Raw genomic sequence first — 55,149 nt, forward strand, 5'->3', positions numbered from 1 at the left:
ACTGGCTTTGGACTCCAGCCTGCTCGCCGAACTCCTCGGCCGCGTCGAACTCCGCGAACTCCTCGACCCCGCTGTCATCACCCTGACCGAACAAGAACTCCAACGCCGCACCCCCGAACGCCGAGCCCGCGACCCCGAGGGCCTGGCCGATCTTCTCCGCCTCCTCGGCCCCCTCACCCCCACCGAAGCCGCGGCCCGCTGCGTCCCCCGCCCTGGCACCGCGTCCGCCGCTCGCCACGCCGAGGCGATGGAAGGCCGAGCGACCCCAGCGGATGCTGACCCCGCCGGCGACAGGGCGGATGGTGGTCTCGATTCCGGTCGAGCCGACCACGACCGGCTCGACGATTCCGACGCGCCCGCCTGGTTCGCGGAACTGCTGGATGCGCGACGGGCACTGGAGGTTTCGTTCGCGGGACGTACCTGGTGGGTGGCGGTGGAGGACGCCGCTCGTCTGCGGGACGCGCTCGGCGTGCCATTGCCGATCGGCGTGCCCGCGGCGTTCATCGAACCGGTGCCCGATCCGCTCGGTGACCTCGTCGGGCGCTACGCGCGCACCCACGCGCCGTTCACCACCGCCGCGGTCGCCGACCGCTTCGGCCTGGGAACGGCCGTCGCCGCGACGGCGCTGCACCGCTTGCTCGCGGAAAAACGCGTGGTGGAAGGCGAATTCACGCCGGGCACCGCCGGCGGCGAGTGGTGTGACGCACAGGTCCTTCGCCGGTTGCGCCGCCGTTCCCTTGCTGCCGCTCGGCACGAAGTCGAGCCGGTGTCCACCGCCGCGTTCGCTCGGTTCCTGCCGTCCTGGCAACACGTCGGATCCGGCGAGCTACGCGGTGTCGACGGCGTGGCGACAGTGGTGGAACAGCTGGCGGGCGTGCCGATTCCGGCATCAGCCTGGGAGTCGCTGATCCTGCCCATGCGAGTCCGCGACTACTCCCCCGCCATGCTGGACGAACTGATGGCGACCGGCGAAGTGGTGTGGTCGGGCCACGGCGCCATCACCGCCCGCGACGGCTGGATCGCCCTGCACCTGACCGACCAAGCCCCCTTCACGCTGCCTCCCGCCGACGAGATCGACCCCACCGATATCCAGCTCGGCCTCCTTGCCGCACTCGGCGCGACGCTGGAGCCTTGGCCCCCTTCCGGTGGTGCCACACAAATGCCACCCACCGTGACCGGCGGCGGCGCCTACTTCTTCCGCCAACTCTCCGATGCCACCGGTCTGCTCGACGACAAAGCAGTCGGTGACGCACTGTGGCAGCTGGTCTGGGCCGGCTACGTCTCCGGCGACACCTTCACCCCGGTGCGCGCCCTACTGTCCGGCACCGCCCGCGCCGCCACCGCGCACCGCACCCCACGCCGCGCTCCCCGCGGCCGCGCGTACCTGCCGAGACCCTCGATGCCGACCCGCTCGGGCCCGCCGACGCTGGCAGGCCGCTGGTCGATTCTGCCGGAACGCGTGCAGGACAACACCGTGCGTGCCCACGCCACCGCCGATCAGCTGATCGAACGTTACGGCGTGCTGACTCGCGGTTCGGTGCAGAACGAAGGAACAGCAGGCGGTTTCCAGCTGATGTATCGGGTACTCACCGAGTTCGAGGATCGCGGCCGGTGCAGGCGCGGCTATTTCGTCGACACGCTCGGCGGCGCCCAGTTCTCCACCACCGACACCGTCGACCGCCTGCGCTCGTTCGACACCGACCGTGACAACACCAGAGCGGGCGTCGCGCTCGCCCTCGCGGCGTGCGACCCGGCCAACCCCTTCGGCGCCGCCCTCCCATGGCCGAAGAGCGACGCCGAAGGCGGGCATCGACCGGGCCGCAAAGCGGGCGCCGTGGTGGTGCTGGTCGGTGGCGAACTGGTGCTCTACTCGGAGCGCGGCGGCAAAACGCTGCTCAGCTTCACCGAGGACGTCGGTCTGCGCCGGGCGGCGGCGATCGCGCTGGCCGGACTGGTCCGCGACCGCAGGGTCGACAGCTTGGTGATCGACAAGATCAATGGAGAGACCGTGCACGGCAACCTGTTCGCCGAAGTCCTCGTCGAGGCCGGTTTCTCGATGACCCCAAGCGGTCTGCGGCTGCGCAGGCAGGTGTAGTCGAATGCCAGAGGGCGACACTGTCTTCCGCGCCGCGCAGCGCCTGCGCACGGCGCTGGTCGGTAGAACGCTGACCCGCAGCGATTTCCGGGTTCCGCGATACGCCACCGTGGATCTGGTCGGTGAGCGCGTCGAGGAGGTCGCCAGCTACGGCAAGCACCTGTTCATCCGCACCGACCGGGTGAGCATCCACACCCACCTGAAGATGGAAGGTGTGTGGCGGGTGTTCCACCGTGGTCAACGCTGGACCAAACCCGCCGTCACCGCGCGACTGGTGCTCGCCAACGACGAGGTCGAGGCCGTCGGCTTCTCGCTCGGCAAGGTGCAAGTGCTGCTGCGCGCCGACGAACACACTGTCATCGACCACCTCGGCCCCGATCTCCTCGGCCCGGACTGGGATGCGGCCGAGGCCTTGCGCAGGCTCACCGAGTACCCCCGCCGCGCGATCGGTCTCGCCCTGCTCGACCAACGCAATCTGGCGGGCATCGGCAACATCTATCGCAGCGAGATCTGCTTCCTGCGCAAAGTCCACCCCGTTACCCCCGTCGGCGACATCCCCGATCTCGTGGCCCTCGTCGACGAAGCTCATCGCGTCCTCGGCAAAGCCGCACACCAACCACCTTGGCGCGCCATGGTCTACGGACGTACTCGCCGTTCCTGCCCCCGCTGCGGCACCCCCATCGCCTCCCAACTCCTCGGCGAAGACGACACCGCCGATCGCATCACCCGGTACGAGCGTGGCATCTTCTTCTGCCCGCGCTGCCAACCCCCGCCCGTTTCCCCAGGTAGAGAGCAGGTTTCGTAATGGCATGTCGAATCAGTGAGCTCGTACTCGGTTGTCGCGACCCAGAGACGCTCGCCAAATTCTGGTGTGAGGTCCTCGACTTCGTCGTCCTCGATCGAGAAGACGACGGCACAGTGGAGATCGGCCCGCGCGAAGGGTTCGGCGGTCCGCAGGCGACCATCATCCTCAGCACCACCGAAGAGCCCGAGCACGGGAAATCCCGCCTGCACATCGACGTCAACCCCACCGATCGCGATCAGGACGCCGAGCTCGAACGCCTGCTGAAGCTCGGCGCGCGCCCGGCCGATATCGGCCAGACGGGGCAGGAGTCGTGGCACGTCCTGTCCGACCCCGAAGGCAACGAGTTCTGCCTGTTGAAGGCGCGCATCGACCCAGTCTGAGCCTCAGCGGTCCTGCGGCACCGGCTCCAGTAGCTGCGGGCGCGGCTCGGGAGCCGCCGCCCGCAGTGCGTCGGCCGACTTGTCGTCGGGTTGGGTCTGCGATTCGATCTCGGCGCGTACGCGGGCCTGGTAGGTGGATACCTCGCGGTCGATATCGTCGGTGTCCCAGCCGAGTACGGGTGCGATGAGGTGGGCGACCTGTTCGGCACTGTTGGCGCCGCGATCGGAGTACTCGATCGAAATGCGGGTGCGGCGCGCCAGGATGTCGTCGAGGTGCAGCGCGCCCTCCGCGGCGGCCGCGTAGACCGCCTCGACCTGCAGATAGGACGGTGCGTCGGTAATCGGTTGCAGCAGTTCGGGTCTGCCCTCGGCCATGGCGAGCACCTCGTCGACCAGCGAGCCGTAACGGTCGAGCAGATGCGTCATCCGGTAGGGGTGGATGCCGTAGTGCTCGGCGAGCTGCACGGTCTGATTGACCAAGGCGAAGTAACCGTCGGCGCCGAGCAGCGCGACCTTCTCGGTGATCGAGGGCGAGACACGCGCCGGAATGTCCTGTGCCGCTTCGTCCATCGCGTCGGCGGCCATCACCCGATAGGTGGTGTACTTGCCGCCCGCGATGCTCACCAGCCCGGGGGCGACCCTGGCGACGGCGTGCTCGCGCGAGAGCTTGGACGTTTCGTCGTTCTCCCCCGCCAGCAGCGGGCGCAGGCCCGCGTAGACACCGTCGATGTCGGCGTGGGTGAGCGGGGTGACCAGCACCTCGTTGACCCGGTCGAGCAGGTAGTCGATATCGGCCTTGGTCGCCGCGGGATGGGCGAGGTCGAGATTCCAGTCGGTGTCGGTGGTGCCGACGATCCAGTGCGCGCCCCACGGGATGATGAACAACACCGAGGTGGTGGTGCGCAGGATGATCGCGGCGTCGCTGACGATCCGATCGCGCGGCACCACGATGTGCACGCCTTTGGACGCTCGCACATGGAATCGGCCGCGTTGCCGCGACAGACTCTGCACCTCATCGGTCCACACGCCCGTCGCGTTGATCACCACACTCGCGCGCGCCTCGCCGGTACGCCCGTCCTCGGTGTCACGCAGTTTCACCCCGACGACCCGGTCGGCTTCCCGCAGGAATCCGACGACCTGCGTGGAGGTGCGGATGACGGCGCCGTAGTGGGCGGCGGTACGGGCGACGGTCATGGTGTGGCGGGCGTCGTCGACGACGGTGTCGTAGTAGGTGACGCCGCCGATCATCGAATTCCGGCGCAATCCGGGGGCCAGCCGCAGCGCGCCATGACGGGTCAGATGATGCTGTCCCGGAACAGATTTCGCGCCACCCATGGTGTCGTACAGGGTCAGGCCAGCGGCCACGTAGGGCCGCTCCCACCCACGATGGGTCAGCGGGTAGAGGAATCGCAGCGGCTTCACGAGATGGGGCGCCAGTATCGACAGTGCCAGCTCGCGTTCCTTCAGCGCCTCCCTGACCAGACCGAATTCGAGCTGTTCGAGGTAGCGCAGGCCGCCGTGGAACATCTTCGACGACCGGCTCGACGTGCCCGACGCGAGATCACGGGCCTCGACCAGCGCGACCGACAGCCCGCGTGTCGCGGCATCGAGTGCGATACCGGCACCGACAACGCCACCACCGACGACCAGGACGTCGAACTGATCCTTACCCAGCCGCTCCCAGGCGGTGCGCCGATGCTCGGGCCCCAGATCACCAGGCCCGAGCCGGTCCCGCTTCCCACCCGCGACCAGCTCACCCGGGTGCAAGTACGGAAACTCCGGTGTCTGCGACATCCTCGACTCCTCGCCGCCGACCGATTCCGGCCGGTCCCAGTCGACAGTGGGGGCAAACGCCGCGTTCGGCGGCGCCGCTGCGTACACGCTAAACCTAGTGCCCGCTGGGCCCTCGTGACGGGTCCGGCGAGGCGTGTGAGCGAAAATTCGGCGCGTACACCGAAGCACGAGCGATCCGCCGCCGCGCTCATCGCCGACGACAAAGCTGGTGGCAGCGGGCCCCGCTTTCGGTAACCTGCAGCAATGCGTCGCTATGTGGCTGCCATCGATCAGGGCACGACTTCGAGTCGGTGCATCATCTTCGATCGGCAGGGTCGGATCGTCGGGACCGCGCAGCGCGAGCATCGGCAGATCTTCCCGAAGCCCGGCTGGGTGGAGCACGATCCGGCGGAGGTGTGGCGCAATACCGAGGCGGTGCTCGGTGCGGCGCTGGGCACGAGTCGGTGTTCGGCCGGGGATCTGGCCGCGGTCGGGATCACCAATCAGCGCGAGACCACCGTGGTGTGGGATCGGGCCACCGGCGAGCCCGTGTACAACGCGATCGTCTGGCAGGACACCCGCACCGACCGGCTGTGCACCGAACTCGCGGGTGAGCAAGGGCCGCAACGTTATGCGGACCGTACCGGTCTGCCGCTGTCCACCTATTTCGCGGGCCCGAAGTTGCGCTGGATCCTCGACAATGTCGACGGCGTCCGAGACCGCGCCGAAGCCGGTGACCTGTGTTTCGGCACCATGGACAGCTGGGTGCTGTGGAAGCTCACCGGCGAACACCTCACCGACGTCACCAACGCCTCACGCACCATGCTGATGGATCTTCGTACCCTGCGATGGGATGCGCAGATCTGCACCGACTTCGACATACCGATGTCGCTGCTACCGCAGATCCGCAGCTCGTCGGAGGTCTACGCCGACATCACCTCCGGTCCGTTCGAAGGCATCCCGGTGGCCGGAATCCTCGGCGACCAGCAAGCCGCGACCTTCGGCCAAGCCTGCCTGTCCCCCGGCGAAGCCAAGAACACCTACGGCACAGGCAATTTCATGCTCCTCAACACCGGCACCACGCCGGTGTTCAGCAAGCACGGCCTCCTCACCACCGCCTGCTACCAACTCGGCGACACCCCGGCGGTGTACGCGCTGGAAGGGTCCATCGCCGTCACCGGCTCGCTGGTCCAGTGGCTGCGCGACAACCTCGGCATCATCTCCTCCGCCGAGGAAGTGGAACCCCTGGCCCGCACCGTCGAAGACAACGGCGGTGCCCACTTCGTCCCCGCCTTCTCCGGCCTGTTCGCTCCCCGCTGGCGCCCCGATGCCCGCGGCGTCATCGCCGGCCTGACCCGCTTCGTCACCAAAGCCCACTTGGCAAGGGCCGCACTGGAATCCACCGCCTTCCAAACCCGCGAGGTGGTGGACGCCATGCGCGCCGACGCCACCGCCCAACACCTGGACCTGGAACTGACCACCCTCAAAGTCGACGGCGGCATGACCGGCAACAACCTGCTCATGCAGTTCCAAGCCGACATCCTCGACGTCCCCGTGGTCCGCCCGGTAGTCCGCGAAACCACCGCGCTGGGCGCCGCCTACGCCGCGGGCCTGGCCGTCGGCTACTGGTCCGACCTGGAAGACCTGCGAGCCAACTGGACAGCGGACCAGACCTGGACCCCCACCATGCCCGAAGACGAACGCACCCGCCGCTACGCCGAATGGAACAAGGCCGTCGAACGCACCTACAACTGGGTCTGAATGAACCGCCCGCGGCCGCCCGGGGCAACGGCCCGCTCAGGCCGACGCCGCCTTGACCAAACGGGCGACCGCTTCGGCCAGGGTGGCCTCGTCGGAGGTGGTGAAGCAGAGGCGGAGGGTGTTGGGGGTGGTGTCGGCGAAGGCGAAGGCCGCGCCGGGGACGTAGGCGACACCGGATTCCAGGGCGGTGGGCAGGAGCGTGGAAGTGTCTGTGTTGTCGAGGAATTCGGCCCAGATGAACATGCCGCCGGTGGGATCGGTGCAGTGGAGTCGGTCGGCGAAGGTGGTGCGAAGGGCGGTGGTCAGGGCGCGGGCCCTGGTTCCGTAGGTGGTACGGATCGAATCGACGTGGGTGGCCAGCCAATCGGTGTCTGTCAGCAGAGTGGCGGTGATCTGCTGGGTGAGGGCCGAGCCACAGAGGTCGGCGCCTTGCTTGAGCAGTTCCACTGCGCGACAGACTTTTTCGGGGGCGATCAGCCAGCCGACCCGGAGCGCGGGGGACAGGATTTTGGAGACGCTGGAGAGTCGGATCACCTGGGGCGAGTACGACGCCACCGGCGCCGGGACCGGGGCGTCGAACCAGAGTTCGCCGTAGGGGTCGTCTTCGATCACCCAGAAGCCATGAGCCTGTGCGAGTTCCGCGAGGCGGCGACGGCGTTGGGGGGCGAGGGTGACGCCGCCGGGGTTGTGGAAGGTGGAGACGGTATGGACGACGGCGGGGCGTTCGCCCGCCGCGAGGAGGTCTTCGAGGAGGTCGATGCGCATGCCTTCGCCATCCAGGGGGACGGCGACGATGCGGGCACCTGCTGCTCGAAACACTTGCAGCGCACCGACATACGCGGGATCTTCCACGATCACCAGGGCGCCGAAGTCGAGGAGGACTTCGGCCAGGAGCGAGAGCGCTTGCTGGGAGCCATGGGTGATGAAGACTTCCGCGACCGGCACCGCGCGGCCGATCTTGGCCGATTCGCGGGCCGCGATCACCTCGCGCAACGCGGGCCAGCCGGCGGACTCGGTGTACTGCAGGACGGCGGGATCGCGCAGAGCGACCTCGGCGGCGACGGCAATGCGTTCGCGCGGCATCAGGGCGGCGTCGGGAAGGCCGCCCGCGAGGCTGATGACGTCGTCACGGGCCGTCAGTTTCAGCAGGTCCCTGATCGCCGAGCTCTGCAGACCTGCGAGCTTGCCCGCCAATGCGGGGGTGGTCAGCGACATGGGAACCTCCGGGGACGCCAAGGGAAGCAATCATCCTACGATTGCATATCGTCCGCCAGAATATGAAATTGTGGTCTCATAGAGTGAGACTCTACCGAGCGGTGATGGACTTGACCTGCCACTTTCCGTCGGTGTTGGTGGTGATGATTTCCTGTTTGTAGACCACCGCCGAGCCGTCGGGGTGCATTTCGCGCAGTTCGACGTCATAGTGGCCCACGCTGGTTTCGCGCATCTTCACGCAGTGCGTGGTGCCCGCGGGGATCTGGCCGTCGATCGCCTGCTGGATCGTCTCGGCGGGTGAGATGTTCTCGGCGTCGGGCGCCACGAATTCGCGCACCTTCGCCCCGGAACGATCGGTGTAGAAGGCGTACTGGAAGCCGAGGATGGCTCTGGCGCCGGAGGCGGTGTCGCCCGGGCCGTTGCCGACAGTGACGGATTGTTCTGCGACAGACTGGCATTCGGTGGCCGAGGCGACCGAGGGCACCGGCGCGGCCGTGACGCCGGGATCGGCCCCGCCGCCGCGCTTGACCAGACCGATCGTCAGGACAAGCGCCACCACGAGCAGCACCGCCGCGGCCACCCCGCCGATGATCCAGCGCAGACGCTTGTTGTCGGGTTCCTGCTCCACCGGTGCGGGGGTGAGCGGATTCTTCGGTGCGAGGCGGCGCGCGATCGGGTCGTCTGCCCACGACAGGCCCGGCTCCGAGGGCGGCTTCGGGATCGCGCCGTCGTCGTCCGGAGCGTCCCACCACCTGTCGCCCGCGGGCCGGGGCGGATCGGGCCGAAGGGGGGTGCGGGAGCCCTCGGGTGGCCGTTCCAGTTCCAGCGGCTTGACCTCGGTCGGCTTCGCCTGCGGTACAGGGTCTTTCGACCCGGGACGACCGCGCCGGATCACCTCGGTGAGCTCACGACCGGACGTCACCGGCACGGAATCGCCGAACACCGAACCCTCGCTGCGCGGGGGCTCGACACCGAAGCGCACAGTCGGGTCGGCAGCAGGCAGACCACCCGGGGTAGGACCACCGAACGGTGTGGGCGGACCGAGGCGAGGGACGGGCGGCGGCGTCGCGACGGCGTCACCGAAGACAGAGGTTGGCGCGGAACGACGACCCTCGGGCAGCCGAGGCGGCGCTTGACCGCTGCCCGGCACCGATCCGCCGAACGGACCGCCGGGCGGCGGGGCAACAGGCGGCTGACCGGCAACGGGCCCACCGAACGGACTCTGCGCGGGCGCACCGGCAGGCGGTCCGAACGGGCCGGGCGCGGGCGTACCGGCCGGGCTCCAACCCCGCTCCGGGACCCCGGTCGGCGCAGGCGGCGGCGTGGCCGGCACCGGCCCGCCGAAACCGGCGTCGTCGACCGGCGGCCCGAAATCGCTTACGGGAGGACCGAATTCCGCGGCAGGTCGTTGATCGCCGCGTTCGTTGTCGTCGCCCTCGGTGCCCAAGACCTATCCTTTCCCCAGGACACACGTGTGGGGCGGTCGAAGGCGACCGCCCCACACGACATACTGCGTGTCAGTACTGGAGCGAGCCACCCCACTGGGTGTTCACACCCGCGACGTTCAACGTCTGAAGCAGCTCCCCCGGCACGGGCAGTGTAGCCTTCGCGGCCGCATCGAGCGCGGCGGTTCCGCCCGGCTGCGCCTTGATCCAGTTCTCCACCGCGGCCTTGGCCAGGTTGGCCTGCGTGGTGTCGAGCACGGTCACCGTGGTGTTGTCGGCACGGCCGTCGCCACCGGTGAAGGTGGTGACCTTCACCTCGTTCGCGCCGACGTACTCCACCGAGACACCGGCGTCACCGAAACCGCCACCGGGCGCCCGGTAGCCGACGGTGCCGACGTAGCCCGAGGCGTTGTTGTAGTGGTGGGTGTTGGCCAGGATCCCGGCGCCGTCGACGGTGACGCCGACTTCCTGACGCGGGCCCTCCATCTCGACGACAGGGGCGGCAGGCGCGTTGGCCAGGCGTGGTGCCTGCCAGGTCGGCTCCTTCGGCTCCTGGACGAGGGTGTCCGGGGACTCGACCTCGGCCTGGGTGCCGGTCCCGGTGCCCTGATCGGACGGCACGGTGGGCTGCGTCTGCTGACGCGGCGTGGTGGGCTGGCTCGGCGTGGTGGGCTGGGTCGGCGTGGTGCCCGTCTCGGGCGTGGTGGTGCCCGGCTGGTCCGGCGTCGCGCCTTCCAGCTCGGGCTGGACCGCGGGCTGGGCCTGTCCCGGCACCGGCAGCGGTGCGGTACGGGGCTTGGTGACACCCGGCTGGCTCGGCGTCGGCTTGGCGGGGGTGCCCTGTTCCGGCTGACCCGGCGCGGGACTGGTGACGCCCGGCTGGGCCGGCGTCGGCTTGGTCTCGCCCGGCTTGACGCTCTCCGGGGTGTCCGGGGTCTCGACTTCACCCGAAGGCTGGCCCGGCTGCGCAGGAGCCGGAGTGGCGGGCGTGGTCGGCTGGTCGCTGGGGACCGCGCCGGCCGGCGCCGCGAGGAGGGTCGCCACTGCTGCCGCGGCAGCCAGCGGCAACGACGTGCTTGCCATCGCTCGCTGCGCCCGACTCGGCTTACGATGCTTCACTTTTCGTAGTCCCTTTCCCGGAGGGAATCCCCCACTGCTCCACCACGCGATCAAATCTGATCACGCCTCGGCCGTGAGTCAACCACATGAGCGCGGGACAGGCAACGCGGCAACAGGTTTCACTTTCCCCTGGCTCCGCCTGCGCAAACACCGGGTGTGACGGTCGCCGGGAATCGACGAGCAGCGTTGGCGACCAACACAATTCGAAACCTGGAGGCCCCTGTGATTCGCTTCACATTCGGCGTGTCACGGGCTCAGTCCAGGTCGTCGTGGCGCATCAGCAAACGTCCGGCTTCGGTCAGTGAACCGGTGAGCGAGGGGTACACCGAGAACGTCTGCGCCAGGTCGGTGACCGTCAGGTTGTTCTGCACCGCCAGCGCGATCGGCAGGATCAGTTCCGAGGCGATCGGCGCGACCACCACACCGCCGATCACCACACCGGTCGCCGGGCGGCAGAAGATCTTGACGAAGCCACGCCGCAGCCCCGACATCTTCGCGCGCGGGTTGGTGTTGAGCGGCAACATCACCGTGCGCGCGGGCACTTCACCGTTGTCGATGGCGGTCTGGCTGACGCCGACGGTCGCGATCTCCGGGCGGGTGAACACCGCCGAGGCCACCGTCTTCAACCTGATCGGACTCACGCCCTCGCCGAGTGCGTGGTACATCGCGATCCGGCCCTGCATGGCGGCGACCGAAGCCAGCGGCAGCAGGCCCGTGCAGTCGCCCGCGGCGTAGATGCCGGGCACCGACGTGCGCGACACCCGGTCAACGCGCAGGTATCCGCCACGATCGAGCTCGATGCCGACCCGGTCGAGACCGAGGTTGTCGGTGTTCGGGGTGGATCCGACGGTCATCAGCGCGTGCGAGCCGGTGACGGTGCGGCCGTCGGACAGCTTCACCACGATGCCGTCGGCGGTGCGCTCCACGGCGTCGGCGCGGGCGTGCTTGACCAACTCGACGCCGCGTTCGGCGAGGGCTTCCTCGAGCACGAGGGCCGCGTCGGCGTCCTCGCCGGGCAGTACCCGATCACGGCTCGACACGAGCTTCACCCGCACACCCATCTCGGTGTACGCGGACACGAATTCGGCGCCGGTGACACCGGATCCGACGACGACGAGCGTCTCGGGCAGTTCCGGCAGGTCGTAGAGCTGACGCCAGTTCAGGATGCGCTCACCGTCGGGCTCGGCGCCGACGAGCACCCGCGGACTCGCGCCGGTCGCGATCAGCACGACCTCGGCTTCGAACTCCTCGGAGCTGCCGTCCACCAGATTCGCACGCACGCGATGCGCCAAACCCGGTGCGGGCCCGACCAATTCGCCATAGCCCGGCAGTAGCTGCACGCCCGCGGCCTGCAGTTTGGTGCGGATATCGGAGGACTGCACCAGTGCGAGCGCCTTGACGCGCGCGTTCACCTCGGGCAGATGCACCTTCGCCTGGTCGGCATCGATATTGATGCCGAGGTCGCGCGCGCGGCGCAGATCTGTACGCAGGCCCGTCGAGGCGATAAAGGTCTTCGAGGGCACACAATCCCACAGCACGCAGGCGCCACCGATGCCGTCGGCGTCGACCAGGGTCACCGTGGCCCCGTGCTGGGCGGCTACCAGTGCCGCCTCGTATCCGGCCGGTCCACCACCGATGATCGCAATCCGTGCCACCAGTCACGCTCCTTGTGCTCGCCTGATCGGACCTGCCCCTTGTGAGGGCTCGTCCGTGCTGTCGACTCATCATTTCAGGTGCGATGTGACATGCCCGGGTCGGATCGGTGAACAACGGTGCGCGTGTTCTGTGCCACGTTCTCGGCGTGACCAGCGGGCCCCTGAGTCGGTAGCGAAGCGTCACCACGCAGGGCCCTCGGGGGCGCCGGCGGGTTGTTACGGCGCCACCGTCAATGTGACTGTCAGCCGATCTGGGTGGGAGAGGGGAATTCCGCCGTGGTTATTGGCTACAGTTCCATGGTGCCGATCTATGCCGCCTACGGGTCCAACATGGACTCGACGCAGATGCTGGAACGCTGCCCGCATTCGCCCATGTCCGGGACCGGGTGGCTGGAGGGTTGGCGCCTGACCTTCGCCGGTGACGACATCGGCTGGGAAGGCCCGTTGGCCACCGTCGTCGAGGACCCCGGCTCCCGGGTGTTCGTCGTCCTCTACGACGTGTCCCCCGAAGACGAGGACAGCCTCGACCGCTGGGAGGGCTCGGACTTCGGCATCCACAAGAAGATCCGAATCCGGGTCACCGGCACCCAGGGCGAATCCCGCCTGGCCTGGCTCTACGTCCTCGACGCCTACGAAGGCGGCCTCCCCTCGGCCCGCTACATCGGCGTGATCGCCGACGCGGCCGAAAAAGCAGGCGCCCCAGAGGACTACGTCCACTCGCTGCGCACCCGCAACAGCAAGAACGTCGGACCTGGAGCTTGAGCGAGACCCGTGCCGGTCACGTGACCGGCACGGGACCGTTCAGTGTGCTTGCAGGATGATGTTCGTCAGCGTCCGGACACCCACAGCCAGAGCACGCTCGTCGATGTCGAAAGTCGGCTGGTGCAGGTCCAACTGCTCGCCGACGCCCGACCACACGCCGAGCCTGGCCATGGCGCCGGGCACTTCCTCCAGGTACCAGGAGAAGTCCTCGCCACCGCCCGACTGGGAAGTGTCGGCCAGCGCGGCCTCGCCCATTCCCAGGATCGCGTTCTCGAACATCAACGCCGAGGTCGGATCGTTGACCACCGGCGGCACACCGCGCTTGTAGTTGAGCTGATAGCGCACACCGGTCGGCGCGAGCAACCCGTCGATGATCTCGCGGACCAGCGGTTCCAGCAGCAGCCAGGTGGCGTGATCGCCGGTTCGCACGGTGCCCGTGAGCATGCCCGTCTGCGGAATCGCGTTGGGCGCCTTGCCCGCACTCACCGCACCCCAGACCATGACCGTGCTGGTTCGAGGATCGACACGTCGGCTCAGCAGACCGGGCAAGCCCGTGATGACAGTCCCGATCGCATAGACCAGATCGCTGGTCAGGTGCGGCCGCGAGGTATGCCCACCCGGTGAATCGAGCACCAGCTCGACGGTGTCGGCCGCGGAGGTGATCGCACCGGTCCGCACACCGACCTTGCCGACTTCCAGACGCGGATCGCAGTGCAACGCGAAGATCCGGTCCACCCCGATCATCCCACCGGCCGCGACCACATCCAGCGCACCGCCCGGCATCACTTCCTCGGCGGGCTGGAACACCAACCGCACTCCCACCGGCAGCCTGTCCTCGGCCTCGGCGAGCGCGAGCGCGGCACCGAGCAGCACCGTGGTGTGCGCGTCGTGCCCGCAGGCATGCGATACACCGGGCACCGTCGAGGCGAAGGTCAGACCGGTGAATTCCTGCATCGGCAGCGCGTCCATGTCGGCGCGCAAGGCGATGCGCGGACGGTCGGTGGGGCCGAAGTCGCAGAGCAGACCGGTGCCGCCCGGCAGCACCTCCCAGCTCAGCCCGGCCTTGGTGAGCCAGCCCGACACGAACTCGGTGGTGGCGAACTCCGCACGGGACAACTCGGGGTTGGCGTGGATGTGTCTGCGCCATTGCACCAGGTCACCGGTGTGCTCGGCCAGCCATGCGTCGACGATCTCGGTTCCCGACATCAGCGTTGGTTCGGTGTCCGGCATGGTCGGACACGCTGCGTTCTCCCGCGCGATCGAGTGGGTACCCACACCCACCGATAGCGCGTCGGAGCCTGCGCGTGCGGTGCCCGGATGGCCGGAAATGGTCACCGAATATCCTCCTGTCGGTCGATCAGCCGTTGCAACAACCTGTCCCTGTGTACTTCATCGCCCGCTATCGCGACAGCGGTACGCGCCAACGCCAGCGCGCCGTCGAGCACCGCGCGGTCCGCCGAGGCGTTCACGGCGGCGGCGGCGAACTCCGGCTGATGGGTCGCCGCGCCACCGGCATCGATGCCGATCACCGGGTGGATACCGGGGATCACGTTGGTGACGTTGCCCATGTCGGTACTCCCGAGCGGCCGCAGCACCTCGAGCTCGGGCGCGATCGGCACCCGTCCCAGTCCGGTGATCTGCGCGCGGTAGGCAGCGGAGAGAACCGGATCGGGGGTGAGCTCGGTATAGGTGGGCGCGAGCGTCCGGATGTCGTGGGTGCAGCCGGTCGCCAGGGCGCCCGCTTCGAAACACGCCTTCGCTCGCCGCATCAGGTCGTCGAGTGAGCCGAAATCGGCCGCACGGAGGTAGTACAGCAACTCCGCGCGTCCGGGCACGATATTGGGGGCAACACCACCGTCGGACACTATACCGTGCAGCTGCTGACCAGGCCGTAGATGCTGGCGTAGCAAGCCGACGGCAACCTGGGTCACGGTGACCGCGTCGCCCGCGTTGCGGCCCAGTTCCGGCGCGGCGCTGGCATGCGCCTCACGGCCGTGGAAGACGATGGCGAGGTCGGCCAGTGCCAGTGATCGCGCGCCGACGATATCGGCGGGTCCGGGGTGGACCATCATCGCCATCGCGATGTCGTCGAAGGCGCCCGCTTCCAGCATGAGCACCTTGCCGCCGCCGCTCTCCTCCGCGGGTGTACCGAGCACGACCACGGTCAGCCCGAGCGCGTCGGCCACGGCGGCCAATCCGAGGGCGGCGCCGACAGCGGACGCGGCGATGATGTTGTGTCCGCAGGCGTGCCCGATCTCGGGTAGCGCGTCGTATTCGGCGCAGATGCCGACGGTCAGCGGGCCGCTGCCGTAGACGGCGCGAAAGGCCGTCGACAGTCCGGCGATACCGGTGGTGACGGCGAATCCGCGCTCGACCAGCGGCGCGAGGACCTTGGCGACGCTACGCATTTCGGCGAAGGCCAGCTCGGGTTCGGCGTGGATCGCGTGCGAGAGCCCGATCAGCTCGTCGGAGGCAGCCACAATCGCGGTGTCGGAGGCGGTGGCTGTGAGTTCGCCGGTGCGCGAGGGTGCCATGGCACCAGTCTTGCATCAGTGCCCGACAGCGGCGCACCGGCGAGCGTGGTCAGTTGCCGAAGGGGAGGTTCTCCGGGGTGACCGGGGTGGCCAGCGCGGCGAGGGTTTCGGCGTGCAGCGCGGTCTTGATGATCGGGGTGATCGGCTTGCGCAGGGCGGTCAGCGCGGCGGCGCGGGCGATCGCGGTGGGCAGCACCTCGTCGGCGTCGGCCTTGGCATCGGCGATGCCCGCGGCGAGGGCCTCGTCGGCGCCGAAGCGGTGGCCGGTGGTCATCGCCTGGACGCACACCTGGTTGCTCAGGCGACCCTTCAGCAAGCCGTTCATGCCGATCGTGAACGGCATGCCGAGGTGCACCTCGGGCAGCGACCAGAAGCCGCGGTCACCGCGCATCACGCGGAAGTCGTGGGAGGTGGCCAGCATGGCGCCCGCGCCGAACGCGTGGCCGTTGACCGCGGCGACCGTCGGCATCGGGAAGGTCAGCAGGCGGGTGTAGAGGGAGTGCACCCGGTCGAGGTAGCCGTGGATCTTGTCGAGGTTGCCGAAGACGTAGTCGGTGTCGAGGCCGTTGCTGTAGTACTTGCCGGTCGCGACGGTGACCAGCGCGGCAGCACCCTCGGACGCCTCGACCTTGTCGAGTGCGCCGTGGAAGGCGTCGATCCAGTCCGGCGAAAAACGGTTCTCGTTATCGGTCTCGCCCTCGTTGCCGAGGTACAGGACGAAAACATCACCAGAGCGCTCCAAATACGGCATGCAGGGAGAATAGTCTGCACCTGAACCCTGCCCTACTCGTGGGTAGGCACCTACTCAGCCCCGCACGACCCGACCCCGAGGAGGGTTCGCCGCGCAGCGGCGGTTCGCGGCCGTCCCGACGATCAGGTGCCGTTGCGTAGGCGACGAAGGAGCAAGCAACGGTGCCTGATCGTCGGGACACACGTGGCCGCGAACTCGAGCGCGCCAGCGCTCCAATAAACTCTGCTCATGACTGCCGAACAGGCCGCTGCGGCGATTGCCGAACGTACGGGAGTGCCGCGTCATCGCGTGGCCGTGGTGTTGGGATCGGGGTGGCAGGAGGCAGCGGCCGAGATCGGCGCGCCACATGCCTCGATCCCCATGACGGAGCTACCCGGCTTCGGAAAACCCAGTGCGCAGGGCCACGGCGGCATGGTGCATTCGGTCACCGTGAACGACAACGAAGTGCTGCTGCTGATGGGGCGTCAGCATCTGTACGAGGGCTATACGCCGCAGCAGGTGGTGCATCCGGTGACCGCGGCGATCGCGGCGGGCGCCGAGATCGTGCTGCTCACCAATGCCGCGGGCGGGCTGCGGGCGGGGCTGCAGGTCGGCGAGCCGGTGCTGATCGCCGACCACATCAACCTCACCGCGCGTACCCCACTTGTCGGTGCGCGGTTCGTCGATCTGGTCGATGCCTGGGATCCCGAATTGCGCGCGCTGACAAGGGAAATCGACCCGAGCCTGACCGAGGGTGTGTACGCCGGACTCACCGGTCCGCAGTACGAGACGCCTGCCGAGATCCGCATGCTCGCGACCATCGGCGCCGATCTGGTCGGCATGTCGACGGTGCTCGAGGCGATCGAGGCGCGTTCGCTCGGCGCGAAGGTGCTCGGCATCTCGCTGGTCACCAATATGGCCGCGGGCGTGACCGGAGAACACCTTTCGCATGCCGAGGTGCTGGCCGAGGGACAGGCCGCGGCGCCGCGGCTCGGCAAGCTGCTGCGCGGCATTCTGGAGCGCGTGTAGATGCTGCGCTTCGGGACCGCAGGCCTGCGTGGACCGTTGCGCGATGGCCCGGACGGGATGAACGTGACCACGGTGTCGCGGGCCACGGCCGGGCTGGCCGACTGGTTGCGTGAGCGGTGCCTCGGCGGTGGGGCCGTGGTGGTCGGGCGGGACGCACGACACGGGTCGGCGGAGTTCGCCACGGCAACCGCCGAGATCTTCACTGCCGCGGGCTTTCCCGTGACAGTGCTGCCGGATCCGGTACCCACCCCGGTGGTGGCGTTCGCGGTCCGCGAGCTGGGTGCGGTGGCGGGGGTGCAGATCACCGCCTCGCACAATCCGCCCGCCGACAACGGTTACAAGGTGTATCTCGACGGCGGGTCGCAGTTGCTCGCGCCTGCCGACAGCGAGATCGAGAAGTGCATCGAGGCGGTTGTCGAACCTGTTGCGCGGGAGCCTGTCTCGGTTTCCGGTGCCGATCTGGTCGATCGCTATCTCGCGCGCGTCGCGGAATTGCCCGGCCTGCTCGGCGGTCCCGGCGAGCGGGCGGATGTGCGGATCGCGCTCACCGCGCTGCACGGTGTCGGCGGTGAGCTCGCGGTGCGTGCGCTGGCCGCGGCGGGGTTCGCCGACGTGCACGTGGTCGACGAACAGTTCGCCCCCGACCCCGATTTCCCCACCGTCGCCTTCCCCAACCCGGAAGAGCCGGGTGCGGCCGATCTGTTGCTCGCGCTGGCCGAGCGGATCGACGCCGACGTGGCGATCGCGCTCGATCCCGACGCCGATCGCTGCGCGCTCGGTGTGCCGGGTCCGGCTGGTTGGCACATGTTGCGCGGTGACGAAACCGGCGTGCTGCTGGCCGATTACGTGCTGCGCACCTCGCCGACCGATCCGCTGGTCGCCACAACCATCGTTTCCTCGCGTCTGCTGTCGAAGCTGGCGGACGCGCGTTCGGCGCGCTACGCCGAGACCCTGACCGGCTTCAAATGGCTGGCCAGAGCGGGCGACGGACTCGTCTACGCCTATGAAGAAGCCATCGGACACTGCGTCGATCCCTCGAAGGTCCGCGACAAGGACGGCATCTCGGCTGCGGTGGCTGCCGCTGATCTCGTCGCCCTGCTGAAGGCTAATGGCAGCACGCTGCAGGCCGAACTCGACTCCTACGCGGTCGAATTCGGCCTGCACGCAGGCGGCCAGGTCTCCCTGCGCCTACCCGATCAGGCCGCCGCGACCCTGCTGGCCGCCGCGCTCCGAGCGAACCCACCCAGCGAAATCGCCGGTACCCCGGTCAAATTCACCGATCAGTCACTGGTCCGTGGCCGGTTACGCACCGACGCACTGATCTTCGACGCCGACGACTTCCGCATCGTCGTCCGTCCTTCGGGCACCGAGCCGAAACTCAAGTGCTACCTGGAAGTATTCGCCCAGGTAGCCGACCGAGAAGACCTGAACAACGCGAGACAGGCTGCCGCCCAGCGACTCTCTGAACTCGCCACGTTCTGTCGAACGCTGGCAGCGGGCAGGGAATAGCCCGCCCGCGCTGAGTTCAGCGTGGACCGAACTGGCGGTCGCCCGCGTCGCCGAGGCCTGGGACGATGTAGGCGTGCTCGTTGAGTTTTTCGTCGATGGCGGCGGTGACCAAGCGGACCGGCAGGCCCGAGGCCGCGAGGGCGGCAACACCTTCGGGGGCCGAGACGACGCAGACGGCGGTGATGTCGGTGGCGCCGCGGGCGACGAGCAGTTCGATGGTGTGACGCATCGAGCCGCCGGTGGCCAGCATCGGGTCGAGGACGAAGACGGGCAGGCCGGTGAGGTCGGCGGGCAGGGATTCGAGGTACGGCACCGGCTCGTGGGTCTGCTCGTCGCGGGCGATGCCGACGAAGCCGACGCGGGCTTGCGGCACGAGTTCGGCTGCGGCGTAGACCATGCCGAGGCCGGCCCGCAGGACCGGAACCAGCAGCGGGGGCGCCGCCAATCGGACGCCGTCGGTGACCGCGACCGGCGTGTCGATCGGCTCGCGCACCACCGGCGCGTCGCGCAGCGCCTCGTACATGAGGATGCCGGTGAGATCGGCCAGAGCATTGCGGAAGGTGGCGTTGTCGGTGCGAACGTCCCGCATGGTGCTCAGCAGGGTCGCGGCCAGCGGATGGTCGACGGTGTCGGTGCGCATGAAAAGACGATAGGGTCGCTTGGCGGTTCGCGCCTACGACCACTGGGGAAATTTTCGCGGTATCAGGGAACCGAATGCGGAGTCGGTGCGTCCAAGACTGTGAGTGACGTACTCTGCCCGGGAACTCGAGGATTGGGGGAAGTTCGATGACGAAAAAGATGTCGGCCGATGCCGAGGGCATCATCGCCTACAGCGCGGCTGCCGAGGTGATGGCCACGGAACTGGCCACGGCGGCGGCTGGTTCGGCTGCCTCCGACCCCACCCTGCTCGGGCCCATCATGGGTCTCATCGGCGGCGATTTCACCGCCGCCTACTCCGCCGCCCACGCCGGTCACGTCGCGTCGATCGCCCAGCTCTCGGCCGTCATGGGCAGCATGGGGGTGGCCACCGCCGGCGCCGCGACCACCCTGGTCGAGACCGATCTGAACAACGCCGCCCCGCTCACCGCGGCCGCGGGCGATATCGGTACCGACGCATGATCGACCTCAGCGGGCTGGCTCAGCCCCTCCTCGATCTGCTGTCGAGCTTCGGCACCGGCGTACTCGGCACCGGCGGCGCGTCCGACGGCTTGCGCTCCACCTCGACCAACCTCGACCAGATCTATCAACAGGGTCGCACCAGCATCAACAATGTGAACACCGCGTGGGACGGCCAGGCCGTCGACGCGACCACCGCCAAGGCGCTGCGCGTGCAGAACTCCTCGGCCACCCTGTCCGACAACGGCACCGAGATGGCAACCGTCGTCGACCAGGCCGCGGCCTATGTGCAGACCGGGCAGAAGGAGCTCGACGGGATCGTCAACTCGTTCCTGTCCCAGGTGTCCGCGCTCAGCCCCACCCTCGCCACACCCGCCGGTCTGACCGCCGTGGTGAGCTCGGCGATCGACCACATCGGGCAGGGCATGGGCGTCGTCGGCCGGGTGCAGGACGAACTGGGCACCCAGACCGCCGCGATCCAGGAGCTCACCCCCGCACCGTCGAGCACGTCGCTGGCGGGCGTCACCTCCGGCGCGTCCAGCCTCGCGTCCTCGGCGTCGAGTTCCGGCCTGCTGTCGACCGCGGCGAGTGCGGGCAGCACGGTGCTCAGCTCCGTGGGCTCGGCGATGTCGACGGCGATGGGCGGCAGCAACAGCAGCGGCTCGAAGACCTCCACCGGCGGGACCTCCGGCGGCACAGGCGGGTCGACCGGGTCCTCGGCAGGGTCGGCGACGGAGCCCGGCACCGGGGTCAAGGTCACCCTGCCCGACGGCAGCACGGTCGAGGCACCCAACGAGCAGGCCGCCACCGCGGTTCGCTCCGCCATCGGCGCGGTCGGCACCCCGTACGTCTGGGGCGGCAACGACCCCCAATCGGGCATCGACTGCAGCGGGCTCACCCAGTACGCCTACGGCGAGGCCGGGGTCGAACTGCCGCGTCTGGCGCAGGAACAGCACATCGGTAATCCCCAGGTGTCCCCCGGTGACCTGATGCCGGGCGACCTGGCCGTGTGGGACGGCCATGTCGCGATGGTGGTCGGCAACGGGCAGCTCGTCGAGGCCGGCGATCCGGTTTCGATCAGTTCCATCCGAACGGAGAACAGTGGCATGGAGTTCTACGGCTTCTACAGGCCCACCTCATGACCGGCACGCCGATCCCCGAGGTGCCCAATGTGGAGTCCGCGGTCAGCACCAACCGGTCGGGCACGATCTCGGTCCGCGCGACCAGCATGGGTCTGCCGATCGCGCTCAAGTTCGAGCGCAGCGAATACCAGTTCGGCGCACAGGCACTGGCCGACGAGATCCTGCGCCTGACCCGACGCTCGACCATCGCCGCCGCCGCCCGCCTGCGCGAGGTCTACAGCGAGCAGGCGCAGATCCCCGATGAGCTGCTCGACAAGATGAACCTGCCCACCCGGCGTCAGGCGGTCGAGGAGCTCGATCGCATCGACGATGCCGACACCGGTCAGACGAGTTGGATGAGGCCACTGTGAGTGCGGAGATGGATGCCCTGGTCGCGGGCGTCACCGGAAAGCTCGAGGCGCTCGAGGCGGCGCTGTACGGGTTGAAGCAGGTCAACGGGCGGTTCACCACCGAGGACGGGCTGGTCACCGCAGAGGTGAACAGCGACGGCGCCCTCGTCGCCCTGCGGCTGGACGAAGGCATCACCACGCTGGCGCCCACCGAGGCCGCCGCGCTCATCCTGGCGGCCTGCAAACAGGCCACCGAGACCGCCGGTGAGGCCCGTTCCAACATCATTGCGACACTGAACGAATCGCTCGCCGGACCGAGTACACAGCCCGCCGGGCACTTAGCACCCGGGCCGGATAGTGCCCGGCGCTCGAGCTAGCTAGGCTTCGCGTCATGGCTTCTGGAGACATCGTCCCGATCGAGCTCGGTCTGACCGATGGCGATCTCGTCACCCTGTGGGCACCGCGCTGGCGCGACGGTGACGACGAGTGGGAGGCGTTCCTCGGTCACGAGGACGACCTCTACGGTTTCGAGTCCGTTGCGGAACTGGCGGCGTTCATCCGCACCAACTCCGACAACGACCTCGTCGACCACCCGTCCTGGGCGGTCATCGCCGGTCTTTCGGCCGCTGAGCTGGAGCCGGAGGAGAACTTCAGCTTCGATCTGGTCTCCGTGCCGGAACTGGCGGCGGGCGAGCCCGACGTCGACGTCGTCGGCGAGCTCGAGGACACCCTGGCGATGGTGCGCAATATCGCCGAGGTGTGCGAACTCGACGTGGTCACCAAGTTCTTCGGCAACAACCCGGTGCTCGGCGCACTGGCCAGCGGGGCGAGCACGTTCGTCGGCCGCGACGGCGAAGAGCTGTGGGATCAGGTCGGTGCCGCGATCGTCAAGGGCTGGGACGACGTGCTCGACGCGATCGACAGTGTCGTCAGCACGCCCGAGGTCGACGCGGCCGCGGTCGCCGTCGCCGAGGCGGAGCTGCTGGCGGCCGAGGAGAACGTCGTCGACGCCGACGATGCCGCGGAGGAGGAAGAGGAGTTCGAGAGCGTCGATCTCACCGCCGCCGACGAGGACGAAGAGGAGTCCTTCTGGGACGAGGTCGGCATCGACCCCGTCAAGATCGTCAACTCCGACGGCGAGCAGTTCACCCTGCGCTGCTACCTCGACGACGAGCCGATCTTCCTCGGTGACGGCCACACCATCACCGTCTTCGCTTCCGAGCGCGCACTGGCCCGCTACCTGGCCGACGATCACGAGCACGAGCTGGCCCGGGTCTCGACCTTCGCCGAGGTGCAGACCGCGGCCGTGGACGGTTCGCTCGAGGTCGAGGTGACCGACGAGAACGTCTACGTGCTCACCGGTCTGGTCGACGATCTGGCCGAGGGCCCCGAGGCGGTCGACGTCGAACAGCTCGATCTCGCTGTCGAACTGTTCAGCGACGCGGCCGACTACGCCGATGACGACAGTGTGGAAACGGCTCTCGCACCGTCGAATCCGCTCGGCTGGTACGTCTCGTACCTGCTCAACCCGGATCCGAACCGGATGGCGCCGAACCCGCCGTACGCGACGGAGGCCCAGCAGTTCCGCGATCTGCAGCGTGCGTTCGAAGCGCGGCTCGTCAGCGAATAGGTTTCGATGAGATCAGGGGTGGCACCGAGTCGGTGCCACCCCTGATCCATGTCACCCGAGAAGCACCGCGTAGCCCGGTTTGATCACTTCGTCGATGATCTTCAGCCGGTCCGGGAACGGGATGAAGGCCGATTTCATGGCGTTGATGGTGAAGCGTTCCAGGTCGCTCCAGCCGTAGCCGAAGGTGTCGACCAGCTTGGACATCTCCTCGCTCATGGAGGTGTCGCTCATCAGGCGGTTGTCGGTGTTGACCGTGACCCGGAAGCGCAGGCGGGCGAGCAGGTCGAACGGATGCTTGTCCAGCGAGGGCACCGCGCCGGTCTGCACGTTCGACGAGGGACACAGTTCCAGCGGCACCCGCATATCGCGCACGTAGTTCGCGACCAGCCCGAGCTGCGCGTCTTCGATTTCGCCAGGAACGCTGATGTCGTCGGTGATGCGCACCCCGTGGCCGAGCCGATCACAGCCGCAGAACGCGAGCGCCTCGTGGATCGAGGGCAGGCCGAACGCCTCGCCCGCGTGAATCGTGAAGTGCGCGTGGTTGGCTCGCAGGTATTCGAACGCGTCCAGGTGCCGGGTGGGTGGGAATCCCGCCTCGGCGCCCGCGATGTCGAACCCGCCCACTCCGGCATCACGGAACCGAACGGTCAGCTCCGCGATCTCGCGCGACCTGGCCGCGTGCCGCATCGCCGTGAGCAGACATGTCACCCGGATGACATTGCCCTGCTCCGCCGCGATCGCCTCCCCCTCCCGGAACCCGGCAAGGGTGTGCTCGACGACCTCGTCGAGTGTGAGGCCCTTCTCGAGATGCTGCTCGGGCGCGAACCGCACCTCCGCGTACACGACCCCATCAGCGGCGAGGTCGACAGCGCACTCCCGCGCCACCCTGCGCAGCCCCTCGGGGGTCTGCATCACCGCGACCGTGTGCGCGAACGTCTCCAGATACCGCTCCAACGACCCACTGTCGGCGGCGTCGCGAAACCACGCCCCCAAACTCTCGGCATCGGAAGCGGGTAATTCGTCATAGCCGCAGTCAGCGGCCAGCTCTAGCACCGTCGAGGGCCGCAGACCACCATCGAGGTGATCATGCAGCAGGGCCTTCGGTGCGCGTCGGATCGAAGCGAGGTCAAGGGGCGCCGGTCCAGTCATGTACTGACGGTAGCCGCACTCGCCGATCCCGGCAGCGAACTTCCCCCGTGGCCATCGTCTCGTTGATTATCTGACCTGCGAAAGACTATTGCGGGCCATCCACGCACGCTGCCCGCGCCGCACGAGCTCCCCCACGGTGCCCCGGCCTGCCCGCGCGACGCCGTCACCGGGTCGGCCATTCCGGCTCGCGCACCGCAGACCCGGCCCGGATCCAGCGGTTGGTGCCCGGCAGCACGGCGGTGACCAGCGTGGCGATGAGCAGCACGATCAGCGCCAGCGCGAACAGCGGTACTTCGAGCCCCCCGAACATGATCGTCGCCACGATACCCAGCGACGACCCGGCGACCACCCATGTCCGCCCTGACCGCTTTCGGTTGACCAGCAGAGCAGCGCCACGCAGATTCATCGCACCGATCACCCCCGTGCCGACCGCGATTATCAGCAGGATCGCGAAGCTGACGAGCCTGAAGTCAACGCTGTTCGGCTCGTGTGGCTTGTCGAGCGCCGCGAAGGCGCCGTAGCAAGCCCACCCGGCGATCGCGACCGCGCTCAGGCCGGTGACAACGGCGAGTATCTGCGCCACCGCAGCCGTCCGCCCACCGTCGTCTCGGTTTCCCCACCGCCCCATTGATCCTCCCGAACCGTCTTCCTCACCGTAGTGGGGCGCTGTGTCTTCGCCGCCACGATCCACACCTGGGCACAATCGCGCAGCCTCAGCCGATCCGGCCGAGGACCAGCTCCCCCGGCTTCGCCTCGGAAGCGGGTTCGACATCCACCGCGTCCGCGAGCGCAGCCAGAGCTCCGGCGAAGGCATCCGGCGTATCGGTATGCAAGGAGAGCAGCGGCTGGCCGGCCACCACCGAATCCCCCGGTTTGGCATGCATTTCGATACCGGCGCCCGCCTGCACCCGCTCACCCTGGCGTGCCCGGCCCGCACCGAGGCGCCAGGCGGCGATCCCGACGCCCATCGCGTCGAGCCGGGTGAGGACGCCGGTGGATTCGGCGCGGACGATCTCGGTATGACGCGCGACCGGCAGCGGCGCGGCCGGGTCACCGCCCTGCGCCTGGATCATCGCGCGCCAGTGATCCATGGCTCTGCCGTCGGCGAGCACATCGGCGGGGTCGACGTGCAGCCCCGCTTGGGCGACCATTTCGCGAGCGAGCGTCAGCGTCAGTTCGACCACGTCAGCAGGTCCCCCACCGGCGAGAACCTCTACCGACTCGGCGACCTCGAGCGCGTTGCCCGCGGTCCGGCCCAGCGGTGTGTCCATCGCGGTGAGCAGGGCGACCGTGTTCACTCCGGCGTCGCGGCCGAGCTCGACCATCGCGGTCGCCAGTTCGCGGGCGCCGTCGATGGTCTTGAGGAACGCGCCTGACCCGACCTTCACGTCCAGCACCAGGGCCGATGTCCCCTCGGCGATCTTCTTGCTCATGATCGAGCTCGCGATCAGCGGGATCGACTCGACCGTGCCGGTGACATCGCGCAGTGCGTAGAGCCGCTTGTCGGCCGGGGCCAGATCGGCGCCCGCCGCGCACACCACCGCGCCGATCGCGGGGTCGGCCAGGATCTCGCGCATGCGCGACCCGGTGACATCGGCCTGCCAGCCGGGAATCGATTCGAGTTTGTCCAGCGTGCCGCCGGTATGACCGAGTCCACGGCCCGACAGCTGGGGTACCGCGGCGCCACAGGCTGCCACCAGTGGGGCCAGCGGCAGGGTGATCTTGTCACCGACGCCGCCGGTGGAGTGCTTGTCGACGGTGGGCCGGGGCAGGTCGGTGAAATCCATCCGGCTGCCGGAGCCGATCATCGCCGCCGTCCACCGCGCGGTCTCGCGCCGGGTCATCCCGCGCCACACGATCGCCATGGCCAGCGCCGACATCTGCTCGTCGGCCACGATCCCCCGGGTGAACCCGTCGACCACCCAGTCGATCTGAGCATCCGACAGCTCACCGCCGTCGCGCTTACAGGTAATGATCGAAACCGCATCCAGTGCCGTCATGGCCCAAGTCTGGCACTGAGGTCCGACTATTGCCGTCCGGCGGCCAGATCATCCGGCCCGAAGGCGTAGGGCAGCAATTCGGACAGCGGCTTCGGGCCCTCGGCGTGATCCACCAGCAGTTCGCCCCCGCCGTGTTCGAACAGCAGCTGACGACACCGCCCGCACGGCATCAAGATCTCACCCCGGGAATCGGTCACGGAGACCGCCACGAGACGCCCGCCACCCGTCGCGAATAAGTTACCGACGAGTACGCATTCGGCACACAGGGTTAGCCCATATGAGACATTTTCCACATTGCATCCGCTCACAATTCGGCCATCCGCACTGAGAGCAGCGGCGCCGACCGGGAAACCCGAGTACGGCGCATACGCCGCCCCCATTGCCCGAATTGCCATGTCATGCAACGTATTCCAGTCAATTTCGGGCATCGAAAACCTCCAGCGGATCCCGTCGAACACCGGGAAACAGGGGCCGAAACACCAGTATCCGGCATCGAGAAAGGTAAACCTAACTCTGCTGTTTTACGCGCAACGCGCCGCACGCCGAATTAGTTCCGCGAAACAGAGGGGATTAGAGTTCAGCGAAGATCGGTTCAGGTTCCCGGCGGCGGGCCAGCGCTCCGAATACAGCGCAGCCACCTGGGCATTTGCCTCTCCACGCATGTCGGCGTCGGATCTGTGACCGGGTCCATCAACGACGTTGGAGGCACCGCACTCTATGACCACGATAGAAGCTCCGGCTCCGGCCCAGCCGAAGCGGAAGACGCTGTACCGCGGCGACCCCGGCATGTGGTCCTGGGCGCTGCACCGGATCACCGGTGTCACCCTGTTCTTCTTCCTCTTCGCGCATGTGTTGGACACGGCACTGGTCCGGGTCAACCCGGACACCTACGACCAGGCGATCGAGCTCTACAAGAACCCCGTCGTCGCGCTGATGGAGATGGGTCTCGTCGTCGCCGTCCTGTTCCACGCCCTCAACGGTGTGCGGGTCATTCTCGTCGACTTCTGGTCTCAGGGTCCGCGATACCAGAAGCAGATGCTGTGGGTTGTCGCCACCATCTGGATTCTGGTCTCCGCCGCCGGCGTCGGCCGCCAGTTCTTCTACCTGCTGACGGAGCACTGATATGTCCGCACCTGTCCTCGGCAAGTCCTACGATCGCCCGGCCAGCCTCGACTCCCCCCGCTCGCCGCGTGGCAAGTCGAACGGCAACTTCGAGAAGTACGCATGGCTGTTCATGCGCATCTCCGGCCTGTTCCTGATCATCCTGGTGCTCGGCCACATGTTCATCATGTTGATGATCGACGGTGGCGTGAACCGACTGAACTTCGCGTTCGTGGCCGGTCGCTGGTCCAGCCCGTTCTGGCAGTTCTGGGACCTGTCCATGCTGTGGCTGGCTCAGCTGCACGGCGGCAACGGTCTGCGCGTGATCATCGACGACTACTCGCGCAAGGACTCCACCCGGTTCTGGCTGAAGGTCATCCTCGTGCTGTCGATGATCCTGGTCATGGCAGTCGGCACGTACGTCATCTTCACCTTCGACCCCAACATCACAGGTTAGGAACAGGCCACCTCGCATGAGTGAATCCCGTCCGATTCAGGAGCATCGCTATGACGTGGTCATCGTCGGCGCCGGTGGCGCGGGCATGCGCGCGGCGATCGAGGCCGGCCCACGCGCCCGCACCGCGGTCCTGACCAAGCTGTACCCGACCCGCAGCCACACCGGCGCGGCCCAGGGTGGCATGTGCGCCGCGCTGGCCAACGTCGAAGAAGACAACTGGGAATGGCACACCTTCGACACCGTCAAGGGTGGCGACTACCTCGTCGACCAGGATGCCGCGGAGATCATGGCCAAAGAGGCCATCGACGCGGTCATGGACCTGGAGAAGATGGGCCTGCCGTTCAACCGCACGCCCGAGGGCAAGATCGACCAGCGTCGTTTCGGTGGCCACACCCGTGACCACGGCAAGGCGCCCGTGCGTCGCGCGTGTTATGCCGCCGACCGCACCGGTCACATGATCCTGCAGACGCTCTACCAGAACTGTGTCAAGCACGACGTCGAGTTCTACAACGAGTTCTACGTGCTCGACCTGGTGATGACCGACTCCGATCGTGGCCCCGTCGCCACCGGCGTCGTCGCCTACGAGCTGTCGACCGGCCAGATCCACATCTTCCACGCGAAGTCGATCGTGTTCGCCACCGGTGGCTCGGGCCGCATGTACAAGACCACCTCGAACGCGCACACACTGACCGGTGACGGCATGGCGATCGTGTTCCGCAAGGGCCTGCCGCTCGAGGACATGGAGTTCCACCAGTTCCACCCGACAGGCCTCGCGGGCCTCGGCATCCTCATCTCCGAGGCGGTGCGTGGTGAGGGTGGCATCCTGCGCAATGCCTCCGGTGAGCGCTTCATGGAGCGCTACGCCCCCACCATCAAGGACCTCGCGCCGCGCGACATCGTCGCCCGCTCGATGGTGCTCGAGGTGGCCGAGGGCCGTGGTGCGGGCCCGAACAAGGATTACGTCTACATCGACGTGACCCACCTGGGTGCCGACGTGCTCGAGGAGAAGCTGCCCGACATCACCGAGTTCGCGCGCACCTACCTCGGCGTCGACCCGGTGACCGAGCTGGTGCCGGTCATGCCGACCTGCCACTACGTCATGGGCGGTATCCCGACCAAGATCCGTGGCGAGGTGCTGCGCAACAACACCGACGTGGTCCCCGGCCTGTACGCCGCCGGTGAGTGCGCGTGTGTGTCGGTCCACGGCGCGAACCGTCTCGGCACCAACTCGCTGCTCGACATCAACGTGTTCGGCCGTCGCGCCGGCATCGCGGCCGCCGAGTACGCCAACCGCACCGAGTTCGTCGAGATGCCGGAGAACCCGTCGCAGATGGTGATGGACTGGCTCGAGCTGATCCTGTCCGACCACGGCAACGAGCGCGTGGCCGACATCCGCACCGAGCTGCAGGCCACGATGGATGCCAACGCGGGCGTGTTCCGCACCGAGGAAACCCTCAAGAAGGTCCTCACCGACATCCACACGCTCAAGGAGCGCTACACCCGGATCACGGTGCAGGACAAGGGCAAGCGCTACAACAGCGACCTGCTCGAGGCCGTCGAGCTCGGCTTCCTGCTCGAGCTGGCCGAGGTCACCGTCGTCGGCGCGCTCAACCGCAAGGAATCGCGTGGCGGCCACGCTCGCGAGGACTACCCGGACCGCGACGACGTGAACTTCATGCGGCACACGATGGCGTACAAGGAGGGGCCGGAGCTCATCTCCGAGATCCGCCTCGACTTCAAGCCGGTGGTGCAGACCCGCTACGAGCCGATGGAGCGTAAGTACTGATGACTGCTGCAGTCGATACCGCCAAGCAGAAGCCGGCGCCCGTGCCCGAGGGCTCGGTCATGGTCACCGTCAAGGTGGCCCGCTTCAACCCGGAGAACGGCCAGGGCGCCTACTGGGATTCGTTCCAGGTGCCGGTCCTGCCGACCGACCGCTTTCTCAACGTGCTCATCTACATCAAGTCCTACCTGGACGGCACCCTCACCTTCCGGCGCTCCTGCGCCCACGGTGTGTGTGGTTCCGACGCCATGCGGATCAACAATGTGAACCGCCTGGCGTGCAAGGTGCTGATGAAGGACCTGCTGCCCAAGGGCGACAAGACCCTCACCATGACCGTCGAGCCGATCCGCGGCCTGCCCGTGGAGAAGGACCTCGTGGTCGACATGGAGCCGTTCTTCGACGCGTTCCGCGCGGTGAAGCCCTACCTGATGACCTCGGGTAACGAGCCCACCCGCGAACAGATCCAGAGCCAGGCCGACCGGGCCCGCTTCGATGACACAACCAAGTGCATCCTGTGCGCCTGCTGCACCACGTCGTGCCCCGTCTACTGGACCGACGGCAGCTACTTCGGCCCCGCCGCGATCGTGAACGCGCACCGCTTCATCTTCGACAGCCGTGACGAAGGCGCCCGCGAGCGCCTCGACATCCTCAACGACGTCGAAGGTGTCTGGCGCTGCCGCACCACCTTCAACTGCACCGACGCGTGCCCCCGTGGCATCGAGGTCACCAAAGCGATCCAGGAAGTCAAGCGAGCCCTACTCTTCACCCGCTGATCTTTCCCGCTCGGCACAGGCCGTCTACACCGAAAGGTGTTGGCGGCCTTTGTCGTTCATCGGTACGCGCGGGAATGCCAGCAGAGTGGATAGTGTTACTATCCATAGTAGATAGTATCAGTATTCATTCTGGGAGTACCTATGATCACCCTCGTAGCTCTGATCGGCTCGCTCGTCGTCTTCCGGACGCTCGGAACACTCGGCGTGACCCGATTCGCCTCGTCGTCCGTCAGCGCCGCCCACGCACTGGCCGTCATGCTGGTGATGACGGGAACCGCGCACTTCATGCCCTCCAGCGTCACCGTGATGCCGAACTACGCCGACATGGTCGCGATGATCCCGCCGTTCTTCCCGTTCCCCGGCTTCATGGTCCTCGCCAGCGGCGTCCTGGAACTGCTCGCGGCCGTCGGCCTGATCCTCACCCGCACCCGCTGGCTGGCAGGCTGGGCCCTGGTCCCCCTGTTCCTCCTGCTACTGCCCGCCAACATCTACGCCGCCCTCAATGACATCCCCTTCGCGGGAGAGCCGGCATCGCCACTGTGGCAGCGAATCCCGGAGCAGGTGCTGTATATCAGCTTCGCCGTGTGGGCCACCCGATCAGCACCCCGTGTGGCGCCCGCGTGGCGGCGGCGTGAACCGTCGACAGTCTGAGCACGTTCCGCTAGCAGCGCGCCCATCGAAAGACGCAGGCCGCCTTTGCCATTCACTACGATTGCCAAATGTCGCAGACATGGATGCCGGTATTCGGTTACAACAACAAGGTCGTCCCTGCCAGCGGAATGCTGATCTGCGGGTCCATAGCTATCCTTATGACGCTCCGGCTCCCGCTCTTCGAGATCGACCGCAGACGAGGCCGACGAACCTACTCATTGTGGGACCTACGCGAAGTCGGCGCCCCCGGCGTACCACTACTGGTCTTCGGCGCGGCCCTGCTGGTCGTTGCGGGTTTCGTCACATACCGCCGACACATTCCGAGAGCGTTGCTGTCCTGCCTTGCGGTCGCCGAAGCCCTCGGCATCCTGATCGCGCTGAGCGTCGGATTCACGATCACCTTCGCAACCCTGGACTATCCAGCCTCCACCTCCATCACGTTCAACCCCTGCCTGCTGATCCTCGTCGGCGGGCTCACCACCGCCCTTGTGGGCTCATGGCAGCAGCCGAAGTTCCAGGATCACCGACCCGAACCGGCCGAGTAGACAGCTCTCTCTCCGATGAGCTAGCCGTAGCGGGCCGCCGCGTCCAGGACTGCGGTTCGGTAGGAGCGGCCGAAGAGGACGGCGTGGGCCAGTAGGAGGTGGAGTTGATGCAGGGGGATGCGGGTTTGCCAGTCGGGGGCCAGGGGGTGGACTTCGTTGTAGGCGGCGATGATTCGGGGAAGGTAGGGGGCGCCGCCGAAGAGGGACAGGGTGGATAGGTCTGTTTCGGGGTGGCCTCCGTGGGCGGCGGGGTCGATCAGCCAGGGGGTGTCGGAGGGGCCCCAGAGGATGTTGCCCGGCCAGAGGTCGCCGTGGATTCGGGCGGGGGGTTCGGTGGGGGCTTCGATGTGGATCGATTCGAGGTAGTCGGCGTCGGCGGGGTCGAGGGCACCCGCGTCGACGGCGAGTTTCAGGTACGGCTGGATTCGGTGCTCGCGGTACCAGGTCGGCCAGTCGTCGCCGGGGGTGTTGTCGAGGGGCAGGCCGGCGAGGAAACCCTCGGTGGCAGCGCCGAATTCGGGTGCGCCCGCGTCGTGGGTGACCGCCAATCCGGCACCGAACCGTTCCGCCGCCGCGGCGGTCGGCTCGGCATGGTCGACCCACTCCATTAGCAGCAGTTCATCGGTCTGCGCGTACAACTGCGGCACCGCCACTCCCTCGGCTTCCCGTAGCCAACGCAGCCCAGCTGCCTCCGCCGCGAAAAGGCCGGGTGGAGCGGGCACGGGCTCGGCGGTCGGTGCGGCGGATATCCCACCGGGCCAGGTCTTCAGAAACAGGTGCGTCCCGTCATCGAGCGCGATCCGCTCGGCGACGCTGATGGACCCACCCGCGACGGGCGTAGTCCGCAGCCGCTGATGAGCGAGGAAGGTCGGCAGCAGGTGCGGGTTCGCACGCAGAAACGGCAAGTCCACGTCGCCATCTTGCCCATGTGCGGCCGGTGACGGTCGGCGAATCGGAAGATCCACGGCGTGCGCCGCTCACCCGAATGAGACCGGACTACTTTGTGAACAGGTATTACTAAACGCTGTTCATAAATGCCATCGGCGTGGTTTCATGTCCTCGAACGTGTTCCACATCACGTCGTGACGTCCGCGCACCCGGACCGAAGGAGACAGCTGTGACCAGCACAAACATTCCCGCGGGGTTCGATTTCACCGATCCAGATCTGCTCGCGAGTCGATTGCCGATCGAAGAGTTCGCGCAGCTGCGGCGGACCTCGCCCGTTTGGTGGTGCGCGCAGTCCGACCGCGCCAGCGGGTTCGACGACGGCGGGTACTGGGTGGTGTCCAAGCTGGCCGACATCAAGGAGATCTCGAAGAATCCGGAGGACTTCTCCTCGCACGAGAACACCGCGATCATCCGATTCAACGAGGAGACCACCCGCGAGCAGATCGACATGCTCGGCAACATGCTGATGCTGAACCTGGATCCGCCGCAGCACACCAAGATTCGCCGCATCGTGTCGAAAGGCTTCACCCCGCGCGCGGTGGAGAACCTGCGGGCCGCGCTCACCGAGCGGGCCGAGAAGATCGTGTGGGAAGCCAAGAAGTCCGGTCGCGGCGACTTCGTCGAGCAGATCGCGTGCGAACTGCCGCTGCAGGCCATCGCCGAGCTGATCGGCGTGCCGCAGGAGGACCGCATGAAGCTGTTCGACTGGACCAACCAGATGATCTCCTACGACGATCCGGAGTTCGAGGGCAACCACCACACCGCGACCGCCGAGGTGATGGGCTACGCCTGGAACATGGCCGAGCAGCGCCGCGGCTGCCCGGCGGCCGACATCGTGACCCAGCTGGTCAACGCCGATGTCGACGGCGAGCACCTCGGTTCGGACGAGTTCGCGTTCTTCGTCATCCTGCTCGCGGTGGCGGGTAACGAGACCACCCGCAATTCGATCACCCACGGGATGAAGGCCTTCGTCGACAACCCGGACCAGTGGGAGCTCTACAAGCAGCAGCGCCCGCGCACCGCGCCGGACGAGATCGTGCGCTGGGCGACCCCGGTGACCGCGTTCCAGCGCACCGCGACGCGCGACCTGGAGCTCGGCGGGCAGCAGATAAAGAAAGGCCAGCGGATCGGATTGTTCTACAGCTCGGCCAATTTCGACGAGGACGCCTTCGCCGACCCGTTCCGGTTCGACGTCCAGCGCGATCCCAACCCGCACGTCGGCTTCGGCGGTACCGGAACGCACTACTGTGTCGGGGCGAATCTGGCCCGCCTGGAAATCGACCTGATGTTCAATGCCATTGCCGACGCCATGCCGAACCTGCGCCAGGTCGCCGAGCCGGTACGCCTGCGCAGCGGCTGGCTGAACGGCATCAAGCGCTGGGAGGTCGAATACGCTTGAATCGACACGTGATCGAGGGGGTGGCCGAGTGACGGGCAAGGCGCGTGGCCGTACGCCGACGGTGACCGATGCCGATATCCGGCGGGTCACGCGGGCGCTGCTGGCCGGGCACGGCCCCGAGTCGGTCACCCTGCGAGCGATCGCCCGCGAACTCGGTGTCACCGCACCCGCGCTGTACCGGCACTATTCCTCGCGCGACGAACTGCTCGAGCGGATGCGGGTGGAGTTCTGCGCCGATCTGGCCGAGTTCCTCTCGACCGAGATCGAGCCGCTGCCCGACGACGGCGCGGTGCAGTTCCTGGCCATCTGCCGGGGTTTCCGGCACTGGGCGCTGGCGAACCCCAGGGAATTCACCCTGGTGTTCGCCTCGCCCACCGCGCAACCGTCGATGATGCGCCGCTTCGACGAACCCTTCGGCCGGATCTTCCTCGCCGCCGCGGGCAGGCTGCTGGCGAACTTCGAGATCGCCACCCCACCGGAGGAAATCATCCCGGCCGAGCTACGCGAGGACCTCATCGGTTTCCAGGTCGACCTGCTCGCCATGCTCTCGGAGTCCGGCCAGAAGTTCCCCGCCGAGAAGCTCGACCTCGGTGTCACCTACCTGATGGTGCAGATCTGGGCCCGCCTGTTCGGCCACGTCACCCTCGAGGTGTTCGGCAACTACCCGATCCCGCTGGCCGACCCGGAGATCATGTTCGACGCCATGCTCGCCGACCTGGCCCGCACCACCGGTTTCGCCGACTGAGAACGCCGGTCATGGGAAAGGCGTTGCGGTTGACCAGGTTTCGCCCGCGACCACGATGTGATCGAGGTAGCGCAGCCCCACTGTGCGGGCGGCCTGGTGCAGCAGAGTGCTGGCTCGGCGGTCGTCAGGGCTGGGGGTCGGGTCGCCGGAGGGGTGGTTGTGGACCACGGCGAAAGCTCGACCGTCGTGGCGCAGGACGGCATTGAGGATTTCCCGGACGGGGACCGCCACGTGGTCAATGGCGCCTTCGGCGACGAAAGCGCGATGGCGCAGGCGGTTCTGGGTATCGCAGATGAGGACGAGAAGACGCTCTACCCGGGCACCGGCGAACAGTGGGAGCGCCACCGCCGCGATGTCTTCGGGGCTGGCCAGCTGCGCCAGCGCATCGGTGGGGGTGCGCGAGCGGGTGCCGAGGTGGAAGGCGGCGACGACCGTGGCGGCTTTGGCCGGGCCGATGCCCGCACGGGCGGCCAGTTCTTCGGGGCGGGCGGAGGCGAGCTCGGCCAATCCGCCGTAGTCGGCGATCAATTGGGCCGCGACCTCCAGCGCGGATTTGCCGCGGGTACCCTGGCCGAGCAGCAGCGCGAGTAGCTCGCCGTCGCTGAGCGCGTGCGCGCCGAGCATGAGCAGGCGCTCGCGCGGACGTTGGGCGACAGGCAAACTCGCGATCGGAACCGACATCGTTTCCCCCTGCGGATCGGTGACTACTCCGATAATCGCAGGGGGTACCGACAAGTCCGGGCTACCCCTCGGCCACCACGTGGGTGACAAAACCCGAACCTGGATCTGCCCCGCTAGGTAATAGGCTCTGGACTGAGGCCCGAATCGGAATCAAGGGCACTGCCCCGATCGGCAGTCGAATCCGTGCTGAATACGGAATCAGCCATCAACCGTTCCAGATTGCGTAGCTGGCGTTCGTGCACGACGATGCGGCGCAGCGCCTCGTTGACGGTGGCGTTGCTGTCGGCGGTGCCCATGATGTCGGCGGCAGCGGCCAGCAGTCGCTGATCGAGATCTATTCGCAGGGTGCGCACACATCCTCCTCATCTACGAACGCAATCTTGCGTGATGACCACCGGACTCGTCGGCTAATTCACCGCGTCGTTACCGAACCCTCGCGTTCGCAAGTCCGCACAGCGACCGCTGACATCGGTCAGCAAGCACACAGAAAACACAGTTCACCGCCGGAATCCGCGAGCGACCAACCCTGCAACTGTGCAGTTTGCGTAGTTGTCGCAGTGGTTGTTGTCGCGACGCCACCGCGGTGCTTGCCTGGAGTCATGTTCACCGAAGCCCAGCTGTACTCGCCGGTGACGCGCGAGCGTGACGGCGATGTGACGGTGCATCTCAGCAATGACCATCCCGGCAGCCGCGACGAGCACTACCGCGCGCGCCGCAACGCCATCGCCGCACTCGCACTCGACTACTCCCCCGGCACCCGGCCACCACACATCGACTACACCGACGACGAACAGCGGGTGTGGCGGATCGCCTCGGCGGAACTGGCTCGCAAGCACGAGGTCTACGCCTGCCGCGAGGTCCGTGCGGCCGCGCGCGACCTCGCCCTGCCGCACGATCACATCCCGCAGCTCGACGAGGTATCGCGGCTGCTCATCCCCCTGTCCGGCTTCCGGTACGTGCCCGCTGCCGGTCTGGTTCCGCTGCGTGAGTTCTTCGGTTCCTTCGCCGAGCGCACCTTCCATTCGACCCAGTACATCCGCCACCATTCGGCCCCGCTCTACACGCCGGAACCCGATGCGATCCACGAGATCATCGGCCACGCCACGCAGATCGCCAGCCCGCGGTTCGCGGCACTGTACGAATCGGTCGGCGCCGCGGTGGCCCGGCTGGAGACCGACAGCGCGCTGAAATTCCTCGCCGATGTCTTCTGGTTCTCGCTCGAATTCGGCGTGGTCCGCGAGGACGACGAGATTCGTTGCTACGGTGCCGGGCTGCTGTCGTCCTACGGCGAGATCGACGAATTCCGGCACGCGCGACTACGTCCGCTCGATGTCGCGGAGATGGGCACCATCGCCTACGACATCACCCATTACCAACCGGTGCTGTTCTGCGCGGATTCGGTGGATCAGATCGTCGGCGTGCTCGGCGAATTCTTCGCGACCATGGATGACGAGACGCCGACCCGACTCTGCCACCCCAGCCAGCCGGTGCCGTAGCTAACTCCGAAAACCTTGTGACAGAACACAGTTCGAGATCTCGCGTTTGCCACTTGCGGAGACTTGCCACGCGAGAGCTGTTACTTTCGACCCGTTCTTCGAGCTTTGAGAGGGTCGGGTAGACCGAATATGACTGTGGACGTGACGAATACGCAGGCCGAGCAGAACCCGGAACCGGAAGCGCCGCTGTGGCTGCAGGGCCGGGAAGCCGTGATCGCCGCCGCGGCGCCGCAAGATTGGCGCGGCAACGTTCCTGACTATGAACTGAGCCACGAGGTGATCCCGCGCGAGCGCAGCGTCGAGCATGCGCCCGGTTCACTCGAGGCGATCGTCGAGGACCTGGTGAAGGTCTTCGAGATGGAGGTCTCGCACAAGGCCGACCCCGCCACCTGGCTGTCGGTGGTGGCCGATCAGTACCGCGGCCGGGTCAACGGTGGGACGTGGCAGGACGCCGAGGAGTTCGCTCGCATCGGCAGCTACAACATCCTGATCGGCGACAACCCGTATTACGACGCCGCGAACGAGACCTTCGATTCCTCGCACCACATCTTCCACACCGCCTTCCCCGGCGGGTTCTTCTGGGAGGTCCAGGAAGTGCTGTCGGGCCCGCCGTCGGTGAGCTTCCGCTGGCGACACTGGGGCAAGTTCGAGGGCGAGTACAAGGGCCACCAGCCCACCGGTGAACAGATCGAGATGTTCGGTGTGACCATCGCCCGCGTCAGCGAAGATCTGCGCATCCTCGAGCTGGAACACTTCTACGACAACAACCAACTGCTGGGCCCGCTGGCACACGGCTGCCCTGTGCAGCACAGCAAGTCGGAGTAATCAGGCCTGATCGTCGAACGGCAGGCCTGCCTGCAGGAATGCCAGGGCGTTACTGACGTTGGTGACATTCATCGGGGTCGCGGGCGCGATGGCGAGCATGGAGCCGATCATCGCGCCCGCGGCCACCCGCACCTCGAAATCGTCGGCGGACCGGCCGGTGTAGTCGGCCAGCATCTGGGCGGCGAGTTCGATACTGCGCAGGAATTCCAAGCCGATCGCCGAGCGCAGTTCCGGCACATGGAACAGCAGCGCCTGCCGTTCCTGCTCGAAAGCGAGGTCGGCGGGCGACATCCTGCCGAAGACCGCCGCGGTCGCGGTGCGGATGGCAGTGATCGGATCAAGGCCGCGCGGGAGCGTGGCCAATTCCTCGATCATCACCGGATCCTGGTCGTCGGCGATCACCAGCTGTTCCTTGGTCGGGAAGTAGCGGAAGAAGGTACTCGGGGACACCTCGGCCGCCGCCGCGATCTGCTCCACCGTCGTCTCGGTGTAGCCCTGTTCCCGGAACAGCCGGAACGCCTCGACCCTGATGGTTCGGCGGGTCCGCTCCTTCTTCCGCTCGCGCAGCGACATCTCAACCGACATGTATCGATTCTGCCGCATCGGCGTCGGTAACCGGCGCCGTCGGTCGCCGCAGCCACAGCGCGGTCACGAGTCCGGCGACCAGACACAGCGCCGCGCACAGCCCGAGCATGGTGTCCATGCCCGCGACGAAGGCCTGCTGCACCTCCGCCAGTATCGCCGGATCACCGGTCTCCTTGGCTACCGCGACGCCCGCGTTGACACCATCGGAGATCGGCGCACGGTCGAGCGCGCCGAGATCGGCCCGGTACCGGGTGGCCAGCACGGTGCCGAGGACGGCGACGCCGATGGTGCCGCCCGCCTGTCGAAGTGCTTGCAGCAGTGCCGAACCCGAGCCGGAACGCTCGGCGGTGAGTTCACCCATCCCCAGGCCGACCGCGGCGGGCATCACCATGCCGAGACCGGCGCCGAGCACCGTCGTCCACAGCGCGGTCAGCCCGTACCCGCTGTCTACGGTGGTGAACGCGCCGAGTCCGAGGCCACCCGCGAGCACGAGCAGTCCGGCGGTGATCACCACCCGCACGCCGAGCCGGGGCAGCAGCAGGTCGACCACTCTGCTGCCGATGACGAGTCCACCGATCAACGGCAGCAGTCGCAGCCCGCTACCGAGCGCGTCGACTTCGAGCACGGCCTGGAAGTACTGCGGGACGGTGAAGAACATGCCGAACATGGCGAAGCTGACCAGGATCGAGATCGCGGTGCCCCACCGGAAGCCGGGCGCGGCGAACAGCGCGAGATCGATCAGCGGATACTCGGTCCGGCGCTGCCACCAGAGGAACACGGCCAGCGTCGCCGCCCCGGCCCCGACGATGAGCCAGCCGACCGGATCGTCCCAGCCGCGTTCGCCGATCCGGATGAAGCCGTAGGTCAGCCCGAGCATGCCTGCCGCCGAGAGCAGTGCGCCGAGGACATCGACGCGAAAAACGTTGTCGCTGCGGGATTCCGGCACCAGAGTGGCGACGGCCAACGCGCCGATGACGACCAGCGGCACATTGATCAGGAACACCGAACCCCACCAGAAGTGCTGTAGCAGCCAGCCACCGAGGATCGGGCCGAGTGGCAGGCCGATGGCGGTCGAGGTGACCCAGATCGTCAGCGCGCGTTGCCGCTCGGCGGGGTCGGTGAACAGCACCGGCAGCACCGACATCGACAGCGGCACCAGCGCGGCGGCGGCGATGCCGAGCACCACTCGGGCCGCGATGAGCTGACCCGACGAGCCGGCGAACGCGCAGGCCAGCGAGGCCACACCGAACAGCACCAGCGCCGCGAGCAGCACCTTCTTTCGGCCGTAGCGGTCACCGAGCGCGCCCGCCGGCAACATCAGCGCGGCCAGCGCCAGGGTGTAGGCGCTGCTGAACCATTGCAGCGCAGCGGTATTCGCGTCCAGATCGATCGCGAGGGTCGGAATTGCGACGGTGAGCACGGTGACGTCGAGTCCGATGGTGAGCATCGCCAAGGCGAGCGCACCGAGCGCGAGCCAGCGGCGAGTGTCTTCGGTCCGCATATCTCCTCCAAAATAATGACAGTAACTATCATTTGATAGTAGCTTTCATTTACTAGAGGATGTCAATATCTTGTCGGCTCGGACAGCGCCCGGGCGTGTCGACCGGCTGGGCATACCGCCGCTTTCGCTCCGGCCGAGGAGCGCACGCGCGTCTGCGCTCATTACGCTGCTGGGCGATGAGGATTCGTGAAGTCGGCGTGCGCGCCGCATGCTGTCTCGGCGCTGCCGTCACCGTCGCCGCGCTCGCCGGCGCTCCCGCCGTTGCCCAACCCGCTCCCGGCGGGCCGTCGACCAGCGCACCCGCACCGGGCGCCCCGCCGACACCGGGAAACACGACACCACCGTCCAGCGGCCCGAGCACCACACCCCCGTTCACCACCCCGAACACCGACAACTGCCCACAGAAGACGCAGCCGCCTGCCCCGGTCGACACCTCGGAGGTCCCGGCGCCGGGCGAGCCGACACCGAGCCCACTACCCGTCCCCTCCCCTGCCATCGGCGGCCAGCGGATGGGCGACTGCGGCGTTGTCCTGCCCGACGGCGCACCGCCGGTCCCCGCCGAGATCTCGGCCACCTCGTGGATGGTCTCCGACCTCGATACCGGGCGCGTGCTCGCCGCCAAGGATCCGCACGGTCGCTACCGTCCCGCCAGCACCATCAAGGTCGCCCTGGCCATCGTCGCGCTACGCAGCCTCGACCTGGACAAGGTGGTGATCGGCACACAGGCCGACGCCGACGTCGACGGCACCCGGGTCGGCATCGGACCCGGCGGGCGCTACACCAACCGCCAGCTCATGCAGGCCCTGATCATGTGTTCGGGCAACGACGCCGCCCACGCGATCGCCACCCAACTCGGCGGCGACAAGCGAGCCGTCGCGAAGATGAACGAGGTGGCGAAAACGTTGCGCGCGATGGACACTCGCGCCGCGACGCCCTCCGGCCTCGACGGCCCCGGCATGAGCACCTCCGCCTACGACCTGTCGGTGCTGTTCCGCGAGGCGATGAACATCCCGCTGTTCGCCGAACTGATCCACACCGAACAGGTCGACTTCCCCGGTTTCCCCGCCGACCCCACGATCCCCGGCGACAAGGATCGCCCTGGCTACCCGATCGCCAACGACAACCAGCTCCTCTACAACTACGAGGGCGCGATCGGCGGCAAGACCGGTTTCACCGACGACGCCCGCCAGACCTTCGTCGCCGCCGCCGAACGCGACGGACACCGCCTGGTGGTGACCCTGCTCAAGGCCGACGTCCGCCCCATCCGCCCGTGGGAGCAGGCCGCACGCCTGCTGGACTACGGTTTCGCTCTCGACACCGACGCCAGGATCGGCAAGCTCCCCGAATCAGGAAGCGAGGCAGTACAACCCAGCGTCCCCCTCGCGACACCGCCCCCGCGCGCCGACGGTTCCCAGGCCGAGCCCGAACGACCAGCGCACCAGGGCGCCCGCATCGCAACCCTGATCGGCGGCCCGCTGCTGGTCGTCGCGCTACTGCTCTGGGCGCGCAAAGCCTTCCGCCGCAGGGGCTGACACCACTAGCGGCGTTTACCGACCAGGATCAGGGCGAGCGCCGCGACCGCCCCCGCGCCGAAGTAGGCGGCGCCTGCCCCGGTGGACATTCCGTGCTCGACCACCCGCGGCCGGATGACCACCGCATCCGGTGGCGGGATGGCGGCGGCGTGCTCGTTGTCCGACGATGTCGCCGCCCACGCCGTCGCGAACAGCAGGATTCGATAGGTCATATAGCTGAACACCATCAGACCGATGATCGACCCGAACGTGGCCCCCGCGGGGCTCGACAGCACCATCCGCAGGTAGATCGCACCGATGATCTTGAAGATCTCGAAACCGACCGCCCCGAGCACCGCCGCCCGCGCCGCGCTGCGCAACGACACCGGCTCGCGTGGCAGTCGCGCGATCATCCACGCGAACACCGCCCACGATGCGAGAAACGCGACGGCGATCGACACCAGCCGCAGCACCAGCGACGCCCCGGGCAGATGATCCGTCCCGAGCAGTTCGAGCACCCGTTTGCCCAGCCCACTCGCGCCGACCGCCGACAAACCCAGCGACACCACAAAAGCCAGGCCGAGGCCGATCAGCGCGCCCAGGTCCGACAATTTGGCCTGCCACCAAGGCTTTTCGGGGCTTTGACTCGCCCACTGCTCGGTGAGCGCGGCCCGCAGGTTCGCGATCCAGCCCAGCCCGGTGTAGAAGCCGACCAGCAGGCCGATGATGCCGACCGTGCCGCGGGAGTTCATGGCCTGATCGATGAGGTCGTTGATCTGCGTGCCGAAGGAACCGGGAATGTTCTCGATGACCTTGGCCTGCAGTTCGGTCAACAGCTCCGGGTGGCCTGCCAGAATGAAACCGGCTACCGAGAACGCCACCATCAGCAGCGGAAACAGCGACAGCACAGTGAAATACGTGATCCCCGCGGCGTAGAAGTCACCGCGCTGGCTCTGGAATCGCCCACCGGCCCTGACCAGATGATCCAGCCAGGGCCTGCGCCCGATGTGCTTCTCGACGGTTGCCGAGATGTTGTCGATCAACTGCATGACACGCGCCCCTTCGAAAACCTCAGGTGCGCAACGGGTCAGCGAGCGAGGAAACCAACCCGGTCGTACACCTGAGCAAGTGTGTTGCCTGCGATCTCACGCGCTCGCTCGGCACCCGCGGCCAGGATCCGGTCCAGTTCTGCCTGATCAGACAGGTATTCCTGCACCTTCTTCTGCACGGGCGTGACGAATTCGACCAGCGCGTCGGCCACCTCGGCCTTGAGATCACCGTAGCCCTTACCCTCGAAATTCACCTCGAGGTCGACGATCGGGGTTTCGCGCAGCGAACTCAAGATCACCAGCAGGTTGCTCACGCCCGCCTTGTTCGCCGGGTCGTAGCGGATCTCGCGCTCGGTGTCGGTGACCGCCGAACGCACCCGCTTGGCGGTGATCTTCGGGTCGTCGAGCAGGTTGATCAGCCCGGCGTCGCTGGATGCCGACTTGCTCATCTTCGCGGTCGGGTCCTGCAGATCGAAGATCTTCGCGGTGCCCTTGACGATGTGCGGCTCCGGCACGACGAAGGTCTTCTTGTAGCGAGTGTTGAAGCGCTGGGCCAGATTTCGGGTCAGCTCGAGATGCTGACGCTGATCCTCGCCGACCGGTACCTGGTGCGGGCGGTAGAGCAGGATGTCGGCGGCCATCAGAACGGGGTAGGTGAACAGACCGACGGTCGCGTTGTCGGCGCCCTGCTTGACCGACTTGTCCTTGAACTGGGTCATCCGGCCCGCCTCACCGAAACCGGTGATACAGCTCAGTACCCACGACAGCTCGGCGTGCTCGGGCACCTGGCTCTGCACGAACAGGGTGGACTTGGCGGGGTCGATACCGAGCGCGAGCAGCTGGGCGGCGGCGGACTTGGTGCGCGCGCGCAGTGCCTTGGGATCCTGGCTGACGGTGATCGCGTGCATATCCGGGATGAAGTACAGCGCGTCGTACTCGTCCTGCATCGTCACCCAGTACTGCAGCGCACCCAGGTAGTTGCCGAGGTGGAAGGAGTCGCTGGTGGGCTGGATGCCCGACAGCACCCGCTGCTTACGTTCGGCCGTCGCGGCCGGGGCAGGACTGGACATGCCCCGAATCTTTCCATGCCTATCAAGCGGTATTTCGCTGCACCCAGTTGCGCGGATCGACACCGGGCATGCTCGGGTGGCCGGTCTTCACCATCTTCTGTTCGCGACGAGCCAGCAGCTGGTAGGAGGGGGCGCTCGGCCCGGCGAGGGTGCCCGCCAGTACCCGGGGTGCCAGGGGCGGTGCGAAATGGGCGGTGCGGATGCTGCGGCACAGCGCGCGGTGGGCGAGTTCGTCGGCGATGCCCCACTCGATGCCGTACATCTGCCGAATCCGGGCCGGGAGGCTGCCCTGCACCAGCAGATACAACGCCGAGCCGAGCTGTTCGAGACCTGGGCGCTGCCGATAGGCCTTGCGGTGGCCCACCAGGTAGGAACCGACCAGATCCGCTTCGTCGGTGAGGAACAGCTCGGTCGAGTTCAGATAGCTGTCGAAGTAGCGGCGGAAGGCCGGGTAGTCGGCAGGCGCGGCGTCGCGTGGCATGCCGAACAGCTCGCCCCAGCGGACGTAGTCCTGGTAGAGGTCCTCGCGCTCAGTGGTGGTGAGCTCGCGGACCAGGCGGTCGTACATCACCTCGGCCGAATCGAAGGTGAAGGCCATGGTCATGAACATCAGGTGCGGATCATGGGCCGCGTAGGCGGTGCCCGCCGGGTGGTGGGCGCCCGCGTCTTCGGGCAGGGTGCCGACCACTTTCTCGTGCTTGCGCCGGGTGAAAGCCAGCGCGCGATCGGCCTCGGCCTTGCTGCCGAGGAAAACCGCTTCGAACAGGCCGCCGGTGATGGCGAGGCGGGTATACGGCGTTTCGCGGTGCGCGGTGTGTTCGCTGGTGCCGACGAACAGCAGCGGGTGCACCGCGCCGATCACCAGCGCCCGCACGCCGTAGGTCAGACCGACCGCGCGCTTGCTCATCACCCGCCGGATCATCGAATCTTCGGCGAAGTATCCGGGTTCGCCCTGTCGTACAGCCATGCTGCGCCTCCTCTTCTTGGTCGAGGCAAGAGTGCATCTGGCAATAGAATCCCCCAGATTTGTTATTCTGGCAAGAGCCCCTACCAAAGCAGCATCAGCGGACGGCGGCACGCACAATGGGACCCGTGGCAGCACAGCGGACATACGGCGGCATCTCGGCGCAGCAGCGGCAGGCTCAGCGGCGCACCGCGCTGCTCGACGCGGCGCTCGACATCGTCGCCGAGGACGGGCAGGCCAAACTCACCGTCGCCGGGCTGTGCGCCCGCGCCGGCCTCAACGAGCGCTACTACTACGAGAGTTTCGAAACACGCGACGGAGTGCTGGAAGCCCTGCTCGACCGCATCGCCGAGGAACTCGCCGCGGCGATCGCGACGGCACTGGCGACTGCCGCCTCCGACAGCCGCGCCCAGGCTCATGCCGCGATCGACGCGGGCATCTCGGTGCTCACCGACGATCCACGCAAGGCACACGCCGCCCTGATCGCCGGGATGGCGACACCGGAACTGCGTGCGCGCACCGCACGGACGGTGCGCGCCTTCGCCCGCCTCGTCGCCACCGAAGGCACCGGCTTCTACGGCGGCGACGTCCCACAGAACCTGATCGATTTCCGCGCGATCTACCTGGTCGGCGGATTGACCCAGGCCCTCACGACCTGGCTGGCCGGCGACCTCGACCTCACCCGCGAAGAACTGATCGACCAGATCACCGAGGTCTTCGTGCTACTCGGCGACGACCTGGCCGATCGCTACCGATGAGAGCACCCGGCTCCTAGCCGATCCCGCACATACCGCCGCAGCGGGGCCGCGACGACGACCCACCCTGCATCCAGCCGATCAGGCCACCGTAGGTGCCGATGACCGACGCCAAGTCCGCCGAACCGGTCGACGTGCCGGCAACCGGTGCCGCCGATCCGCTGCCGACGATGGGCGCGTTCACGTCCGTGGGCGGCATGCAGTGCATCGGGTTGTCGCACCACGGATTCGAGGATCCGAGGCCCAACTGCCAGAGCAACACCTCCAGGTCCTGGCTCGACCCGGTCGTACCGGCGATCTCCACACCCGAGACCCGGTTGCTCGGCTGGGTGTCAGCCGCGGCCATCCCCGTCGCGGTGGTCATGCACGCGACGAGAATGCTCGCGCCCACCAATACTCGCTTCATCGTGTTCTCCTCGTTCGGCGGCCTGCGCGGCCGCTCGGCGAGAACGTTAAGCGGGTCGACAGCGCGGTAGCAGCCACCAATTCCGGTGGCATCGAAGTGTGCGACTATCGGCGGCGACGCTGACTCAGAGGGTTGACATTGCCGCGTACATGGCAACCTTTGCAGGAGCACCACCCAACTCGACCGCCTCAACAACCTCACACCAGCCGCAGTGGAAGTGCGGTGTCACCGTTCGGGGACGACGATGGTGCCGTAGTCGAGTCCGCCGTGGCTGTGAGTGGGAACCAGCGGCCACTGCCGCTTCCACGGTGCGCACTCCGACGACGGGATGATCTGTAGCCACTTCGGATCCCGGGGCGACGGCGAGGCCAGGGTCTTCTCCTTGACCATCGAGTCGTATTGGTCGAGGGAATCCTCGAGTGTGTTGCTGTTGAGCACCACCTCGCGACCGTAGAAGTCGGCCTGCTGCTTGACGCCGGGGATCTTCGACAACTCGGGCTGCCAACTGTCGGCGGCCATCCCGTTCTCGGAGGACACCCACACACCGTCGGGGGTGTTGACGACCAGCGAGTGATTGCCGTCGGTGTGTCCGGGGGTCCACAGCAGGCTCACGCCGACACCGAGTTCGACATCACCGTCGAAGACCTCGAGCCGGTCGGCGGGCACACCGTCCATCCCGTGCTCGACGTACCACGCCCACTGCATCGGGTGCATGGACTCGAAGGTGCCGAGCTCCTTGCGGTGCACCAGCAGTTTGGCGTTGGGGAACAACGGCTTTCGCGGTTCGGTTTCACCCTCGATCAGGGTGTCGGACCCCAGGATCATGCGCACGTCCTGCACATGGAGATGGTCGAAGCTGAGGTAGTCGACGTCGGAATTGCGCAGTCCCAGCCGGGGGAGCACGCTGTCGGGATCGTTGTAGTAGGTGACGAACAGCTTCTCGGCTCGCAGGGTCCTCGAGAGCTTCTGGAGCTTGCCGTAGAAGGGTGCTTCCGCCGAGCCCGCCGCGACGGTGGGTTCCCACACCAATGTCTTGAGGGTGCCGTCGAATCCTTCGAACTGGATCACGAACATCCGGTTGATGATCGAGATCATCGGGTTGAGATTGATCGAGTACCCCTGGAACGCGAATCGCGCCGGATACGGCGCCGCCGCGATGTCGAAGCTCTTGATCGCGGTGACCTGACCCTGGGACAGGAATCGCGCACGATACCGCTCGGCGGCACTGCGTACCGCGGCCAATCGCGCACCGCGTGGCCAGATCTCGTGTACGCCGTCGAATTCCGGGATGGGACGCACGGTGTCGAGCGGCGAAGGGGTTGCGGCGGTCATGATTCTCCTGGGGTGGGGCTGTTGTCGCTGAGAAGGCGTGCTTCATAGGTGTCGCGGGCGGTGGTTCCCGCGACGGCGGCGACCTGGTCGGGCAGCATCGCGCGGTACAGGAAGTCGCGCGCACGCTGCGGCAGGACCTCGGCCAAGCGGGTGAGCGGGCCGACGTAGGCGGGCAGGGTGACCTCGAGTTGGCGCCGGGTCGCGTCCTCGGGTTCGGCGTCGAAACTGCCGACCCACATCACGCCCGCGTTGTTCACCAGCACCCCGATCGGCCCCCACCTGGACTCGACGTCGGCGAGGAACGCGGCGAAGGATGCCGTGTCGGTCACGTCGAGCTCGAATGCCTCGACCGCACCCGCCGACAGTCCGGCGATCTCGCTGTTCAGCGCCGCCGCCGTCGCGCGGGCCGCGTCGCCGTCCAGGTCGCCGAGGCCGACGTGGGCACCGGCCAGCGCCAGCGAACGGGCGATCTCGCGGCCGATGCCCTTGGCGGCCCCGGTGACCGCCACGACCTGACCGTTCAGTGCTGCTGAATGCCCGGCACGAGTGCGCATGCTTCTCCTGTTCGCATTTTTGACACGATAACATGTCAAAAGTGACGTGGGTACCCTTCTCAGGAGTGAAAGGAGCGGCATGAGCGAAGCGACAGTCAGGCGGCGGTACAACGGTCTCGCACCGGTGGAGCGCACCCGGCAGCGCCGGATCGCGCTACTCGAAGCCGCGCTGGAGCTGTACGGGATCGACGGGTATCAAGCGACTCCCGTCAAACGGCTCTGTCAGCAGGCCGCCCTCACCGAGCGCTACTTCTACGAATCCTTCGGTGACCGCGAGGAATGCCTGGCCGCGCTCTATGACGGACTCGTGCACGACATGCGCTCGGCGACCCGGGCGGCGATGGCCGAGACCGGATCGACGGATCTCCCCACGATCGTCCGCAGCGGCTTGGCCGGATTCATCGAATACCTCACCGACGACCCTCGCCGTGCGCGGGTGGTGCTCGTCGAGGTCGTCGGCGTCTCACCGGCCATGGAACAACGGCGACACGGTGTCCTGCGCGACTTCGCCGACATCGTGATGAACGTCTGGTCGTCGCTGGACACCGAAGTGCCACCACAAGACCACCACCTCACCGCGGTCGCGCTCGTCGGCGCCGTCAACCACCTGCTCGTCTATTGGCTGATGGCGGGTAGACAGCAGGATCCCGACGAACTCACCGCCACCTGCGCGTCCCTGTTCACCGCCGCCTTCGAGCAGCTTCACAAGCACTAGCGCCGATCGCCGCGGCCACGCCACAACCAGAGAAGAACGAACGAGCCGAGCGCGGGACCCTGAGTTCGGCCCGAGCACCGAACTCAGGGCAGTCCGACCCCGACCCACCGCGATCGGCTGCACCTGTGCAGTTGACGTCGGTTACCGCGCGCAGAGGTAGGGCGGGATGTTGTTGCACTGTGTGGAGGAGCCGGAGGCTATCTCGACGATGTCGAGAAGAATCCCGTCGATGATCGCGCTCGATCCCGAAGCCGGTTCCGCGATCAGTCCCACATTCACCTGCTTGGCATAGGTTTGCTGTGCCGGGCCCGCATCGGCCGCGCCCATGCCGGTGGCCGCCGCCATGATCGCGGTGAAAATACCCGCGCCGACCAGTACTCGCTTCATCGTGTCTCCTCGCCGTGAGGCCCTGGATGGCCGCACAATCGAAGACGCTAGGCGGCCTGATCACGTTGCGGCAGCCGCGAATTCCGGGGGCCATCGGAACGTCCGGCCGATCAGTCCGTGAGAGGTATGGCGGCGAAAGTCTCCGAATCGCCTTGCAGGACAACACGAAAGGCGACGTCACGGCGGGTCCAGTAGGCGGCGCAGTCGCGCATGGCGCTGTCGAACCAGGCACGTTCGGTGGGGTCGTCGGCGAGCAGGTCGTCCGCGGTGCGCACCATCACCACGTAACCGGGGGCGTCGCCGACGAAATCGTCCAGGTCACGCAGACATTCGTCGAAGGCGTCCTTGTTGGCGCCGAAGTAGTACGGGAACTGGAAGGCCGCGGCGAATTCGTCGAACAGTTCCGCCATGGTGCGCATCTTGGTGCCGCGTAGTTCGCGCACCCGGTAGTCGGCGGGGGCGTCGTAGCGGACGCCGCTGAACTGGTTGGCATCCACCGGCAACGCACCGAGCACCGGCGCCGTGGTGGCGGCAGGCGCTTCGGCGGTGGGACGAGCAAGGAACTGCGACAGCGTTATCGGCGAAGTCATCAGCGCATCCTTGTGAAGGTCTCGTAGTGGTCGCCGGTGTACCAGGCCGAACCGTCGCTGCCGGTGACGATGCGTTCGGCGTCACGACCGCGATTGGGTTGCTTGGGATTCACATCCCACTCCTGGTATTTCACCGCTTTGCCCGCCGAATCCTTGGGCGGCAGTTTGGTTCCGCGGTTCATGAACTGCTCGCCGCCCTTGGTGCCCTGCGCGTTGGCCGAGCCCGGCCAACGACCGGCATCGATTTCGACGAGGGTGACGTAGGCGCGGTCGGGCACCCCCGCGGTCTTGGTCACGGGCGACGCCGACGAATTCCCCGCGGGCGGAACCGGTTTCGGTGCGCTGGCGGTGGAGGTGATCCCGGCGACGGCCCGCGTGGTGGTCGTGACGGTGGTGCTGTCGGTACCGCGACCACCGAACACGGTGAGGCCGATGGCCGCCAGGACGAGGACGAGTCCACCGAGCAGGCTGAGAGTCTTGCGTGAGAGTGTCATCGATATTGCACAGTAACCGGCGCGTGGTCGGACCACCGCTGGTCGTAGGCGTCAGCGCGTTCGACGACGGCCTGCTTGGCGCGACCGGTCAACTCGCCGAGGGCCAGCTGGTAATCGATCCGCCAGCCGGAGTCGTTGTCGAAGGCGCGGCCGCGGTAGGACCACCAGCTGTACGGGCCCGCGACGTCGGGGTGCAGGGCGCGGACCACGTCGACGTAGCCCGCGGCGAGCAGTTCGGCGATCCAGGCGCGCTCCTCGGGCAGGAAGCCCGCCGATTTCTGGTTGCCCTTCCAGTTCTTCAGGTCGACCTCGGCGGGGGCGATGTTCCAGTCGCCACTGACCACGAACTCGCCGGTGCGCGACTTCAGGTAGGCGCCGAGCTCGGCCATGAACCGGTACTTCTCGTCCTGCTTGGGGGTGTTCTCCTCGCCCGAGTGCACGTAGACGCTGGCCGCGGTGATGCCGTCGAAATCGGCCTCGAGATAGCGGCCCGACTCCGCGAACTCGGTGCTACCGAAGCCGATACGCACGGCATCGGGGACGCGCCGGGACAGAATTCCCACGCCCGCGCGGCCCTTGGATTCCGGCTCGGCATGTGAAAGTACCCAACCCGCGTCGAGGGCCGGGGCCAGCGCCGCCGCGGTCTGCGCGTCGGTCGCCCTGGTCTCCTGTAGGCAGACGATGTCGGCTTCGGTCGCCGCCAACCAGGCCAACATGCCCTTGGTCGAAGCGGCACGGACCCCGTTAACGTTCACAGTGGAGAGGATTGTCGGCACCGTACGACCGTACAATGCAGGCAGGGATGCTCCCCCGGACACTGCCGTCCAGGAAGGGGTGACGACGATGACGTCACGCACCGCCAAGTCCACCGCCCGCCCCGTGCCCGTCGCGGCGCTGCATATCGGGTCCGGCGACCCGGTGCTGCTCCTGCACGGGTTCCTGCTTTCGCCGCACTGCTGGGAACAGGTCGCGCAGCGGATGTCGGCCAACTGCGAGGTGTACGCACCCGCGTTCGCCGGGCACTGGGGTGGTCCGAAGGTCGAGGGCTGGGCGCTGGATGTGTACGCCCTTGCCGATCAGATCGAAGATCAGCTCGATGAGCTGGGCTGGCGCACCTGTCACATCGCGGGCAATTCGCTCGGCGGCTGGGTGGGGCTCGAGTTGGCGCGCCGGGGCCGGGCACGCACGCTCACCACGATCGCGGCGGCGGGCGGGTGGGCTTCGCCATCGTTGAGCCAGGTCAGGATCGGCATCAAGTTCGCCTCGTTGATTCCGTTCATCGAAATCGGCAAGCGGCTCGGCAATGCCGCGGTCGACAACACACTCGTGCAGCAGGTGGCCGCGCTGCTGATCACCAAGCGCACCAGCGCCGTCGCCCGCCGTGATCTCGCGGCCACGCTCACCGCGGTGCTGCACTGCGACGCCATGCTCCCACTGATCCTCGGCAGCCTGCGCGCGCCGGGCATGGACGATCTCGGCGAGCTGAGCACGCCGGTGCGGATGCTGCTCGCCGAATACGACCGGATCATCCCCAACAGCGTGTACGCCACCCGCTACCTGCGCGAACTGCCCGAGTCGGCGGACCGGATCCTGGTGCACGGGGTGGGGCATGTGCCGATGCTGGAGGCACCGGATCGGATCGCCACGCTGATCGCCGAGCACATCTACGCCAGCCGCGGACACCTGCGCGCGGTGTGAGAACCCGGCCGCGACAACACTGTTCGCGGCCGGGTGAGCACTACTTCCCGAGCAGACCCTTCGCGATATGGGTCACCTGGATCTCGTTGCTGCCCGCGTAGATCATCAGCGATTTCGCGTCGCGGGCCAGCTGCTCGACCCGGTACTCGCTCATGTAGCCGTTGCCGCCGAACAACTGCACGGCCTCCATCGCCACCTCGGTCGCGGCCTCGGAGCAGTACAGCTTCATCGCCGACGCCTCAGCCAGGCTCGGCGGCTTACCCGCGCGGCCACGCTCGAGCACGTTGAACACCATGTTCTGCACATTGATTCGCGCGACTTCCATCTTGGCCAGCTTGAGCTGGATCAGCTGGAAGCGCCCGATCTCCTGACCCCACAGCGTGCGGTTACGCGCGTAATCGACACAGAGCCGGTGACATTCATCGATCACGCCAAGCGCCATGAACCCGACGCCGATCCGCTCCGCGGTGAAACTCGCTCTGGCGCTTTCTCTTCCGTCACCACCCTTGTGCTCCTCGGTCTCGCCGAGCAGCCGATCCCTGCCGAGCCGGACGTTGTCGAAGAACAACTCGCCGGTCGGTGAGGAGTGCAGGCCCATCTTCTTGAACGGTTTGCCCTGGGTGAGGCCTTCCATGCCCTTGTCGAGCACGAAGGTGAGCACCTTGCGGTCGCGCTTGTCGACGCCGTCGCGTTCGTCGAGCTTGGCGTAGACGATCATCACGTCGGCACACGGGCCGTTGGTGATGAAGGTCTTCTGACCGTTGAGGATGTAGTCCTCGCCGTCACGTTCGACGCGAGTCTTCATGCCGCCGAAGGCATCCGAGCCCGAATCGGGTTCGGTGATCGCCCAGGACGCCACCTTGCGCAGGGTGACGATGTCGGCCAGCCAGCGCTGCTTCTGAGCGAGGGTGCCGCGCGACATGATGGTGGTGGCACCGAGCCCGATGCTCACCCCGAGCGCGGACACCAAACCCATACAGACGCCGGACAATTCGCTGATCAGCACCGCCATCATCGACTGCTGATCGCCGAACGGACTACCTGGCTTCTTCTCGCCCTCGCTCGGTCCCGCCGCCTCCTTGGCGAGCATCTTCGCGACGGCGTCCTCGCCCATCGCATCGATCCCGAACTGGCTGAACAGCTTTCGCAGGATGGGATACGGCAGCATCTCACCGCTGTCGAGGGCATCCAGATTCGGCCGGACCTCCTTGTCGATGAACGCCCGTACGGCGTCGCGGATCATCAGATCGGTCTCGGACCATTCGAACACTCTCGTCTCCTGACGCTCGCTTCCGCCCAAAAACATACACGCGTGCTTGTTTTTGTGCGGAGGTTTCGGTGACCCCGATCACGATCCGCCCGCGTAACAGCGGCGTAACGGATCGGAAAATTCGTGTCTACATCCATGCAGGACCGTCTGTGAGTCGCCGGTTACGGGCGGCAGCGGATGAAGGAGAGAGAGAAATGGCCGGAGCAGATACCGCCGCCAAAGAAACACTCGAGGACTACACGCTGCGTTTCGCCCCACGGAGCTACCGCAAATGGAGCCCCGCGGTCGTCGGTATCTCCGCCCTCGGCGGCATCGCCTATCTGGCCGATTTCGCGATCGGCGCGAATATCGGCATCGCCCACGGCACCGGAAACGCCCTGATCGGCATCGGTATCTTCGCCGTGGTGGTGATGCTCACCGGATTCCCGCTCGCTTATTACGCGGCGCGCTACAACATCGATCTCGACCTGATCACGCGCGGTAGCGGATTCGGTTACTACGGCTCCGTGGTCACCAATATCGTGTTCGCGTCGTTCACGTTCATCTTCTTCGCGCTCGAAGGTTCGATCATGGCCCAGGGCCTGTTATTGGGCCTCGGAATTCCGTTGTGGCTGGGCTATCTCGCCTCCACGATCATCATCTTCCCGCTGGTCATCTACGGGATGAACACCCTGGCCAAACTGCAGGTGTGGACCACTCCGCTGTGGCTGCTGCTGATGGTGGCGCCGTTCGGGTTCCTGCTGCTCAACCACCCCGATTCGGTCGGTTCGTTCTTCGCCTACGGCGGTAAGGACGGCCAGGGCGTGAGCGTGTCCGGTGCGCTGCTGGCCGCCGGTGTGTGTCTGTCGCTGATCGCCCAGATCGCCGAGCAGATCGACTACCTGCGCTTCATGCCGCCGCGTACGCCGCAGAACCGGGCCAAGTGGTGGGGCTGGATGCTGCTCGCCGGTCCCGGTTGGGTGCTGTTCGGCGCGGCAAAACAGGTCGTGGGCCTGTTCCTCGCGGTGTACCTGATCGCGAATCTGCCTGCGGCGCAGGGCATCGCGAACCAGCCGGTGCACCAGTTCCTGGAGATCTACCAGGACATGGTGCCGGGTTGGCTGGCCATGACCCTCGCCGTGGTGCTGGTGGTCATCAGCCAGGTCAAGATCAACGTGACCAACGCCTACTCGGGCTCGCTGGCCTGGACCAACTCCTACACCCGCGTCACCAAGACCTACCCGGGTCGCCTGGTCTTCCTGGTGGTGAACCTGGTGGTGGCGCTGATCCTGATGGAAGCGAACATGTTCGACTTCCTCAACAGCATCCTCGGCTTCTACGCCAACTGCGGCATCGCCTGGATCGTCACCGTGGCCACCGATATCGCGGTGAACAAGTACCTGCTGAAGATCTCGCCGAAGGTGCCGGAGTTCCGGCGCGGCATGCTCTACGACTTCAACCCGGTCGTCCTGGTCGGCTTCGGGCTGTCGGCGGTGCTGTCGATCATGACCTTCTTCGGGCTCTTCGGTGAGCTGCTGAAGCCCTACTCGCCGCTGGTCGCGGTGCTGGTCGCCTTCCTCGCCACCCCACTCACCGCGATCGCCACCAAGGGCAAGTACTACCTGCGGCGCACCGACGACGGCATCGACGTCCCGATGTTCGACGAGCACGGCAACCCCGCGGCCGACCTGCTCCCCTGCCACGTCACCGGCATGGAATTCGAGCGCCCCGACATGATCGCTTCGGCGGTGCCCGGTCCCGAAGGTGAGATCCAGTACATCAGCTCGCTGGCGCTGTCCACAGACAAGGACGGCAAGCACCTACTGCCACGTCAGGACTGAGATCCCACGCGAAGGCCGCGCCCGATGGGCGCGGCCTTCGTCGTGTTCAGACCAGTTTGCGGACAATCGGCAGGGGCAGGATCCGCAGCGCGAAACCCAGCGGCACCCACGGCCAACCGGGAACGTAGGCATTCGCACGACGCTTCTCGATCGCGGCGACCATGGCACGGACGCCGGTTTCGGTGTCCACCATCAGCTTCGGCTGATGCTCGACGCGGTCGTTCATCTCCGAGCGGATGTATCCGGGGTAGATCACCGACACGTCGACGCCCGGAATCGCTTCCGCGCGAACACCTTCGGCCAGCGCAGCGACACCCGCTTTGGTAGCCGCGTAGGTGGTGAGGGTCTTGGGCATGCCGCGCAGGCCCGAGATCGAGGAGATCATCACCAGGTGGCCCCGGCCCTGCGCGCGGAAGATCTGCAATGCCGCCTCGCTCTGGGCAAGGGCGGCAAGGAAATTCACCACCGCGGTCTCGCGGTTGGCCCGGTGGTGGCCGGTGCCAAGCGGGGCGCCCTTACCGAGGCCCGCATTGACGATCACCCGGTCGATGGTGCCGAATTCGGCGGCGAACTCGTCGAAGACGGTGAACACCGCCGCGTCATCGGTGACATCGAGTTGCTTCACCGAGACGACGCGGTCGGGGTGTTCGGCGAGGATCCGCGTGCGCAGTTCGTCGAGGCGCTCGGTCCGGCGAGCACACAGGCCGAGGTCGTACCCGAGCGCCGCGAACTGGCGAGCCATCTCGGCGCCCAGCCCGGAGCTGGCACCGGTGATCAGGATGGTGCCCCGGCTCACGACAGCACGTCCGCGGCACGTAGCCGGTGGTCGATCAGCGATTTCATGCCCTCACGCTAACCAGCCGACG

At 67.2% G+C, this 55,149-nt stretch carries 58 protein-coding genes (2 of these 58 only partly in view); 27 read left to right on the forward strand and 31 right to left on the reverse strand.

Annotated elements, in window-relative coordinates:
• The 3 genes in view from ACLJPD_RS18595 to ACLJPD_RS18605 are tightly spaced (at most 4 nt apart) and all read left to right on the forward strand, a layout consistent with a single transcriptional unit that may run on beyond the window.
• Window positions 1-2,095 carry the final stretch of a DEAD/DEAH box helicase gene (locus ACLJPD_RS18595; RefSeq protein WP_410873573.1) on the forward strand. The gene continues 2,681 nt to the left of window position 1, outside the view, so 2,095 of the gene's 4,776 nt are visible here — the last part of the coding sequence; the start codon falls outside the window, past its left edge; the stop codon is at window positions 2,093-2,095.
• A gap of 4 nt (window positions 2,096-2,099) precedes the next feature.
• The gene (locus tag ACLJPD_RS18600) at window positions 2,100-2,900 is read left to right on the forward strand and encodes an Fpg/Nei family DNA glycosylase (RefSeq protein ID WP_410873575.1); all 801 of its coding nucleotides are present in this window, start codon (window positions 2,100-2,102) and stop codon (window positions 2,898-2,900) included.
• On the forward strand, window positions 2,900-3,280 hold the full coding sequence (locus ACLJPD_RS18605) for a VOC family protein (protein WP_410873577.1): 381 nt from the start codon (window positions 2,900-2,902) through the stop codon (window positions 3,278-3,280). The genes ACLJPD_RS18600 and ACLJPD_RS18605 overlap by 1 nt, the downstream gene beginning before the upstream one ends.
• Before the next feature lie 3 nt (window positions 3,281-3,283).
• Here ACLJPD_RS18605 and glpD read toward each other — a convergent pair whose 3' ends face one another.
• Window positions 3,284-5,074, reverse strand: coding sequence for a glycerol-3-phosphate dehydrogenase (glpD, locus tag ACLJPD_RS18610; RefSeq protein ID WP_410873579.1), 1,791 nt, complete (start codon window positions 5,072-5,074; stop codon window positions 3,284-3,286).
• Window positions 5,075-5,317: 243 nt separating this feature from the next.
• On the opposite strand from glpD, the gene glpK reads away from it, so the two are divergent.
• Entirely contained in the window at window positions 5,318-6,814 is a 1,497-nt protein-coding gene (gene glpK / locus ACLJPD_RS18615; RefSeq protein ID WP_410873581.1) for a glycerol kinase GlpK, read from the forward strand.
• Between the two features lie 36 nt (window positions 6,815-6,850).
• On the opposite strand, the gene ACLJPD_RS18620 is transcribed toward glpK, so the two are convergent.
• The 4 genes from ACLJPD_RS18620 to ACLJPD_RS18635 all read right to left on the reverse strand — a co-directional run bounded on the left by ACLJPD_RS18620 (window position 6,851) and on the right by ACLJPD_RS18635 (window position 12,248).
• Window positions 6,851-8,029: a PLP-dependent aminotransferase family protein gene (locus ACLJPD_RS18620; protein WP_410873583.1), complete on the reverse strand. Its 1,179-nt coding sequence runs from the start codon at window positions 8,027-8,029 to the stop codon at window positions 6,851-6,853.
• A 91-nt stretch (window positions 8,030-8,120) separates the two neighbouring features.
• The gene (locus ACLJPD_RS18625) at window positions 8,121-9,476 is read right to left on the reverse strand and encodes a hypothetical protein (RefSeq protein WP_410873585.1); all 1,356 of its coding nucleotides are present in this window, start codon (window positions 9,474-9,476) and stop codon (window positions 8,121-8,123) included.
• Window positions 9,477-9,546: 70 nt separating this feature from the next.
• Window positions 9,547-10,557, reverse strand: a complete 1,011-nt coding sequence (locus tag ACLJPD_RS18630; RefSeq protein ID WP_410873586.1) for a hypothetical protein — start codon at window positions 10,555-10,557, stop codon at window positions 9,547-9,549.
• A 290-nt stretch (window positions 10,558-10,847) separates the two neighbouring features.
• Window positions 10,848-12,248, reverse strand: coding sequence for an NAD(P)H-quinone dehydrogenase (locus ACLJPD_RS18635; RefSeq protein WP_410873588.1), 1,401 nt, complete (start codon window positions 12,246-12,248; stop codon window positions 10,848-10,850).
• A 300-nt stretch (window positions 12,249-12,548) separates the two neighbouring features.
• Between ACLJPD_RS18635 and ACLJPD_RS18640 the strand changes: the two genes are divergently transcribed.
• Window positions 12,549-13,010: a gamma-glutamylcyclotransferase gene (locus ACLJPD_RS18640; protein ID WP_194826037.1), complete on the forward strand. Its 462-nt coding sequence runs from the start codon at window positions 12,549-12,551 to the stop codon at window positions 13,008-13,010.
• Between the two features lie 39 nt (window positions 13,011-13,049).
• Here ACLJPD_RS18640 and ACLJPD_RS18645 read toward each other — a convergent pair whose 3' ends face one another.
• The 3 genes from ACLJPD_RS18645 to ACLJPD_RS18655 all read right to left on the reverse strand — a co-directional run bounded on the left by ACLJPD_RS18645 (window position 13,050) and on the right by ACLJPD_RS18655 (window position 16,295).
• Window positions 13,050-14,240 carry a M20 family metallopeptidase gene (locus ACLJPD_RS18645; RefSeq protein ID WP_410874486.1) on the reverse strand — a complete coding sequence of 397 codons (1,191 nt, stop codon included), beginning with the start codon at window positions 14,238-14,240 and terminating at the stop codon, window positions 13,050-13,052.
• 101 nt (window positions 14,241-14,341) lie between these two features.
• Window positions 14,342-15,544 carry a M20 family metallopeptidase gene (locus tag ACLJPD_RS18650; RefSeq protein WP_410873590.1) on the reverse strand — a complete coding sequence of 401 codons (1,203 nt, stop codon included), beginning with the start codon at window positions 15,542-15,544 and terminating at the stop codon, window positions 14,342-14,344.
• A gap of 49 nt (window positions 15,545-15,593) precedes the next feature.
• Window positions 15,594-16,295, reverse strand: coding sequence for an enoyl-CoA hydratase-related protein (locus tag ACLJPD_RS18655; RefSeq protein WP_410873592.1), 702 nt, complete (start codon window positions 16,293-16,295; stop codon window positions 15,594-15,596).
• A 228-nt stretch (window positions 16,296-16,523) separates the two neighbouring features.
• On the opposite strand from ACLJPD_RS18655, the gene ACLJPD_RS18660 reads away from it, so the two are divergent.
• Both ACLJPD_RS18660 and ACLJPD_RS18665 read left to right on the forward strand, forming a co-directional pair.
• Window positions 16,524-17,303, forward strand: coding sequence for a purine-nucleoside phosphorylase (locus tag ACLJPD_RS18660; RefSeq protein WP_410873594.1), 780 nt, complete (start codon window positions 16,524-16,526; stop codon window positions 17,301-17,303).
• Window positions 17,304-18,812, forward strand: coding sequence for a phospho-sugar mutase (locus tag ACLJPD_RS18665; RefSeq protein ID WP_410873596.1), 1,509 nt, complete (start codon window positions 17,304-17,306; stop codon window positions 18,810-18,812). It begins immediately after the preceding gene.
• Window positions 18,813-18,828: 16 nt separating this feature from the next.
• On the opposite strand, the gene upp is transcribed toward ACLJPD_RS18665, so the two are convergent.
• Entirely contained in the window at window positions 18,829-19,452 is a 624-nt protein-coding gene (gene upp / locus ACLJPD_RS18670; protein ID WP_410873598.1) for a uracil phosphoribosyltransferase, read from the reverse strand.
• A gap of 146 nt (window positions 19,453-19,598) precedes the next feature.
• Here upp and ACLJPD_RS18675 point away from each other — a divergent pair, with 146 nt between their 5' ends.
• The 5 genes from ACLJPD_RS18675 to ACLJPD_RS18695 are packed head-to-tail and all read left to right on the forward strand — an operon-like array spanning window position 19,599 to window position 23,029.
• Window positions 19,599-19,931 carry a hypothetical protein gene (locus tag ACLJPD_RS18675; protein ID WP_410873600.1) on the forward strand — a complete coding sequence of 111 codons (333 nt, stop codon included), beginning with the start codon at window positions 19,599-19,601 and terminating at the stop codon, window positions 19,929-19,931.
• A complete protein-coding gene (locus tag ACLJPD_RS18680; protein ID WP_410873602.1) occupies window positions 19,928-21,070 on the forward strand; it encodes a C40 family peptidase in 1,143 nt (380 codons plus the stop codon). Before ACLJPD_RS18675 ends, ACLJPD_RS18680 begins: the two co-directional genes overlap by 4 nt.
• Complete coding sequence (locus tag ACLJPD_RS18685) at window positions 21,067-21,420, forward strand: hypothetical protein (protein ID WP_410873604.1); 354 nt, start codon at window positions 21,067-21,069, stop codon at window positions 21,418-21,420. Before ACLJPD_RS18680 ends, ACLJPD_RS18685 begins: the two co-directional genes overlap by 4 nt.
• Complete coding sequence (locus ACLJPD_RS18690; protein ID WP_410873606.1) at window positions 21,417-21,776, forward strand: YbaB/EbfC family nucleoid-associated protein; 360 nt, start codon at window positions 21,417-21,419, stop codon at window positions 21,774-21,776. Before ACLJPD_RS18685 ends, ACLJPD_RS18690 begins: the two co-directional genes overlap by 4 nt.
• Window positions 21,777-21,790: 14 nt before the next feature.
• Window positions 21,791-23,029 (forward strand): primosomal protein, encoded by a 1,239-nt coding sequence (locus ACLJPD_RS18695; protein ID WP_410873608.1) that lies wholly within the window; start codon window positions 21,791-21,793, stop codon window positions 23,027-23,029.
• Between the two features lie 51 nt (window positions 23,030-23,080).
• Here ACLJPD_RS18695 and ACLJPD_RS18700 read toward each other — a convergent pair whose 3' ends face one another.
• The 4 genes from ACLJPD_RS18700 to ACLJPD_RS18715 all read right to left on the reverse strand — a co-directional run bounded on the left by ACLJPD_RS18700 (window position 23,081) and on the right by ACLJPD_RS18715 (window position 26,606).
• Complete coding sequence (locus ACLJPD_RS18700; protein WP_410873610.1) at window positions 23,081-24,178, reverse strand: adenosine deaminase; 1,098 nt, start codon at window positions 24,176-24,178, stop codon at window positions 23,081-23,083.
• A 163-nt stretch (window positions 24,179-24,341) separates the two neighbouring features.
• The gene (locus ACLJPD_RS18705) at window positions 24,342-24,761 is read right to left on the reverse strand and encodes a hypothetical protein (RefSeq protein ID WP_410873612.1); all 420 of its coding nucleotides are present in this window, start codon (window positions 24,759-24,761) and stop codon (window positions 24,342-24,344) included.
• Window positions 24,762-24,891: 130 nt separating this feature from the next.
• A complete protein-coding gene (locus ACLJPD_RS18710) occupies window positions 24,892-26,178 on the reverse strand; it encodes a thymidine phosphorylase (protein WP_410873614.1) in 1,287 nt (428 codons plus the stop codon).
• A 26-nt stretch (window positions 26,179-26,204) separates the two neighbouring features.
• The gene (locus ACLJPD_RS18715; protein WP_410873616.1) at window positions 26,205-26,606 is read right to left on the reverse strand and encodes a cytidine deaminase; all 402 of its coding nucleotides are present in this window, start codon (window positions 26,604-26,606) and stop codon (window positions 26,205-26,207) included.
• 289 nt (window positions 26,607-26,895) lie between these two features.
• On the opposite strand from ACLJPD_RS18715, the gene sdhC reads away from it, so the two are divergent.
• The 6 genes from sdhC (at window position 26,896) to ACLJPD_RS18745 (ending at window position 31,488) form a co-directional block, all read left to right on the forward strand.
• Window positions 26,896-27,300 (forward strand): succinate dehydrogenase, cytochrome b556 subunit, encoded by a 405-nt coding sequence (sdhC, locus tag ACLJPD_RS18720; RefSeq protein WP_410873618.1) that lies wholly within the window; start codon window positions 26,896-26,898, stop codon window positions 27,298-27,300.
• A 1-nt stretch (window position 27,301) separates the two neighbouring features.
• Complete coding sequence (locus ACLJPD_RS18725; protein ID WP_410873620.1) at window positions 27,302-27,736, forward strand: succinate dehydrogenase hydrophobic membrane anchor subunit; 435 nt, start codon at window positions 27,302-27,304, stop codon at window positions 27,734-27,736.
• Window positions 27,737-27,770: 34 nt separating this feature from the next.
• Window positions 27,771-29,522 carry a succinate dehydrogenase flavoprotein subunit gene (gene sdhA, locus ACLJPD_RS18730; protein WP_410874487.1) on the forward strand — a complete coding sequence of 584 codons (1,752 nt, stop codon included), beginning with the start codon at window positions 27,771-27,773 and terminating at the stop codon, window positions 29,520-29,522.
• Window positions 29,522-30,292 carry a succinate dehydrogenase iron-sulfur subunit gene (locus ACLJPD_RS18735; protein WP_301905090.1) on the forward strand — a complete coding sequence of 257 codons (771 nt, stop codon included), beginning with the start codon at window positions 29,522-29,524 and terminating at the stop codon, window positions 30,290-30,292. Before sdhA ends, ACLJPD_RS18735 begins: the two co-directional genes overlap by 1 nt.
• Window positions 30,293-30,433: 141 nt before the next feature.
• Complete coding sequence (locus tag ACLJPD_RS18740; RefSeq protein ID WP_410873622.1) at window positions 30,434-30,943, forward strand: hypothetical protein; 510 nt, start codon at window positions 30,434-30,436, stop codon at window positions 30,941-30,943.
• A gap of 68 nt (window positions 30,944-31,011) precedes the next feature.
• Complete coding sequence (locus tag ACLJPD_RS18745) at window positions 31,012-31,488, forward strand: hypothetical protein (protein WP_410873624.1); 477 nt, start codon at window positions 31,012-31,014, stop codon at window positions 31,486-31,488.
• Between the two features lie 20 nt (window positions 31,489-31,508).
• Here ACLJPD_RS18745 and ACLJPD_RS18750 read toward each other — a convergent pair whose 3' ends face one another.
• On the reverse strand, window positions 31,509-32,399 hold the full coding sequence (locus ACLJPD_RS18750) for a fructosamine kinase family protein (protein ID WP_410873626.1): 891 nt from the start codon (window positions 32,397-32,399) through the stop codon (window positions 31,509-31,511).
• 206 nt (window positions 32,400-32,605) lie between these two features.
• Here ACLJPD_RS18750 and ACLJPD_RS18755 point away from each other — a divergent pair, with 206 nt between their 5' ends.
• Window positions 32,606-33,835 (forward strand): cytochrome P450, encoded by a 1,230-nt coding sequence (locus ACLJPD_RS18755; protein WP_410873628.1) that lies wholly within the window; start codon window positions 32,606-32,608, stop codon window positions 33,833-33,835.
• A gap of 28 nt (window positions 33,836-33,863) precedes the next feature.
• A complete protein-coding gene (locus tag ACLJPD_RS18760) occupies window positions 33,864-34,580 on the forward strand; it encodes a TetR/AcrR family transcriptional regulator (RefSeq protein WP_410873629.1) in 717 nt (238 codons plus the stop codon).
• Between the two features lie 9 nt (window positions 34,581-34,589).
• Here the strand turns inward: ACLJPD_RS18760 and ACLJPD_RS18765 are convergent, their stop codons facing one another.
• A complete protein-coding gene (locus ACLJPD_RS18765) occupies window positions 34,590-35,261 on the reverse strand; it encodes a JAB domain-containing protein (protein ID WP_410873631.1) in 672 nt (223 codons plus the stop codon).
• 113 nt (window positions 35,262-35,374) lie between these two features.
• Window positions 35,375-35,614, reverse strand: a complete 240-nt coding sequence (locus ACLJPD_RS18770) for a type II toxin-antitoxin system VapB family antitoxin (protein WP_410873633.1) — start codon at window positions 35,612-35,614, stop codon at window positions 35,375-35,377.
• Window positions 35,615-35,860: 246 nt separating this feature from the next.
• On the opposite strand from ACLJPD_RS18770, the gene ACLJPD_RS18775 reads away from it, so the two are divergent.
• Window positions 35,861-36,757, forward strand: coding sequence for a phenylalanine 4-monooxygenase (locus tag ACLJPD_RS18775; RefSeq protein WP_410873635.1), 897 nt, complete (start codon window positions 35,861-35,863; stop codon window positions 36,755-36,757).
• 141 nt (window positions 36,758-36,898) lie between these two features.
• On the forward strand, window positions 36,899-37,582 hold the full coding sequence (locus tag ACLJPD_RS18780) for an ester cyclase (RefSeq protein WP_410873637.1): 684 nt from the start codon (window positions 36,899-36,901) through the stop codon (window positions 37,580-37,582).
• Here the strand turns inward: ACLJPD_RS18780 and ACLJPD_RS18785 are convergent, their stop codons facing one another.
• Together ACLJPD_RS18785 and ACLJPD_RS18790 are read right to left on the reverse strand one after the other, a co-directional pair.
• Entirely contained in the window at window positions 37,583-38,167 is a 585-nt protein-coding gene (locus ACLJPD_RS18785; RefSeq protein WP_410873639.1) for a TetR family transcriptional regulator, read from the reverse strand.
• Window positions 38,157-39,668, reverse strand: a complete 1,512-nt coding sequence (locus ACLJPD_RS18790) for an MFS transporter (protein ID WP_410873640.1) — start codon at window positions 39,666-39,668, stop codon at window positions 38,157-38,159. The genes ACLJPD_RS18785 and ACLJPD_RS18790 overlap by 11 nt, the downstream gene beginning before the upstream one ends.
• 176 nt (window positions 39,669-39,844) lie before the next feature.
• Between ACLJPD_RS18790 and ACLJPD_RS18795 the strand changes: the two genes are divergently transcribed.
• Window positions 39,845-41,200, forward strand: a complete 1,356-nt coding sequence (locus ACLJPD_RS18795; RefSeq protein ID WP_410873642.1) for a D-alanyl-D-alanine carboxypeptidase family protein — start codon at window positions 39,845-39,847, stop codon at window positions 41,198-41,200.
• 5 nt (window positions 41,201-41,205) lie between these two features.
• On the opposite strand, the gene yhjD is transcribed toward ACLJPD_RS18795, so the two are convergent.
• From yhjD to ACLJPD_RS18810, 3 genes are read right to left on the reverse strand one after another with little or no spacing between them, the layout of a single operon-like run.
• Window positions 41,206-42,228: an inner membrane protein YhjD gene (yhjD, locus tag ACLJPD_RS18800; RefSeq protein WP_410873644.1), complete on the reverse strand. Its 1,023-nt coding sequence runs from the start codon at window positions 42,226-42,228 to the stop codon at window positions 41,206-41,208.
• Window positions 42,229-42,266: 38 nt separating this feature from the next.
• Window positions 42,267-43,298, reverse strand: a complete 1,032-nt coding sequence (gene trpS, locus ACLJPD_RS18805; protein ID WP_410873646.1) for a tryptophan--tRNA ligase — start codon at window positions 43,296-43,298, stop codon at window positions 42,267-42,269.
• A 22-nt stretch (window positions 43,299-43,320) separates the two neighbouring features.
• Complete coding sequence (locus tag ACLJPD_RS18810; protein ID WP_410873648.1) at window positions 43,321-44,265, reverse strand: oxygenase MpaB family protein; 945 nt, start codon at window positions 44,263-44,265, stop codon at window positions 43,321-43,323.
• Between the two features lie 116 nt (window positions 44,266-44,381).
• Between ACLJPD_RS18810 and ACLJPD_RS18815 the strand changes: the two genes are divergently transcribed.
• On the forward strand, window positions 44,382-45,020 hold the full coding sequence (locus tag ACLJPD_RS18815; protein WP_410873649.1) for a TetR/AcrR family transcriptional regulator: 639 nt from the start codon (window positions 44,382-44,384) through the stop codon (window positions 45,018-45,020).
• Window positions 45,021-45,033: 13 nt separating this feature from the next.
• Here ACLJPD_RS18815 and ACLJPD_RS18820 read toward each other — a convergent pair whose 3' ends face one another.
• From ACLJPD_RS18820 to ACLJPD_RS18830, 3 genes are all read right to left on the reverse strand, one after another.
• Window positions 45,034-45,423 (reverse strand): hypothetical protein, encoded by a 390-nt coding sequence (locus ACLJPD_RS18820; RefSeq protein WP_410873651.1) that lies wholly within the window; start codon window positions 45,421-45,423, stop codon window positions 45,034-45,036.
• Between the two features lie 225 nt (window positions 45,424-45,648).
• Window positions 45,649-46,755 (reverse strand): hypothetical protein, encoded by a 1,107-nt coding sequence (locus ACLJPD_RS18825; protein ID WP_410873653.1) that lies wholly within the window; start codon window positions 46,753-46,755, stop codon window positions 45,649-45,651.
• Window positions 46,752-47,309 (reverse strand): SDR family NAD(P)-dependent oxidoreductase, encoded by a 558-nt coding sequence (locus ACLJPD_RS18830; protein ID WP_410873655.1) that lies wholly within the window; start codon window positions 47,307-47,309, stop codon window positions 46,752-46,754. Before ACLJPD_RS18830 ends, ACLJPD_RS18825 begins: the two co-directional genes overlap by 4 nt.
• A gap of 79 nt (window positions 47,310-47,388) precedes the next feature.
• Here ACLJPD_RS18830 and ACLJPD_RS18835 point away from each other — a divergent pair, with 79 nt between their 5' ends.
• On the forward strand, window positions 47,389-48,024 hold the full coding sequence (locus ACLJPD_RS18835) for a TetR/AcrR family transcriptional regulator (RefSeq protein ID WP_410873657.1): 636 nt from the start codon (window positions 47,389-47,391) through the stop codon (window positions 48,022-48,024).
• Window positions 48,025-48,165: 141 nt separating this feature from the next.
• Here ACLJPD_RS18835 and ACLJPD_RS18840 read toward each other — a convergent pair whose 3' ends face one another.
• From ACLJPD_RS18840 to ACLJPD_RS18855, 4 genes are all read right to left on the reverse strand, one after another.
• A complete protein-coding gene (locus ACLJPD_RS18840) occupies window positions 48,166-48,411 on the reverse strand; it encodes a hypothetical protein (protein ID WP_410873659.1) in 246 nt (81 codons plus the stop codon).
• A 110-nt stretch (window positions 48,412-48,521) separates the two neighbouring features.
• Window positions 48,522-49,001 carry a barstar family protein gene (locus ACLJPD_RS18845; protein ID WP_410873661.1) on the reverse strand — a complete coding sequence of 160 codons (480 nt, stop codon included), beginning with the start codon at window positions 48,999-49,001 and terminating at the stop codon, window positions 48,522-48,524.
• Window positions 49,001-49,495: a ribonuclease domain-containing protein gene (locus ACLJPD_RS18850; protein ID WP_410873663.1), complete on the reverse strand. Its 495-nt coding sequence runs from the start codon at window positions 49,493-49,495 to the stop codon at window positions 49,001-49,003. The genes ACLJPD_RS18845 and ACLJPD_RS18850 overlap by 1 nt, the downstream gene beginning before the upstream one ends.
• Complete coding sequence (locus ACLJPD_RS18855; RefSeq protein ID WP_410873665.1) at window positions 49,492-50,271, reverse strand: exodeoxyribonuclease III; 780 nt, start codon at window positions 50,269-50,271, stop codon at window positions 49,492-49,494. Before ACLJPD_RS18855 ends, ACLJPD_RS18850 begins: the two co-directional genes overlap by 4 nt.
• Window positions 50,272-50,338: 67 nt before the next feature.
• Here ACLJPD_RS18855 and ACLJPD_RS18860 point away from each other — a divergent pair, with 67 nt between their 5' ends.
• Window positions 50,339-51,193, forward strand: a complete 855-nt coding sequence (locus ACLJPD_RS18860; RefSeq protein ID WP_410873667.1) for an alpha/beta fold hydrolase — start codon at window positions 50,339-50,341, stop codon at window positions 51,191-51,193.
• 40 nt (window positions 51,194-51,233) lie between these two features.
• Here the strand turns inward: ACLJPD_RS18860 and ACLJPD_RS18865 are convergent, their stop codons facing one another.
• On the reverse strand, window positions 51,234-52,463 hold the full coding sequence (locus ACLJPD_RS18865; RefSeq protein ID WP_410873668.1) for an acyl-CoA dehydrogenase family protein: 1,230 nt from the start codon (window positions 52,461-52,463) through the stop codon (window positions 51,234-51,236).
• Window positions 52,464-52,657: 194 nt separating this feature from the next.
• Between ACLJPD_RS18865 and ACLJPD_RS18870 the strand changes: the two genes are divergently transcribed.
• Window positions 52,658-54,283 (forward strand): purine-cytosine permease family protein, encoded by a 1,626-nt coding sequence (locus ACLJPD_RS18870; RefSeq protein WP_410873669.1) that lies wholly within the window; start codon window positions 52,658-52,660, stop codon window positions 54,281-54,283.
• Between the two features lie 46 nt (window positions 54,284-54,329).
• Here the strand turns inward: ACLJPD_RS18870 and ACLJPD_RS18875 are convergent, their stop codons facing one another.
• Window positions 54,330-55,079: an SDR family oxidoreductase gene (locus ACLJPD_RS18875; RefSeq protein WP_410873670.1), complete on the reverse strand. Its 750-nt coding sequence runs from the start codon at window positions 55,077-55,079 to the stop codon at window positions 54,330-54,332.
• Between the two features lie 51 nt (window positions 55,080-55,130).
• A protein-coding gene (locus tag ACLJPD_RS18880) for a type II toxin-antitoxin system VapC family toxin (protein WP_410873672.1) crosses the window boundary here: on the reverse strand, window positions 55,131-55,149 show its 3' end. Its footprint extends 428 nt past the window's final position; only the last 19 of its 447 coding nucleotides appear in the window; its start codon lies off the right edge, out of view — the gene reads right to left on this strand; the stop codon is at window positions 55,131-55,133.

Origin of the sequence: Nocardia sp. A7 (assembly GCF_046549215.1) — a bacterium.
Lineage (GTDB): Bacteria > Actinomycetota > Actinomycetes > Mycobacteriales > Mycobacteriaceae > Nocardia.

Bases quoted from the DNA above. Each gene is read 5' to 3' on its own strand.
- ACLJPD_RS18725 (WP_410873620.1), top strand. From the start codon at position 27,302: ATGTCCGCACCTGTCCTCGGCAAGTCCTACGATCGCCCGGCCAGCCTC.
- upp (WP_410873598.1), bottom strand. From the start codon at position 19,452: ATGCGCACCGACACCGTCGACCATCCGCTGGCCGCGACCCTGCTGAGC.
- ACLJPD_RS18655 (WP_410873592.1), bottom strand. From the start codon at position 16,295: ATGCCGTATTTGGAGCGCTCTGGTGATGTTTTCGTCCTGTACCTCGGC.
- ACLJPD_RS18840 (WP_410873659.1), bottom strand. From the start codon at position 48,411: ATGAAGCGAGTACTGGTCGGCGCGGGTATTTTCACCGCGATCATGGCG.
- ACLJPD_RS18815 (WP_410873649.1), top strand. From the start codon at position 44,382: ATGGGACCCGTGGCAGCACAGCGGACATACGGCGGCATCTCGGCGCAG.
- ACLJPD_RS18745 (WP_410873624.1), top strand. From the start codon at position 31,012: ATGTCGCAGACATGGATGCCGGTATTCGGTTACAACAACAAGGTCGTC.
- ACLJPD_RS18765 (WP_410873631.1), bottom strand. From the start codon at position 35,261: ATGTCGGTTCCGATCGCGAGTTTGCCTGTCGCCCAACGTCCGCGCGAG.
- ACLJPD_RS18735 (WP_301905090.1), top strand. From the start codon at position 29,522: ATGACTGCTGCAGTCGATACCGCCAAGCAGAAGCCGGCGCCCGTGCCC.
- ACLJPD_RS18710 (WP_410873614.1), bottom strand. From the start codon at position 26,178: ATGACGGCACTGGATGCGGTTTCGATCATTACCTGTAAGCGCGACGGC.
- ACLJPD_RS18665 (WP_410873596.1), top strand. From the start codon at position 17,304: ATGCTGCGCTTCGGGACCGCAGGCCTGCGTGGACCGTTGCGCGATGGC.
- ACLJPD_RS18790 (WP_410873640.1), bottom strand. From the start codon at position 39,668: ATGCGGACCGAAGACACTCGCCGCTGGCTCGCGCTCGGTGCGCTCGCC.
- ACLJPD_RS18835 (WP_410873657.1), top strand. From the start codon at position 47,389: ATGAGCGAAGCGACAGTCAGGCGGCGGTACAACGGTCTCGCACCGGTG.
- ACLJPD_RS18820 (WP_410873651.1), bottom strand. From the start codon at position 45,423: ATGAAGCGAGTATTGGTGGGCGCGAGCATTCTCGTCGCGTGCATGACC.
- ACLJPD_RS18870 (WP_410873669.1), top strand. From the start codon at position 52,658: ATGGCCGGAGCAGATACCGCCGCCAAAGAAACACTCGAGGACTACACG.
- ACLJPD_RS18740 (WP_410873622.1), top strand. From the start codon at position 30,434: ATGATCACCCTCGTAGCTCTGATCGGCTCGCTCGTCGTCTTCCGGACG.
- ACLJPD_RS18845 (WP_410873661.1), bottom strand. From the start codon at position 49,001: ATGACTTCGCCGATAACGCTGTCGCAGTTCCTTGCTCGTCCCACCGCC.
- ACLJPD_RS18620 (WP_410873583.1), bottom strand. From the start codon at position 8,029: ATGTCGCTGACCACCCCCGCATTGGCGGGCAAGCTCGCAGGTCTGCAG.
- ACLJPD_RS18650 (WP_410873590.1), bottom strand. From the start codon at position 15,544: ATGGCACCCTCGCGCACCGGCGAACTCACAGCCACCGCCTCCGACACC.
- ACLJPD_RS18600 (WP_410873575.1), top strand. From the start codon at position 2,100: ATGCCAGAGGGCGACACTGTCTTCCGCGCCGCGCAGCGCCTGCGCACG.
- ACLJPD_RS18680 (WP_410873602.1), top strand. From the start codon at position 19,928: ATGATCGACCTCAGCGGGCTGGCTCAGCCCCTCCTCGATCTGCTGTCG.
- ACLJPD_RS18785 (WP_410873639.1), bottom strand. From the start codon at position 38,167: ATGTCGGTTGAGATGTCGCTGCGCGAGCGGAAGAAGGAGCGGACCCGC.
- ACLJPD_RS18645 (WP_410874486.1), bottom strand. From the start codon at position 14,240: ATGCCGGACACCGAACCAACGCTGATGTCGGGAACCGAGATCGTCGAC.
- ACLJPD_RS18715 (WP_410873616.1), bottom strand. From the start codon at position 26,606: ATGCCCGAAATTGACTGGAATACGTTGCATGACATGGCAATTCGGGCA.
- ACLJPD_RS18775 (WP_410873635.1), top strand. From the start codon at position 35,861: ATGTTCACCGAAGCCCAGCTGTACTCGCCGGTGACGCGCGAGCGTGAC.
- ACLJPD_RS18695 (WP_410873608.1), top strand. From the start codon at position 21,791: ATGGCTTCTGGAGACATCGTCCCGATCGAGCTCGGTCTGACCGATGGC.
- ACLJPD_RS18810 (WP_410873648.1), bottom strand. From the start codon at position 44,265: ATGGCTGTACGACAGGGCGAACCCGGATACTTCGCCGAAGATTCGATG.
- ACLJPD_RS18850 (WP_410873663.1), bottom strand. From the start codon at position 49,495: ATGACACTCTCACGCAAGACTCTCAGCCTGCTCGGTGGACTCGTCCTC.
- ACLJPD_RS18830 (WP_410873655.1), bottom strand. From the start codon at position 47,309: ATGCGCACTCGTGCCGGGCATTCAGCAGCACTGAACGGTCAGGTCGTG.
- ACLJPD_RS18685 (WP_410873604.1), top strand. From the start codon at position 21,067: ATGACCGGCACGCCGATCCCCGAGGTGCCCAATGTGGAGTCCGCGGTC.
- trpS (WP_410873646.1), bottom strand. From the start codon at position 43,298: ATGTCCAGTCCTGCCCCGGCCGCGACGGCCGAACGTAAGCAGCGGGTG.
- ACLJPD_RS18675 (WP_410873600.1), top strand. From the start codon at position 19,599: ATGACGAAAAAGATGTCGGCCGATGCCGAGGGCATCATCGCCTACAGC.
- ACLJPD_RS18860 (WP_410873667.1), top strand. From the start codon at position 50,339: ATGACGTCACGCACCGCCAAGTCCACCGCCCGCCCCGTGCCCGTCGCG.
- yhjD (WP_410873644.1), bottom strand. From the start codon at position 42,228: ATGCAGTTGATCGACAACATCTCGGCAACCGTCGAGAAGCACATCGGG.
- ACLJPD_RS18630 (WP_410873586.1), bottom strand. From the start codon at position 10,557: ATGGCAAGCACGTCGTTGCCGCTGGCTGCCGCGGCAGCAGTGGCGACC.
- ACLJPD_RS18700 (WP_410873610.1), bottom strand. From the start codon at position 24,178: ATGACTGGACCGGCGCCCCTTGACCTCGCTTCGATCCGACGCGCACCG.
- glpK (WP_410873581.1), top strand. From the start codon at position 5,318: ATGCGTCGCTATGTGGCTGCCATCGATCAGGGCACGACTTCGAGTCGG.
- ACLJPD_RS18605 (WP_410873577.1), top strand. From the start codon at position 2,900: ATGGCATGTCGAATCAGTGAGCTCGTACTCGGTTGTCGCGACCCAGAG.
- ACLJPD_RS18660 (WP_410873594.1), top strand. From the start codon at position 16,524: ATGACTGCCGAACAGGCCGCTGCGGCGATTGCCGAACGTACGGGAGTG.
- ACLJPD_RS18825 (WP_410873653.1), bottom strand. From the start codon at position 46,755: ATGACCGCCGCAACCCCTTCGCCGCTCGACACCGTGCGTCCCATCCCG.
- sdhC (WP_410873618.1), top strand. From the start codon at position 26,896: ATGACCACGATAGAAGCTCCGGCTCCGGCCCAGCCGAAGCGGAAGACG.
- glpD (WP_410873579.1), bottom strand. From the start codon at position 5,074: ATGTCGCAGACACCGGAGTTTCCGTACTTGCACCCGGGTGAGCTGGTC.
- ACLJPD_RS18795 (WP_410873642.1), top strand. From the start codon at position 39,845: ATGAGGATTCGTGAAGTCGGCGTGCGCGCCGCATGCTGTCTCGGCGCT.